This window comes from Paenibacillus sp. FSL R10-2782 (assembly GCF_038592985.1).
Classification (GTDB): Bacteria; Bacillota; Bacilli; order Paenibacillales; family Paenibacillaceae; genus Paenibacillus; species Paenibacillus terrae_C.
In genome coordinates, this window is the sequence record NZ_CP151951.1 from 4,752,501 (window position 1) to 4,808,998 (window position 56,498).

Annotated in this window: 70 protein-coding genes and 1 other annotated feature (1 of these 71 only partly in view); of the genes, 3 read left to right on the plus strand and 67 right to left on the minus strand. The window is 44.9% G+C overall.

Going from position 1 to position 56,498, the window contains the following annotated elements:
* Nucleotides 1–284 precede the first annotated feature (284 nt).
* Nucleotides 285–515 carry a hypothetical protein gene (locus tag NST83_RS21865; protein ID WP_013312131.1) on the minus strand — a complete coding sequence of 77 codons (231 nt, stop codon included), beginning with the start codon at nucleotides 513–515 and terminating at the stop codon, nucleotides 285–287.
* A 192-nt stretch (nucleotides 516–707) separates the two neighbouring features.
* Entirely contained in the window at nucleotides 708–1,322 is a 615-nt protein-coding gene (locus NST83_RS21870; protein ID WP_342415662.1) for a stage II sporulation protein M, read from the minus strand.
* A gap of 99 nt (nucleotides 1,323–1,421) precedes the next feature.
* On the opposite strand from NST83_RS21870, the gene pdaB reads away from it, so the two are divergent.
* The gene (gene pdaB / locus NST83_RS21875) at nucleotides 1,422–2,201 is read left to right on the plus strand and encodes a polysaccharide deacetylase family sporulation protein PdaB (protein ID WP_342415663.1); all 780 of its coding nucleotides are present in this window, start codon (nucleotides 1,422–1,424) and stop codon (nucleotides 2,199–2,201) included.
* A gap of 106 nt (nucleotides 2,202–2,307) precedes the next feature.
* On the plus strand, nucleotides 2,308–3,048 hold the full coding sequence (gene gerD, locus NST83_RS21880) for a spore germination lipoprotein GerD (RefSeq protein ID WP_342415664.1): 741 nt from the start codon (nucleotides 2,308–2,310) through the stop codon (nucleotides 3,046–3,048).
* A gap of 33 nt (nucleotides 3,049–3,081) precedes the next feature.
* Here the strand turns inward: gerD and NST83_RS21885 are convergent, their stop codons facing one another.
* From NST83_RS21885 to NST83_RS21920, 8 genes are all read right to left on the minus strand, one after another.
* On the minus strand, nucleotides 3,082–4,188 hold the full coding sequence (locus NST83_RS21885; RefSeq protein WP_342415665.1) for an Mrp/NBP35 family ATP-binding protein: 1,107 nt from the start codon (nucleotides 4,186–4,188) through the stop codon (nucleotides 3,082–3,084).
* A 60-nt stretch (nucleotides 4,189–4,248) separates the two neighbouring features.
* Entirely contained in the window at nucleotides 4,249–5,025 is a 777-nt protein-coding gene (gene cwlD, locus NST83_RS21890) for an N-acetylmuramoyl-L-alanine amidase CwlD (RefSeq protein ID WP_342415666.1), read from the minus strand.
* 69 nt (nucleotides 5,026–5,094) lie between these two features.
* Nucleotides 5,095–6,264 carry a sulfate adenylyltransferase gene (sat, locus tag NST83_RS21895; RefSeq protein WP_342415667.1) on the minus strand — a complete coding sequence of 390 codons (1,170 nt, stop codon included), beginning with the start codon at nucleotides 6,262–6,264 and terminating at the stop codon, nucleotides 5,095–5,097.
* A 51-nt stretch (nucleotides 6,265–6,315) separates the two neighbouring features.
* A complete protein-coding gene (locus NST83_RS21900) occupies nucleotides 6,316–7,008 on the minus strand; it encodes a phosphoadenylyl-sulfate reductase (protein WP_342415668.1) in 693 nt (230 codons plus the stop codon).
* Between the two features lie 325 nt (nucleotides 7,009–7,333).
* Complete coding sequence (locus tag NST83_RS21905) at nucleotides 7,334–8,749, minus strand: 6-phospho-beta-glucosidase (protein ID WP_137060412.1); 1,416 nt, start codon at nucleotides 8,747–8,749, stop codon at nucleotides 7,334–7,336.
* Nucleotides 8,750–8,761: 12 nt separating this feature from the next.
* Nucleotides 8,762–10,684 carry a glucose PTS transporter subunit IIA gene (locus tag NST83_RS21910; RefSeq protein WP_342415669.1) on the minus strand — a complete coding sequence of 641 codons (1,923 nt, stop codon included), beginning with the start codon at nucleotides 10,682–10,684 and terminating at the stop codon, nucleotides 8,762–8,764.
* A gap of 30 nt (nucleotides 10,685–10,714) precedes the next feature.
* Nucleotides 10,715–11,266, minus strand: a complete 552-nt coding sequence (locus NST83_RS21915; RefSeq protein ID WP_137060414.1) for a DJ-1 family glyoxalase III — start codon at nucleotides 11,264–11,266, stop codon at nucleotides 10,715–10,717.
* Nucleotides 11,267–11,280: 14 nt separating this feature from the next.
* Nucleotides 11,281–11,838: a DJ-1 family glyoxalase III gene (locus NST83_RS21920; protein ID WP_137060415.1), complete on the minus strand. Its 558-nt coding sequence runs from the start codon at nucleotides 11,836–11,838 to the stop codon at nucleotides 11,281–11,283.
* Between the two features lie 234 nt (nucleotides 11,839–12,072).
* Here NST83_RS21920 and NST83_RS21925 point away from each other — a divergent pair, with 234 nt between their 5' ends.
* Entirely contained in the window at nucleotides 12,073–13,032 is a 960-nt protein-coding gene (locus NST83_RS21925) for a LysR family transcriptional regulator (RefSeq protein ID WP_342415670.1), read from the plus strand.
* Between the two features lie 46 nt (nucleotides 13,033–13,078).
* Here NST83_RS21925 and NST83_RS21930 read toward each other — a convergent pair whose 3' ends face one another.
* The 57 genes from NST83_RS21930 to gltX all read right to left on the minus strand — a co-directional run.
* Nucleotides 13,079–14,464 carry an MmgE/PrpD family protein gene (locus NST83_RS21930; protein ID WP_342415671.1) on the minus strand — a complete coding sequence of 462 codons (1,386 nt, stop codon included), beginning with the start codon at nucleotides 14,462–14,464 and terminating at the stop codon, nucleotides 13,079–13,081.
* Nucleotides 14,465–15,355: 891 nt separating this feature from the next.
* Nucleotides 15,356–15,748: a 30S ribosomal protein S9 gene (rpsI, locus tag NST83_RS21935; protein WP_013312140.1), complete on the minus strand. Its 393-nt coding sequence runs from the start codon at nucleotides 15,746–15,748 to the stop codon at nucleotides 15,356–15,358.
* Between the two features lie 20 nt (nucleotides 15,749–15,768).
* On the minus strand, nucleotides 15,769–16,206 hold the full coding sequence (gene rplM, locus NST83_RS21940) for a 50S ribosomal protein L13 (protein WP_137060418.1): 438 nt from the start codon (nucleotides 16,204–16,206) through the stop codon (nucleotides 15,769–15,771).
* A 182-nt stretch (nucleotides 16,207–16,388) separates the two neighbouring features.
* A complete protein-coding gene (gene truA, locus NST83_RS21945) occupies nucleotides 16,389–17,174 on the minus strand; it encodes a tRNA pseudouridine(38-40) synthase TruA (protein ID WP_342415672.1) in 786 nt (261 codons plus the stop codon).
* 151 nt (nucleotides 17,175–17,325) lie between these two features.
* Entirely contained in the window at nucleotides 17,326–17,691 is a 366-nt protein-coding gene (gene rplQ, locus NST83_RS21950; RefSeq protein WP_013312143.1) for a 50S ribosomal protein L17, read from the minus strand.
* A gap of 34 nt (nucleotides 17,692–17,725) precedes the next feature.
* Nucleotides 17,726–18,670: a DNA-directed RNA polymerase subunit alpha gene (locus NST83_RS21955; RefSeq protein WP_014278300.1), complete on the minus strand. Its 945-nt coding sequence runs from the start codon at nucleotides 18,668–18,670 to the stop codon at nucleotides 17,726–17,728.
* A gap of 135 nt (nucleotides 18,671–18,805) precedes the next feature.
* Nucleotides 18,806–19,201, minus strand: a complete 396-nt coding sequence (gene rpsK, locus NST83_RS21960) for a 30S ribosomal protein S11 (RefSeq protein WP_013312144.1) — start codon at nucleotides 19,199–19,201, stop codon at nucleotides 18,806–18,808.
* 19 nt (nucleotides 19,202–19,220) lie between these two features.
* Nucleotides 19,221–19,589, minus strand: a complete 369-nt coding sequence (gene rpsM / locus NST83_RS21965; RefSeq protein ID WP_007432560.1) for a 30S ribosomal protein S13 — start codon at nucleotides 19,587–19,589, stop codon at nucleotides 19,221–19,223.
* Between the two features lie 21 nt (nucleotides 19,590–19,610).
* Nucleotides 19,611–19,724 carry a 50S ribosomal protein L36 gene (rpmJ, locus tag NST83_RS21970; protein WP_003333770.1) on the minus strand — a complete coding sequence of 38 codons (114 nt, stop codon included), beginning with the start codon at nucleotides 19,722–19,724 and terminating at the stop codon, nucleotides 19,611–19,613.
* A 118-nt stretch (nucleotides 19,725–19,842) separates the two neighbouring features.
* Nucleotides 19,843–20,058, minus strand: coding sequence for a translation initiation factor IF-1 (infA, locus tag NST83_RS21975; protein WP_006212898.1), 216 nt, complete (start codon nucleotides 20,056–20,058; stop codon nucleotides 19,843–19,845).
* 2 nt (nucleotides 20,059–20,060) lie between these two features.
* A complete protein-coding gene (locus NST83_RS21980; RefSeq protein ID WP_134912322.1) occupies nucleotides 20,061–20,369 on the minus strand; it encodes a KOW domain-containing RNA-binding protein in 309 nt (102 codons plus the stop codon).
* A gap of 9 nt (nucleotides 20,370–20,378) precedes the next feature.
* Entirely contained in the window at nucleotides 20,379–20,918 is a 540-nt protein-coding gene (locus tag NST83_RS21985) for a M24 family metallopeptidase (protein ID WP_342415673.1), read from the minus strand.
* Nucleotides 20,919–20,923: 5 nt separating this feature from the next.
* Nucleotides 20,924–21,568: an adenylate kinase gene (locus tag NST83_RS21990; RefSeq protein WP_134912318.1), complete on the minus strand. Its 645-nt coding sequence runs from the start codon at nucleotides 21,566–21,568 to the stop codon at nucleotides 20,924–20,926.
* 90 nt (nucleotides 21,569–21,658) lie between these two features.
* Entirely contained in the window at nucleotides 21,659–22,957 is a 1,299-nt protein-coding gene (gene secY, locus NST83_RS21995; protein WP_025685931.1) for a preprotein translocase subunit SecY, read from the minus strand.
* Complete coding sequence (gene rplO, locus NST83_RS22000; protein ID WP_013312149.1) at nucleotides 22,957–23,397, minus strand: 50S ribosomal protein L15; 441 nt, start codon at nucleotides 23,395–23,397, stop codon at nucleotides 22,957–22,959. Before rplO ends, secY begins: the two co-directional genes overlap by 1 nt.
* Nucleotides 23,398–23,440: 43 nt before the next feature.
* Nucleotides 23,441–23,626 carry a 50S ribosomal protein L30 gene (gene rpmD / locus NST83_RS22005; protein WP_014278305.1) on the minus strand — a complete coding sequence of 62 codons (186 nt, stop codon included), beginning with the start codon at nucleotides 23,624–23,626 and terminating at the stop codon, nucleotides 23,441–23,443.
* A 12-nt stretch (nucleotides 23,627–23,638) separates the two neighbouring features.
* A complete protein-coding gene (gene rpsE, locus NST83_RS22010; protein ID WP_013312151.1) occupies nucleotides 23,639–24,136 on the minus strand; it encodes a 30S ribosomal protein S5 in 498 nt (165 codons plus the stop codon).
* Nucleotides 24,137–24,163: 27 nt separating this feature from the next.
* Nucleotides 24,164–24,532, minus strand: a complete 369-nt coding sequence (rplR, locus tag NST83_RS22015; protein WP_007432568.1) for a 50S ribosomal protein L18 — start codon at nucleotides 24,530–24,532, stop codon at nucleotides 24,164–24,166.
* A gap of 115 nt (nucleotides 24,533–24,647) precedes the next feature.
* A complete protein-coding gene (rplF, locus tag NST83_RS22020; RefSeq protein WP_014278307.1) occupies nucleotides 24,648–25,190 on the minus strand; it encodes a 50S ribosomal protein L6 in 543 nt (180 codons plus the stop codon).
* A gap of 33 nt (nucleotides 25,191–25,223) precedes the next feature.
* Complete coding sequence (rpsH, locus tag NST83_RS22025; RefSeq protein WP_014278308.1) at nucleotides 25,224–25,622, minus strand: 30S ribosomal protein S8; 399 nt, start codon at nucleotides 25,620–25,622, stop codon at nucleotides 25,224–25,226.
* A gap of 32 nt (nucleotides 25,623–25,654) precedes the next feature.
* Nucleotides 25,655–25,840: a type Z 30S ribosomal protein S14 gene (locus NST83_RS22030; protein WP_013312154.1), complete on the minus strand. Its 186-nt coding sequence runs from the start codon at nucleotides 25,838–25,840 to the stop codon at nucleotides 25,655–25,657.
* A 76-nt stretch (nucleotides 25,841–25,916) separates the two neighbouring features.
* Nucleotides 25,917–26,462: a 50S ribosomal protein L5 gene (rplE, locus tag NST83_RS22035; RefSeq protein WP_014278309.1), complete on the minus strand. Its 546-nt coding sequence runs from the start codon at nucleotides 26,460–26,462 to the stop codon at nucleotides 25,917–25,919.
* Between the two features lie 31 nt (nucleotides 26,463–26,493).
* Nucleotides 26,494–26,847: a 50S ribosomal protein L24 gene (rplX, locus tag NST83_RS22040; protein WP_013312155.1), complete on the minus strand. Its 354-nt coding sequence runs from the start codon at nucleotides 26,845–26,847 to the stop codon at nucleotides 26,494–26,496.
* 36 nt (nucleotides 26,848–26,883) lie between these two features.
* Entirely contained in the window at nucleotides 26,884–27,252 is a 369-nt protein-coding gene (gene rplN, locus NST83_RS22045) for a 50S ribosomal protein L14 (RefSeq protein WP_007432573.1), read from the minus strand.
* Nucleotides 27,253–27,286: 34 nt separating this feature from the next.
* The gene (gene rpsQ, locus NST83_RS22050; RefSeq protein WP_007432574.1) at nucleotides 27,287–27,550 is read right to left on the minus strand and encodes a 30S ribosomal protein S17; all 264 of its coding nucleotides are present in this window, start codon (nucleotides 27,548–27,550) and stop codon (nucleotides 27,287–27,289) included.
* Between the two features lie 50 nt (nucleotides 27,551–27,600).
* Nucleotides 27,601–27,798: a 50S ribosomal protein L29 gene (gene rpmC / locus NST83_RS22055; RefSeq protein WP_014278310.1), complete on the minus strand. Its 198-nt coding sequence runs from the start codon at nucleotides 27,796–27,798 to the stop codon at nucleotides 27,601–27,603.
* Nucleotides 27,788–28,222, minus strand: a complete 435-nt coding sequence (rplP, locus tag NST83_RS22060) for a 50S ribosomal protein L16 (RefSeq protein WP_137060421.1) — start codon at nucleotides 28,220–28,222, stop codon at nucleotides 27,788–27,790. The genes rpmC and rplP overlap by 11 nt, the downstream gene beginning before the upstream one ends.
* A gap of 2 nt (nucleotides 28,223–28,224) precedes the next feature.
* A complete protein-coding gene (gene rpsC / locus NST83_RS22065) occupies nucleotides 28,225–28,890 on the minus strand; it encodes a 30S ribosomal protein S3 (RefSeq protein ID WP_044647211.1) in 666 nt (221 codons plus the stop codon).
* A gap of 13 nt (nucleotides 28,891–28,903) precedes the next feature.
* Nucleotides 28,904–29,236, minus strand: coding sequence for a 50S ribosomal protein L22 (rplV, locus tag NST83_RS22070; RefSeq protein ID WP_013312157.1), 333 nt, complete (start codon nucleotides 29,234–29,236; stop codon nucleotides 28,904–28,906).
* Between the two features lie 36 nt (nucleotides 29,237–29,272).
* Nucleotides 29,273–29,551: a 30S ribosomal protein S19 gene (rpsS, locus tag NST83_RS22075; protein WP_044647210.1), complete on the minus strand. Its 279-nt coding sequence runs from the start codon at nucleotides 29,549–29,551 to the stop codon at nucleotides 29,273–29,275.
* 72 nt (nucleotides 29,552–29,623) lie between these two features.
* Nucleotides 29,624–30,454 (minus strand): 50S ribosomal protein L2, encoded by an 831-nt coding sequence (gene rplB, locus NST83_RS22080; protein ID WP_134912313.1) that lies wholly within the window; start codon nucleotides 30,452–30,454, stop codon nucleotides 29,624–29,626.
* 30 nt (nucleotides 30,455–30,484) lie between these two features.
* Nucleotides 30,485–30,775: a 50S ribosomal protein L23 gene (rplW, locus tag NST83_RS22085; RefSeq protein ID WP_013312159.1), complete on the minus strand. Its 291-nt coding sequence runs from the start codon at nucleotides 30,773–30,775 to the stop codon at nucleotides 30,485–30,487.
* Nucleotides 30,775–31,398 (minus strand): 50S ribosomal protein L4, encoded by a 624-nt coding sequence (gene rplD, locus NST83_RS22090; protein WP_013312160.1) that lies wholly within the window; start codon nucleotides 31,396–31,398, stop codon nucleotides 30,775–30,777. The genes rplW and rplD overlap by 1 nt, the downstream gene beginning before the upstream one ends.
* A gap of 26 nt (nucleotides 31,399–31,424) precedes the next feature.
* Nucleotides 31,425–32,048 carry a 50S ribosomal protein L3 gene (rplC, locus tag NST83_RS22095; RefSeq protein WP_013312161.1) on the minus strand — a complete coding sequence of 208 codons (624 nt, stop codon included), beginning with the start codon at nucleotides 32,046–32,048 and terminating at the stop codon, nucleotides 31,425–31,427.
* 32 nt (nucleotides 32,049–32,080) lie between these two features.
* The gene (gene rpsJ, locus NST83_RS22100; protein ID WP_005544556.1) at nucleotides 32,081–32,389 is read right to left on the minus strand and encodes a 30S ribosomal protein S10; all 309 of its coding nucleotides are present in this window, start codon (nucleotides 32,387–32,389) and stop codon (nucleotides 32,081–32,083) included.
* A 339-nt stretch (nucleotides 32,390–32,728) separates the two neighbouring features.
* Nucleotides 32,729–33,919 carry an elongation factor Tu gene (tuf, locus tag NST83_RS22105; RefSeq protein WP_028542619.1) on the minus strand — a complete coding sequence of 397 codons (1,191 nt, stop codon included), beginning with the start codon at nucleotides 33,917–33,919 and terminating at the stop codon, nucleotides 32,729–32,731.
* Between the two features lie 94 nt (nucleotides 33,920–34,013).
* A complete protein-coding gene (gene fusA / locus NST83_RS22110; protein WP_137060422.1) occupies nucleotides 34,014–36,092 on the minus strand; it encodes an elongation factor G in 2,079 nt (692 codons plus the stop codon).
* 47 nt (nucleotides 36,093–36,139) lie between these two features.
* A complete protein-coding gene (gene rpsG, locus NST83_RS22115; RefSeq protein ID WP_007432586.1) occupies nucleotides 36,140–36,610 on the minus strand; it encodes a 30S ribosomal protein S7 in 471 nt (156 codons plus the stop codon).
* A 50-nt stretch (nucleotides 36,611–36,660) separates the two neighbouring features.
* Nucleotides 36,661–37,083 (minus strand): 30S ribosomal protein S12, encoded by a 423-nt coding sequence (gene rpsL, locus NST83_RS22120; RefSeq protein ID WP_007432587.1) that lies wholly within the window; start codon nucleotides 37,081–37,083, stop codon nucleotides 36,661–36,663.
* Nucleotides 37,084–37,226: 143 nt separating this feature from the next.
* A complete protein-coding gene (locus NST83_RS22125; protein ID WP_014278316.1) occupies nucleotides 37,227–37,478 on the minus strand; it encodes a ribosomal L7Ae/L30e/S12e/Gadd45 family protein in 252 nt (83 codons plus the stop codon).
* A gap of 231 nt (nucleotides 37,479–37,709) precedes the next feature.
* Nucleotides 37,710–41,324: a DNA-directed RNA polymerase subunit beta' gene (gene rpoC, locus NST83_RS22130; RefSeq protein ID WP_137060423.1), complete on the minus strand. Its 3,615-nt coding sequence runs from the start codon at nucleotides 41,322–41,324 to the stop codon at nucleotides 37,710–37,712.
* 144 nt (nucleotides 41,325–41,468) lie between these two features.
* Nucleotides 41,469–45,014: a DNA-directed RNA polymerase subunit beta gene (gene rpoB / locus NST83_RS22135; protein ID WP_137060424.1), complete on the minus strand. Its 3,546-nt coding sequence runs from the start codon at nucleotides 45,012–45,014 to the stop codon at nucleotides 41,469–41,471.
* Nucleotides 45,015–45,369: 355 nt separating this feature from the next.
* Nucleotides 45,370–45,972, minus strand: coding sequence for a class I SAM-dependent methyltransferase (locus NST83_RS22140; RefSeq protein WP_342415674.1), 603 nt, complete (start codon nucleotides 45,970–45,972; stop codon nucleotides 45,370–45,372).
* A gap of 147 nt (nucleotides 45,973–46,119) precedes the next feature.
* A complete protein-coding gene (rplL, locus tag NST83_RS22145) occupies nucleotides 46,120–46,485 on the minus strand; it encodes a 50S ribosomal protein L7/L12 (RefSeq protein WP_342415675.1) in 366 nt (121 codons plus the stop codon).
* A gap of 69 nt (nucleotides 46,486–46,554) precedes the next feature.
* Nucleotides 46,555–47,058 (minus strand): 50S ribosomal protein L10, encoded by a 504-nt coding sequence (gene rplJ / locus NST83_RS22150; RefSeq protein WP_134912299.1) that lies wholly within the window; start codon nucleotides 47,056–47,058, stop codon nucleotides 46,555–46,557.
* 72 nt (nucleotides 47,059–47,130) lie between these two features.
* Nucleotides 47,131–47,282, minus strand: a sequence feature (ribosomal protein L10 leader region).
* A gap of 68 nt (nucleotides 47,283–47,350) precedes the next feature.
* Nucleotides 47,351–48,043: a 50S ribosomal protein L1 gene (gene rplA / locus NST83_RS22155; RefSeq protein WP_014278322.1), complete on the minus strand. Its 693-nt coding sequence runs from the start codon at nucleotides 48,041–48,043 to the stop codon at nucleotides 47,351–47,353.
* Between the two features lie 88 nt (nucleotides 48,044–48,131).
* Nucleotides 48,132–48,557, minus strand: coding sequence for a 50S ribosomal protein L11 (gene rplK / locus NST83_RS22160; RefSeq protein ID WP_014278323.1), 426 nt, complete (start codon nucleotides 48,555–48,557; stop codon nucleotides 48,132–48,134).
* A gap of 73 nt (nucleotides 48,558–48,630) precedes the next feature.
* On the minus strand, nucleotides 48,631–49,164 hold the full coding sequence (gene nusG / locus NST83_RS22165; protein WP_014278324.1) for a transcription termination/antitermination protein NusG: 534 nt from the start codon (nucleotides 49,162–49,164) through the stop codon (nucleotides 48,631–48,633).
* Between the two features lie 22 nt (nucleotides 49,165–49,186).
* Nucleotides 49,187–49,378: a preprotein translocase subunit SecE gene (gene secE, locus NST83_RS22170; RefSeq protein WP_013312170.1), complete on the minus strand. Its 192-nt coding sequence runs from the start codon at nucleotides 49,376–49,378 to the stop codon at nucleotides 49,187–49,189.
* A 20-nt stretch (nucleotides 49,379–49,398) separates the two neighbouring features.
* Entirely contained in the window at nucleotides 49,399–49,548 is a 150-nt protein-coding gene (gene rpmG, locus NST83_RS22175) for a 50S ribosomal protein L33 (RefSeq protein WP_023990562.1), read from the minus strand.
* A gap of 333 nt (nucleotides 49,549–49,881) precedes the next feature.
* The gene (sigH, locus tag NST83_RS22180) at nucleotides 49,882–50,526 is read right to left on the minus strand and encodes an RNA polymerase sporulation sigma factor SigH (protein WP_014278325.1); all 645 of its coding nucleotides are present in this window, start codon (nucleotides 50,524–50,526) and stop codon (nucleotides 49,882–49,884) included.
* Between the two features lie 177 nt (nucleotides 50,527–50,703).
* The gene (locus NST83_RS22185; RefSeq protein ID WP_342415676.1) at nucleotides 50,704–51,225 is read right to left on the minus strand and encodes an NYN domain-containing protein; all 522 of its coding nucleotides are present in this window, start codon (nucleotides 51,223–51,225) and stop codon (nucleotides 50,704–50,706) included.
* Nucleotides 51,226–51,229: 4 nt separating this feature from the next.
* Nucleotides 51,230–51,976: a 23S rRNA (guanosine(2251)-2'-O)-methyltransferase RlmB gene (gene rlmB, locus NST83_RS22190; RefSeq protein WP_342415677.1), complete on the minus strand. Its 747-nt coding sequence runs from the start codon at nucleotides 51,974–51,976 to the stop codon at nucleotides 51,230–51,232.
* 58 nt (nucleotides 51,977–52,034) lie between these two features.
* Nucleotides 52,035–52,493 (minus strand): ribonuclease III domain-containing protein, encoded by a 459-nt coding sequence (locus NST83_RS22195; RefSeq protein WP_342415678.1) that lies wholly within the window; start codon nucleotides 52,491–52,493, stop codon nucleotides 52,035–52,037.
* Entirely contained in the window at nucleotides 52,490–53,893 is a 1,404-nt protein-coding gene (gene cysS / locus NST83_RS22200) for a cysteine--tRNA ligase (protein ID WP_137060429.1), read from the minus strand. Before cysS ends, NST83_RS22195 begins: the two co-directional genes overlap by 4 nt.
* Before the next feature lie 24 nt (nucleotides 53,894–53,917).
* Complete coding sequence (gene cysE / locus NST83_RS22205; protein ID WP_342415679.1) at nucleotides 53,918–54,598, minus strand: serine O-acetyltransferase; 681 nt, start codon at nucleotides 54,596–54,598, stop codon at nucleotides 53,918–53,920.
* A 485-nt stretch (nucleotides 54,599–55,083) separates the two neighbouring features.
* Nucleotides 55,084–56,498, minus strand: the 3' portion of a protein-coding gene (gene gltX, locus NST83_RS22210; protein WP_342415680.1) for a glutamate--tRNA ligase. The gene runs 46 nt beyond the window's last position; 1,415 of the gene's 1,461 nt are visible here — the last part of the coding sequence; the start codon falls outside the window, past its right edge; its stop codon occupies nucleotides 55,084–55,086.

The window sequence follows — 56,498 nt, forward strand, 5'->3', positions numbered from 1 at the left end:
CCGTACTCACTCGTTGTTCAGTTTTCAAAGATCAAACTTACATTTCGTCTTGCTCTGCTTCATCACCGCGTTTCAGTGGCGACCTTTATAATATATCATTACTTTTTGAGATTTGCAAGAGTTTTTTTAAAATTCTTTTTTCGAGCAAATTCCTCAAAAAGGAACGAAAATTAATTTACCATGAATCCTAAATAGAGTCAACACTTATTTTGATATCAGAAAGTCTAAACTTCTTGAGGGTTAACTTCCTGATATCTTTGATTTTATAATTAGCTCTTATATTTTTATTGTTTGGTTTGGGGGACTCGGCCTCTACGGGCATATTTGGATAGTTCCTTGGCGGGTGCAAAGCGGGCATACATGCGGAAAACTGTTTTATACCGAAGCGCTATCGCATAACGAATATCTTGATCCAACCGGGTATCGCTCATATCAAGCAGCATTTCGTCAAGTTCCTTACGAAGAACATAATCCAGTTCCTTGCATTCTTTTTCGTTAAACAGCATTCCAAGCATATGACCATACTCCCTTATCAGCTTATTATATAGTGCTTATATTCGTTCAACTATTGTTCCAGTCTTTACATGTTTTTAAACTCAACTACTAAGGTTTCAAACTTATTCGGATTTAATCATGTTTTCTCTTCGGGCTCTCCCCTTTGTTATGTTCAATTTTCAGGAAAAATATAAATAACGGACCATAATATTTTAATGTGACAATAAACGATACGTTATTCCACTCTCAATTGCAGCAGCAATAAGTAGCAGGACAACGGACCATATTGACACCCTCAACGTCTGTTTCATAAACAACTCCCATGTTAGAGCAAGCCCTTTTCGTTTCCCCCCTATGCCTGCACCGATCGAGGACATCACCTGCCCTCCAAACTTCAAACCGAAAGCACAGGCGATAATTAAAACAGGTAATTCAATTACACCATGCGGAAGCAGTCCTTTTACAATAACCTCATACAAGCTTCTGCCCGTATCCGCCTGTAAGTGCACGACAAACCCCAAAACCATCCCATTCATAATCAAAAATACAATCGGTACGATTCCAAATAAGGCCCCGATAAATATAACCAGCACACACTTGATCGCATTATTGAAAAAGATGAACACAAAAAAGCTCCATTGAGGATGTTCAGACTGTTGTAAACGCTGAGCCACTTCCCCCAACCCTGACAATTGTTGAGCCAATATAGATTGAATAGCGCCTGTACTTAACCAGCCCACCACAATACTTATGCAAAACAGAAATGCGGAAACTAAAATCAACCGTCTTGTCGTGTGTAAATCGTGAAGAAATGCTTTTATTCCCATCAGATCAATACCTCCTGTTAGTCCAATGGCATAATTGACAACCCCAGGCATAGCTTTAAGTAAACAAGCACTTCTATGATGAAAGGGGCGTTATTAACCATGAATTCTTTTTTTTATGTACTGAACGGCAAAAAAATTAAACGGTTCTTTATCGTAGCGGCGGCGGCCATTTTCGCTATTGGGGTTATTTATGTTGAAACCGATAATGTTACCGTTTTTTCCGAGGAAGCACCAGCGGCCATTTATAGTGTACCCACAGACAAAAAGCTGATAGCTCTTACCTTTGACATTAGTTGGGGAGATAAGCGTACTGAGCCCATCTTAAAGGTTCTTGAAGACAAAAAAGTAACCAAGTCTACCTTCTTTCTTTCTTCCCCGTGGAGCAAAACACATCCGGAGCTTGTGAATCAGATTAAAGATCGCGGATTTGAGATCGGCAGCCATGGACATAAACATGAAAATTACAGCAGTCTAAGCGATGAGGAGATTCGTAAGCAGATTTCAACAGCCCACACCACTTTAACTGAGCTGACCGGGCAAACGCCGAAGTTGATCCGTATGCCTAATGGTGATTTCGACAAAAGGGTTCTTCAGGTCGCAAGCACTTTAGGCTATAAAACAATCCAGTGGGACACGGACTCTTTAGATTGGAAAAACCCAGGTACTCAGGTCATTATTGACCGTGTTGTGAAGAAAGCACATCCCGGCGACATAGTTCTTCTGCATGCCAGTGATTCCTGTAAGCAAACTCATGAAGCGCTGCCCGTTATTATCGACAAATTGCGTGCGCAAGGTTATGAATTTGTAACTGTATCCGAACTGCTTCAACAGGGCACAGTAAAAGGCAAAGAGGTTCGTGATCAGGCTTTGGGGCTTTAAGGAGTTATTTTACAACGTTCTCAACAAAAAACCAAAAGTCAGGCGACATATTTCACCCTATCCATTCGCATACTATCCACATTCATGATGAAGGAGGAATACGACCATGAATTGGACTCGTTTGCGATTAGTCAGCATGATATGCGTACTGGGCGTTGCGCTGACCGGCTGTGGTTCGGACCAGAGCTCCGCGCCTCCCCAGAACAGCTATAAAGAAATGAAAACGATGGTTGTCGATATTTTAAAAAGCGATGACGGGAAAAAAGCAGTGGAGGAGGCTTTGACGGGAGAAAGCAGCTCTTCCAAAGAAGGGCAATCCGGTCAAGATAGCGAAAGCGGTGGATCTGGGGGAGGTTCCGGTGGCGGCAGTATGGGGATGAAAATGATTATGCCTACACAGTCAGCAGAACAGATGAAAATCGCAGTCAAGGATACCTTGGTTTCTCCAGAATACAAAAAGGAAATCGAAAAAATTATGACTGATCCGCGCTTTGCCGGTGAATTTGCCAAGGCCATCAACAGCCAAAGTAAGCAACTTCATATGCAACTTATTAAAGACCCTTCTTATCAAAAATCTATTGAGGCGATGCTCAAATCGCCAGAACTAACCAAAATGTATATGGATTTAACTAAAACCCCTGAATACCGCAAACAATCTATGACGGTTATGCACGATGCGATGCAGAATCCTATTTTCCGACTTGAGGTCATGAATTTACTCAAAACTGTCGTACAAGAAGAGCTTCAACCCAAGGTTGAGAAAAAAAGTGGTGGTCAAAATGGATCAAGTGGTGAAAAACAAGGTGGCGGTAGTGGAGATAGCAGCGGCGGACAAGGGAGTCAATAATAAAAAGGCTGGTTCAGCAACCAGCCTTTTTTCTTATTCAGATTCGGTGTGCAACGTCGTAATTTGGGAGGCGATATCGTTGTAGATCGCTCCTGTTGCCGATTCGGTTTTATATACAGATGGTGAGAAATCCGCCTCTGACGGATGATTATCTGGAATACCTAGCGGAATTTGCGCCAGCAGCTTTGTATGAAGGGTGTCCGCCAGCATAGCCCCACCTCCACGGCCGAAAACATAGTCCTTCTCTCCGGTAGAGGATACATAATAGGACATGTTCTCCACAACGCCAATGACCTTATGATCCGTTTGGAGCGCCATTGCTCCTGCACGTGCGGCGACAAAGGCTGCCGTGGCATGAGGGGTGGTCACAATAATTTCTTCACTCTGCGGGATCATCTGGTGTACATCAAGCGCCACATCCCCTGTTCCCGGCGGTAGATCAAGAATCATATAGTCCAGCTCGCCCCATTCTACATCGCTAAAAAACTGTCTGAGCATTCTTCCCAGCATGGGACCTCTCCAAATCACTGGGTTGTTCTCCCTGACAAAAAAGCCCATAGACATAATCTTAATACCAAATCGCTCCACCGGCTGAATAATACCTTCTTCTACGGTAGGAACGTCCTCAACTCCGATCATATCTGGTACGCTGAATCCATAGATGTCAGCATCAATCAAACCTACACGTTTGCCCTGTCTAGCCAAGGCAGCCGCTAAATTGACAGCCACCGTCGATTTCCCAACACCGCCTTTTCCGCTGGCAATCGCAATAAAACGTACACCAGATGCCGGATTCAGCAGCTCATGTTTTTCCATACCGGCAGCATGTCCCTTAGTCAAAACCGGGTCAGACGCTTCCTCCACATGCTCTCCCGTTTGAATAGAGGATCTTTCATGGTCAGACGCTTCACGAATACGAATATGAATATGGCTCAGCCCAACTTCTTCCAACGTCTGCCTGATTTCCCGCTCCAGCTCTGCACGTGCCCCTTCCTCCGGATCCAGACTAATCACGGTCAAGGATACACGATCCTCTTTAATAACAACATCCCGAATAAAATGAATATCCACCAAACGATGACCTGTGTGAGGCTCTCGTACCTGATGAAGTAGCTCTATAACTTGCTCTCTGGTTTGCATGAATAATCAGCACCTCTGCTTCAATGAATTTACGTAGTTGTAAACACTTACAGTATACCACTATCTGACCTCAGGTGCTGACGATGCCTTTTTTTCCCCAGCACTATAACGAAGCACTCCCTTGTAAATCGCTGCCGCCACCTGTCTCTGATAGGTCTCGTCATTCAGTCGTCTGGCTTCCTCTGGATGGGATAAGAAACCGACTTCAACGAGAGCTGATGGCATTTTGAGGGCCTTGAGCAAATATACCGTATTCACCGTCTTGGCTACTCTGTCTGTGTTCTCCAGGTTGCGTTTAATCTCCTCCTGAATGAGGGAGGCCAAATTTTCGTTATCCGCATGATTCGGTACGTAAAAGGTTTGGGCGCCACTCCAGCGGCTCGACGGGATGCTGTTCATGTGAATGCTTAAAAAGAGGTCCGCTTTATGCTCTTCAATCATGCGTACACGCTGCTTCAGATCCTCCGTTTTTCTTCTTGCATAGCCCTTTGTTTCTTGCTGCGCCAAATCACGATCAGCCTCCCGAGTCATGACGACAACGGCTCCTGCTTGCTGCAAATAATCCCGCAAATAAAAGGCAATCGCCAGATTAATGTCCTTCTCGATGACACCTTCTTTGCTGACAGCCCCTCCATCGGGCCCTCCATGTCCTGCATCTATGGCAATTACTTTACCGGAAAGCGGAAGACTCCAATGAGTCCAGGCTCTCGAAGCAGGTATCTCATACAGAGCCAGCGTGATAAACAGAACGGCGAGACAGCAGCCCAGCAGTATTTTTTTCAGCGTCCGATAGCGAATCCACAGTGTAACCTCGTGTTTACGATTGTTTTTTTGCATAACAAAACGCCTCCGTCCCTATACAGATACTAATGATCTATATGGGACGAGGCGTGTAAATAGTACAACTCAGGAATGAACAAATTCTTTCATACCTTCAATCAACACTTGGGCAACTTCAGGTCGTGTAAATTCAGGTGGCGGGCAAACCCCGGAGCGTAACAATTCCCGTACTTTGGTGCCCGAAAGCGTCAAATGATGTTCCTTGGGATGAGGGCATGTTTTGCTAGAGGCCATATTTCCACATCGGGTACAATAAAAGCTGTGCTCGAAAAACAACGGGGTGATCTCCAGTTCCTCAGGTGTGAAGTTTTTGAAAATGTCCTGTGCTTCGTACGTGCCGTAATAGTCTCCTACACCCGCATGGTCCCTCCCTACAATAAAATGGGTACAACCGTAGTTCTTCCGCACAATGGCATGAAAAATAGCCTCTCTCGGACCCGCATAGCGCATGGCAGCAGGAAACACGCCCAAAAAGGTACGGTCAGCCGGATAATAGTTATCGAGCAGCACCAGATAGCTCTTCATACGCACGTCTGCCGGAACGTCATCTGATTTGGTTTCACCAACGAGCGGATTTAGAAATAACGCATCGACAATCTCCATCGCGCTTTTTTGGATGTACTCATGCGCCCGGTGTACGGGATTACGCGTTTGAAATCCGACTACTGTTTTCCAGCCTTTTTCAGCAAAATGATTGCGCGTCTGCGCCGGTGTGTAATAAAACTCACCAAATTGCGAGGGTTCCGGCCGATTCAGCACCTGCACAGATCCCCCTACATAAGTAGCTGGTCGCTCCAAAAGTTTTTTGACACCAGGATGCGCCGGATCATTCGTCTTGAATACACTTCTGGCCTCCTCTGTCTGATCAACCTGATATATGCTCTCAATATCAAGTACAGCATATATGATACCGTCCGTTTCACCCACTAAAGCAACCTGCTGCCCCAATGCCAGCTCCCCGGCTATGCTGTCCGTAACCGCAAGCGTAATGGGGATACTCCAGACTGTGCCATCGGCAAGACGCATATCTGCTACCACCGACCGATAGTCGGCTTCGTTCATAAACCCTGTCAGTGGAGAAAATGCCCCCACTCCAATCAAATCCAGATCGGAAATAGTCCACGAATTTACACGGATAGGAAATAATTCACGAGCGGCCTGCAAAAGTATTTTTTGCTCTGAACCTACAATAATTCTATCTATAAGCGTTCCACCATGCGGAAGAATTGCAGTCATAATGTACTTCCTTTCTGTTCTTAAATGCCATTCGCAGCTAATTGTGTATCGTTATTGATGGAGTCCACACTCCGTTTTCTCATTACCTGACCAGCGTCCAGCACGAGGATCTTCGCCCGGAAGGACTTGACGCGTACATTGCTCACAACCGATGCTGGGAAAGTTACGATCATGTAGGGGATTATACAGCACTTTATGCGTATGAATGTAATTCCACACGTCCTCTGTTGTCCAACTTGCCAACGGGTTGAATTTAACAAGGCCGAACTTTTCGTCATACTCTATCTTTTTTGCATTTGCACGGGTAGGAGCCTGATCTCGACGAATTCCGGTAATCCATGCATCGTATTGTGATAAAATACGTGTCAGTGGCTCTACTTTACGTATACCACAGCATGTGTTGGGATCTGATTTCCAAAGCTCTTCTCCATGCTTGGCCGCTTGCTCTTCCGGAGTAATTAAGGGAGATACCCGCACAAAATCCATGTTGTATTTTTCCTTCATCTGATCACGCGTATCGTACGTTTCTTGAAAATGAAAGTCAGTGTCCAAATAAAAAACATCACTGGAGGGACTAATTTTTTGCAGCATATCTACTAGTACCACATCCTCCGCCCCAAAGCTACAAGCAAAGGTAAGATTCGGAAACGTATGAACAGCATACTGAATAATTTCCTCAGGCGTAGCCTCTTCCAGTTCAATCGCCTTAACCTTAATCAATGCTTCTTTCTCCAATAAATTCATTATTAATGCGCCTCCGTCTGAAGATTCATAAATAAGTACCATGTTGCAAAAGCCGACTAAACTAATAAGAATAAATAAAGTATAAAACTTTCATATTCATTGTCAATCCACAGTATGTGGGCCTGATATTAACACTACTCAGTCAGAAATCAGCAGGAAGGTTGTTCTGTCAGCATTCTATAACCATATCCCCGGCATTCGACCAGGTTCATTGACTTTATATAAAATATTCTTATACAGTTCATTTGGGAATGATCTTCTTAAAAAGAAAGAACGTGTGCCCCTAACTCATAAAGTTAGTTTGCAACACGTCCTTTTTTAACAGTTAAATATTCTCCCCATTACTTTTAATGCATTCCCTATACCAATAAAAGGAATCCTTTTTGTACCTTTCTAATGTTCCATTTCCATCGTTATCTTTATCTACATAGATAAAACCGTATCTTTTTTTCATCTCTCCAGTTCCGGCACTAACAAGGTCAATACATCCCCAAGGAGTGTAACCCATTAGTTCCACACCATCTTCCAATACAGCTTTTTTCATTTCTTCTACGTGCCTTCTAAAATAGTCAATCCGGTAAGGATCATGTATGCTACCATCTTCTTCAATTGTATCCACTGCGCCCAAGCCATTTTCTACAATAAATAGCGGTATCTGATACTTATCGTATAACCAGTTAAGTGTAATGCGAAGACCGACGGGATCAATCTGCCATCCCCATTCACTGGCTGATAAAAGAGGATTCTTGTATCCACTAATCTCATTGCCCTCACTCATATTCTGATTTGTTGGATTAGCAATTGCGACCGAACTGGAATAATAACTAAATCCGATATAATCAACAATTCCCTCTTTCAGAACAACCTCATCTTCTGGCAAAGTTTGAATTTCCAGTTGTTTCTTTTGCAAAAATGTATAATAAGAATTAGGATACTTTCCCCGGACATGAACATCCAAAAACATATACGCTTCTTGAAGTTTCTTTACATGTGCCAATACATCATTTGGATCGCAGGTTGCTGCATAAGAGGTTGGATGAAGAAACATACATCCTATAACAAACTCTGGATTTATTTCTTTGCCAAGCTTTACTGCCTTTGCACTTGCTACGAGCATATAGTGAGCTGCCTGATACTCTACCTGCAGCTTGTTTTCTCCTTCTGAGAATTTAATTCCACCAGGTTTCCAAGGTTTTCGGACAATCATATTAATTTCATTAAACGTCATCCAATACTTAACCTTGTTTTTATATCTAGTAAGCACCGTCTTGCAATAGTTAAGATAGAAGTCAATCAGCTTTCTATTTCTCCAACCGCCATATTCAGTTACTAAATGGTACGGCATCTCAAAGTGAGATATCGTAACGACTGGTTGAATTCCATATTTCAGACAAGCGTCAAACATTTTATCGTAAAATTGCAATCCTTCCTCATTTGGCTCTTCTTCATCTCCATTTGGAAATATTCTGGTCCATGCGATGCTGGTTCGAAAGCATCGAAACCCCATCTCATGAAATAACTCGATATCTTCCTTATAGCGGGAAAAAAAATCACTTGCCTCATGACTTGGATAGTAGACACCACTTACAATTCCGTCCGTAATTTCCCGTTCTACCCCATGGGCGCCAGCAGCCATTACATCACTGACACTGACCCCCTTACCTCCTTTATTCCATCCACCTTCGATCTGATTAGCAGCAACCGCACCGCCCCATAAAAAATCAGCTGATAGTCTACTCATGAAATTCCACCTCTAGGTATGAATGCATAACAACGCCTCATTTTTTGCAACTCGATTGACTGCTACCTGATCTACACCCTGGTATGCATAGGTGTTAGATATAATAACCGGTACTACAGTATCAAATCCTGCTGCTTTAATTGCTTCCCGATCAAACTCAATCAGCAGGTCTCCCTGTTTTACTTTCTGATCTTGTTGTACATGTGTAGTGAAATATTTACCTTTTAATTTTACGGTGTTTATTCCCACATGAATTAACATTTCTACTCCCTCAGCGGATACCAAGCCTATAGCATGTTTGGTAGGGAACAACGACAATACTGTCCCATCGAAGGGTGCGAAAACTTTTCCATCCTCTGATTCAATTGCAGCACCACTACCTAATGCAAATATAGGATCATCAATTTCAGATATGTTTTTTACAACCCCATTAATCGGAGAACCAACCATGATCTTTTCACCCGGACTAGCTACTTCACTCGTCGAATTCATTTTTTCTGCAGATGTATTTTGTACTGTAGCTGCTGCAGTACTTGTCGCAGCATCTGTTGTTCCGGTACTTCCAGATACGCTGGCTGGTACTTTATCCTCATCTATGCCAAAGATCAATACCCCGATCAATGCCAAAGAGATGCTAATAGCAACGCCAATTAAAATATGAATATAGCTATCCGCAATGTATGTGGGAAGTGCCAATAACCCTGGTAAAATCAAAGCAGTTGCTCCGCCGCCCCATACATTTATATAGGCAGCGCCAATACCTCCAGCTACCATAGCACAGATAAAAGGTTTTTTATATTTCAGGTTATATCCAAATATAGCTGGTTCTGTAATACCAAATAATGCGGTTACACCACTCGTTAATGCACCAGACTTACTTATCTTATTTTTCAGTAACAAGAATACTCCAAGACATGCCCCTGCTTGAGCCAGATTGCCAGTTAAATTGGCAGGTGATATGACAGAGTACCCATACTCCGCAATGAGCTGACTGTTAATTGGCGTAATCGCATAATGCATACCAAAGATAATTAGGACTGGCCTGAATGTGCCAAATAAGAAAGCTCCAATAACACCATTGGCAGTATAAAGATAAGTTACAATTTGGGCTACACTACTACCAATATATGTTCCAAAAGGTCCAATAACAATTAATCCAAGCGGAACCATAATAAATAACACAAGCATAGGTACAAACAATATTTTAAACATATCTGGAATCCGTTTATCAATAAATCGATAGACATAGCTCATTACCCACACAGAAAGGATAATTGGAATGATTGTTGATTTGTAGTTTACAAGCAGAATCGGGAGTCCAAAAAAGCTTAAGCTGCTGATCCCCGTTTTTGCCGCATTCATTGCTCCTTCCATAATCGTAGGGTACATATAGGCTCCTGCTAAGGCAACAGCCAGATATTCATTTGTTTTGAATTTCTTTGCCGCACTGACCGCAAGGAAAAAGGGGAAGAAGTAGAAAATCAAATCACTAATTAAGTTAAATATCTGATAGGTACCACTGCTTGTTTCAATCAATTTCATAGCAATCAAGATTGAAAACACCGACTTTACCATACCGCAGCCTATCAATACCGGAATAACCGGTCCAAACACACCAGCAATCGTTTCTACAACCCTTGAGATGGGATTTTTCTTCTGTTTTACCTCTTGAACTTCGATGTTGTTTGGCTCCAAATCAAGTATTCCGCTGACAGCGTCAAAAACGGACTTTACTTTTGCACCTATGACAATCTGCAATTGACCACTGCTAAACTGTGCTTTTAAAACACCTTCTAGCCGATCAAGCGCTTTCAAATCAACCAAGGCTTCGTCCTTTACATTGAACCTCAGCCTTGTTGCACAGTGTGTTGCGTATGTTATATTGCTGACCCCTATAATATCTAATATTTGCTTAGCCAAATCTTCTGTCTTCATTCATTCCGCCCCCTTTTGGCCAAAGCTCTTTTATTTACCGCCAGCAAAATTGTATAACATTTTCTCCCGTAAAACGGATGTGTCTTTCCCGAATATCTCCGCAATCTTATATGCAAATGGATATGGAGTTGCCGGTCCCTGACTTGTAACGATATTTTGATCCGCTACGACAACTTCATCTTTGAAGATACCTCCAAGCAGTTTTTCTGCATAACCTGTATAGCCTGTCACCTCTTTACCGTCAATTACCTTCGCATCGGATAAGACAACAGTACCAGAACACATAGCAGCTATATATTTATCATGATCATTAAAATACTGTACCATTTGTATGACATCCGGATTTTCTTTCAAGTTCTGCCCCCCTGGGCGTCCACCTGGCAAAACGATCATGTCATACTCTTTTACTTCTTCACCAAAGGCTTTGTCACCCTCCACATATATCCCGTGCATTCCTTTAACCAGCTTATCTTCAAAATAAAAAGTATCGCATGTAAGACCTGCTCTTCTTAAGATATCTACTATGGTTAATGTCTCACCCTCTTCATAACCCGTTGCCATCAACACTGCAATTTTACTCATAATCTCTATACCCCCTATTCAGCATCAAATGCATTAAAATAAACCATACGATTTTTAACCGCCAAGCTATCTCCACCAAGTACGTCTATCAATGCATAAGCAAACGCGTAAGTCGTTGCAGGTCCTCGGCTGGTAACTACATTACCATCAACTACAACGATATCTTCTTTAAAGACACCAGTGGTTTCTATTTTCTGATCATATCCTACATATGCTGTGAAATTCTTATCTTCCAATATGCCTGCTTTTCCTAAAGCAATGGGTGCAGCACACATGGCACATACAAATTTACCAGCACGATTCATCTCCTGTAGTAAGTTAATCACTCTGTCGTCGTCCCGCAGATTTGTAGCTCCTGGTAAACCACCCGGTAATACAATCATATCGTATTGTTTTACATCATCACTGATAATTGCATCCGCTTGGACTACGATGTCATGAGAACCGCGAACCCGCTCACCTCCGGTACTAATCATGTGGCACTCTATATTTGCCCGTCTTAAAATGTCCACAATCGTCAAAGCTTCGCCTTCTTCAAATCCTTCTGCTAACATAACCGCAACTTTACTCATGTTCACCATCCCCTACTTATTTTAATGTGTTGACTACTTTACTTTTAACTACTCACAGTTTAGCATAGATACACGCAACCAAAAATCACATATATATTTCATGTATGTAATAATTAGTTGCAGTTAATACAGATATTTATTACACTTCACCTAGCTTTTTTTGCAGCATAAATATAACTTTACTCTAGCTACACCCCATGTTAAAATGACACAATTCAAATTACGGAGGATTTTATGGTAAACAATTACAAATATTTTCTTGTTCTGTCCGAAGAGCTGAATATATCTAGTGCAGCCAAGCGTCTGTTCATCTCTCATCAATGTTTGAGCAAATACATTAAGGGATTGGAAGCAAGATATGGGGTTTCTTTTTTTGAAAGGAAGCCAAAATTCGCATTAACTCCTGCAGGTAAAACTATGTTGGATACTCTACGTCAAATAGAGCTTTCGGAACAGAATCTAGAAAATCAACTCGCAGATATAAAAGATGCCAAATCAGGTACCATTCATTTTGGCATTACAGAAGGTCGGTATCCGATCATAGTTCCTAAATTACTAAAAGAATTTCATAACCTCCATCCTAAAGTTAAATTAAATATTCATCGCACAACCTCGCCACAGATGCAGGAAATGGTACTCAATAATTCCCTTGATTTATTCCTGTCCGGTGTAAGTAATTTAGTTTCACATAACTTGAAATACGAGATAGTCGTCAATGAGCGTATGTATATTGTCATTTCTGACAACTTACTCAAGCAGTATTTCCCAAATGATTACCCACAATGTAAAGAGACTTTTGCCAAAGGTGCCGACTTACGATTATTTCAGCAAATCCCGTTCGTACTTAATAAGGAAAACTTTAATTCCCGTATTCTTCTGGATAAACATCTATCAGAACTAGGTGTATCTTTAAATTGCATTAACGAATTGACTCAGCCTGATATACATTACCTCTTATGTGCAGAAGATTATGCTGCCAGCTTTTGTTTAACCATGTATCTGTCTGGAATCAATCAATTGAATCAGTTTAAAAATGGTTACTCTCACTTAAATGTGTTCCCCATTGCAAACTTTACGTCAGTCAATCCTCTTGCTCTGATTTATCATAAAAATAAAAAATTTCCGTCTTATATACAAGATTTGAAAAATATAATCAAGCGATTATGTAGTCCGTATTCCACCCCTATTGAGTAATAAAAAACATCGTAGCGAATGATTGTTAATTCGCCACGATGTTTTTTTATAGTCGGAATAACTCGTAGATATTATCACTATTCTCAAGATGCTTCAGAAGATCAAATCTTTCATCTTTAGATTTTTCACAAGGGGTTCCTGCAACCAAATGATCAAATTTTAGTTTGAGCATATCCCATCCAAAAGGAGTTTCCACATCTCCTAAAGGTACTGGGGCCCATCTTTCGTGAGTTTTTCCATCACAAGTTACTAAGATAACTTTAGCTGCACAAAAATGTGTAGGATTCTTAGCCAGGTATTCTTCGACTCCATCATCCTTCGTAACTGTAATTTTTTGAACCAATTCTTTAATTTCAGGATCACTGAAACTGTTAAATATCAGTTCCTCTGAGTCCATACGACCATATTTTAAAGCTACTGCTGAAGTGAACTGAGTGCTTGCTTGCGCACCAATTGCTGTCTTTGGATTCGGATTGGATAGGCGATACACGAATGATGATGTTCTTACATCTATAGATTTAATCATAGCTGGCGTTAAGTCATAGCTCTCTCTAAGGTCTAACATCGCATCCAAGACTGCATGGAGTCCCCTCTGACAAGCATGGCGTTTAAAATATATGCTGGTAATTTTAAACTCCTCGCCAAGATTGCTCAATACCTGACTCATGTCGCAATGACCACTAGTGCCTTTAAACGCTTGAAAAAAACCATATTTCCCTTCAAGTGCAGCATCGGGTCCGGTAAATCCACAGGAAGCAAGTCTTACTGCCCTCATACCAGTCAATGCACCCCAACCACTACACATGATCTTCCCAGAAGTTCCGTCATTTTGATATTCAATTAATCCTCCCGTAAATAGAGAAGCAATCCCCATAGCATCCTTTGTTTTTATAGCATCCGCACCCATCAATTTGGAAACCAACGCCGCTGCCGCAACTGCACCACAAACGCCGGTAGCATCAAAACCTCTTTCACGATACATAAAGGGATTGATTGCCTCGCCCAAACGAGCATATACATCATAAGCTGCTACAATAGATGCAATCATCTCTTTTCCATCTTTTTTGTATAACTGTGCCATACTAAGTAACAGCGGTACCAAGCCTGAACCAGGGTGGCCCATAGCATGTCTATAACCATCATCCAAATCTGCGCAGCGTGCCATCATCGAATGTACAAACACAGCAGTATCGGAACCAGTTAAGATTTCTTCTTCTCCTATTAAAGGTACTAAATCTTCATTTTTTACTACAGTATCTGATAATTTTGCGTACTCCATAATGCGTTCACTTGCTTCGCAGTAGCGACCAAACATCATGTTCCCATATGAGTCGAGTATGGCCTGTTTTCCTACCTCAATTGCTCTTTGTGATAAATCTGCATATTTAAGATCAGCTACATAATCCGCTAATCTATATATTAAGTAATCCATAATATTTTACCTTTCTCATCTCTTTATTCTTCACTACGGTTCATTCATTTTCAGTTTGGAACACCATCCAAACCAAATTGTGTACATAACACAATATAAAGTATTGATTACGAGTATATTAACAGATTGCTTTGTAATTAAAAGCACATGTTTTTTACAAATATGTAACTTCACATTGCAAACATAGGTCTTATTAACATTGCTTATTATTTTCAATGATCTAAGCTCATAACTTTTACTGCCTTAAACGCTCTTACGAAGCCGAATCACGATAGATTGTCTGGCTGATATTGCAGTGAGTTTCCCACAAGTGCGGTTCTTCACCAAGGTTAGATTACGTTCGCTCACGGGTCTATCGTGCCTGAGAGCCAATGTTTTGACGGTCAGAAGCTCACTCTCATGATAAGGAGGACAAGGTAGTCTGGGTTCTCCCCCGTTATCTTGGTTAAATTGATGAGTAGTAATTCTCGGGAATCACATGCCGAGCGACAGACAAGCCTCTACAAGCAGCGTAATCTATGGCGGAGCGAATAACAGCATGAGGAAAAAATATGCGATAAAATGAAATGGAAGAGCGAAGCTATTGATCGAAGCAAGGAATGAAAAAAAATGATTACTTGCTCTTAAAGACCTTTTTCAAGCAAATGGTTAACATCTATTTTATAATGCCTGAAATAATAATCCCTTACCTTACTTAAAAGTGGCGTACAAATCAAAGGAGGTGGGGATAAACACACAAGGGGACAAATAACCTCAATGAACAAACGGTTGCTAAATTTCAAAACACATTGGGCTTTAATTTAAGTGTAGTCAAACATATGGTTGCAGGCCATTTTTAGACATAAAAAAAGACCCCCAACCAATTGGTTGAGAGCCTTTGAATGTTGATAATTAACGTTTCGAGAACTGTGGTGCACGACGAGCGGCTTTGAGACCGTATTTTTTACGTTCTTTCATACGTGGGTCACGAGTCAGGAAGCCTGCTTTTTTCAAAGCTGGACGGAATTCCGGATCTGCTTTCAGCAGAGCACGGGAAATACCGTGGCGAATTGCACCTGCTTGACCAGAGATACCACCACCATGAGCGATAACGAGTACGTCATAGCTACCTACTGTTTCAGTCAGGTTCAATGGTTGTTTTACGATCAGTTTGAGTGTTTCCAAACCGAAATATTCATTAATATCACGCTTGTTGATGACAATGCGTCCTTCACCCGGTACGAGACGAACACGAGCTACCGAATGTTTACGACGACCTGTCCCATAGTATTGTACTTGTGCCATGAAACTGTCCTCCCTTTTAATTATCCGCGAAGTTCGTAAACTTCAGGTTTTTGTGCTGCATGTGGATGCTCTGCGCCTTTGTAAGCTTTAAGTCTCAGCTTCATTTTCTCGCCTTGACGAGTTTTAGGAAGCATACCGTGAACAGCCAATTCCAGCATACGCTCAGGCTTGTTCTTAACCATGTCTTGTGCAACCGTTACTTTCAGACCACCCGAATGCAGGGAGTGACGATAGTATTTTTTGTTCTCCATTTTCTTACCAGTCAATACGATTTTCTCCGCATTGATTACAACAACAAAATCACCTGTGTCCACATGTGGTGTAAACTGTGGCTTGTGTTTGCCGCGAATCAACGCAGCCGCTTCGCTTGCCAAACGACCAAGCGTTTTGCCTTCGGCATCAATGATGTGCCAGTTGCGCTCAACTTCATTTGGCTTGGCAATATACGTAGTACGCATAAAAAGTTTCCTCCTTAAGTTCGTTAACAGAAATCATCATTTATCTTCGTTCGTTAAGTTGCTAAAAATTGATGGAATAGATGTTGCTTGAAAGTGATCATCTTAATTGGGGCTGTGGGAAAGCCATTAAGAAAACACAACTTTTATACTACAGGAAAACCATCAATTCTGCAAGGGTAAAATCAAAGTTTTTTAATGTTTTCGTCGTACTCCACATTCCAGAGGGTTAAAGCATGTCCAACAGCCGTAGGACCGGCCTTTGAGCGGTTTTTAGCCTCCAAAATGGAAGAAATATCATCCGCCGATTTTTTGCCTTCTCCCACTTCCAGCAAAGTGCCCATAATGATCCTGACCATGTGCTGCAAAAAACCGCTGCCAGTAATATACGTATGAATAATTCCCTGATCATCCGAACCCGGACGTGAAAAGGAATAGTCTACCGTCATGTAGGCTTCGTAAATAGTGCGGACATGATTCGTTTTCTGGGAACGTCGGGATGCGAACGATGTATAGTCAAAAGTGCCGACCAAATGGGCCAACCCTGCCTCCATCGCTCGTATATCCAAACTCGTCGGGTGATGTGCCTGTGTACGACGGTGAAAGATGTCCGGAAATCGGTTCGCATTAATGCTGTACCGATACGTCTTCCGCTTCGCCATACGGCGTGCATGAAAGGACAACGGCACCTCTTTCGCATCCGTAACGATAATATCACGAGGCAGCCAGGCATTGAGTGCTAGACACCAGCGCTGTATGGGGATCGGTGATTCAGTATGAAAATTGAATACCTGGCCATATGCATGTACACCAGCGTCTGTGCGGCCTGAGCCTGTGATTTTAAGACGTTCGCCCGTCAATGAGTAGATAGCATTTTCAAGATAGTCCTGAATGGTATTACCACTGGGCTGCGTCTGAAAGCCATCATAGCGGGTTCCGTCATAGTTCACCTTCATGCACAAATTCCGCATGTTTCTCACACCTTTGCAGGGGTATTCACTGGCCTTATAAGGAAAAACCGTACATAACAAAGGAGAAGCCCCTCAAGGACTCCTCCAAGAGAAAAAAAGGGTTGTTCAGAATCAAGCTGATTCTGTCCACCCTTCCCTCATCTTCGCCTGTTTACGCGCGGTCAACCAGTTCCAGATATACCATTGGAGCGGCATCGCCACGACGAGGTCCCAATTTCAAGATACGAGTGTATCCACCTGGACGCTCAGTGTAACGTGTAGCCAATTCGCTAAACAGCTTTTGGATTGCATCCTGCTCACCATCCAAAGTTTCACGGCGAACGAACGCAGCCACTTGACGGCGTGCGTGCAGATCTCCTTTTTTCGCTTTAGTGATCAGTTTTTCAGCAATAGAACGAACTTCTTTCGCTTTAGCCTCAGTAGTTTGGATACGCTCGTACAAGAACAAATCGGTTACCAAATCACGAAACAAAGCTTTACGGGCACTGGAGTTACGGCCCAATTTTTGGTATGCCATGTAGTTTCCCCTCCTTCACAAAAACGTTGCTATACTATTCTTCCGTACGAAGTCCTAAACCAAGTTCCTCGAGCTTCTCTTGTACTTCTTCCAAAGATTTGCGGCCCAGGTTGCGAACCTTCATCATATCTTCTTCAGATTTAGTAGTGAGTTCTTGTACCGTATTGATACCAGCACGCTTAAGGCAGTTATATGAACGGACGGAGAGATCCAGCTCTTCGATCGTCATTTCAAGAACTTTTTCTTTCTTGTCTTCTTCTTTTTCTACCATAATTTCCGCATCTTTTGCTTCGTCGGTTAGACCTACGAACAACATCACATGCTCGGTCAAAATTTTTGCTCCAAGGCTTACTGCTTCCTCAGGGCGAATACTTCCGTCAGTCCAAACCTCAAGTGTCAGCTTGTCGTAATTCGTAACCTGGCCGACACGCGTATTTTCAATGCCGTAGTTAACACGTGAAATCGGAGTGTAGATGGAGTCGACGGGAATGACGCCGATCGGCTGGTCATCACGTTTATTCCGATCCTGCTTAACGTAACCACGACCGCGATTGGCGAAAATACGCATGTGAAGTCTCGAACCCGGTCCGAGCGTAGCAATGTGAAGATCCGGATTAAGAATTTCCACATCACTGTCCGCACGGATATCTCCTGCTGTTACAACTCCTTCGCCTTCCGCATCGATTTCGAGTACCTTCTCTTCATCCGAGTGGATTTTAAGCGATAAAGCTTTCAGGTTCAGTATGATCTCCGTTACGTCTTCCTTCACACCGGGAACCGTTGCAAATTCGTGCAAAACTCCATCGATCTGAACCGATGTGACTGCTGCCCCCGGTAACGAGGATAACAGAATACGGCGAAGCGAGTTTCCCAGCGTCGTACCGTACCCGCGTTCCAGCGGTTCTACTACGAATTTTCCATAGGTGCCATCATCATTGACGTCTACCGTCTCAATTTTCGGCTTTTCGATTTCTATCACTGCAATATCCCTCCTTCAAAACGTCGCTCCTATATGAAACATTCACCTTATCCATAGTCTATCATGCAGTATACCTAAACATCCATTCTTGGCAGTTTGTGCCGGATTTATACTACACGCAGAGGAGAAATCTCATTAGACGCGACGACGTTTTGGAGGACGGCATCCGTTATGAGGTACCGGAGTTACGTCTTTAATCAGGTTAACTTCCAGTCCAGCTGCTTGCAAAGAGCGGATTGCTGCTTCGCGTCCTGCGCCTGGTCCTTTAACCATGACTTCGACAGTCTTCATGCCGTGTTCCATTGCAGCTTTAGCAGCTGTTTCCGCGGCCATTTGAGCTGCGAATGGAGTAGATTTACGGGAACCACGGAATCCCATGCCGCCTGAGCTGGCCCAAGAGATTGCGTTACCGTGTGGATCTGTGATCGTAACGATCGTGTTGTTGAACGTGGAACGGATGTGTGCCACGCCAGTCTCGATATTTTTACGGTCACGGCGTTTTGTACGTACAACTTTTTTCGGTTTAGCCATTGAATGTTATCCTCCCTTCTTATTTCTTTTTGTTCGCTACAGTCCGACGAGGACCTTTACGGGTACGAGCATTAGTTTTGGTACGTTGTCCGCGAACAGGCAATCCACGACGGTGACGAACACCACGGTAGCAGCCAATCTCAGTCAGACGTTTAATATTTAAGGAAATTTCACGACGCAGATCGCCTTCTACTTTAACTTCTTTGTCGATCGTTTCACGTAATTTGCTCACTTCATCTTCAGTCAAATCACGAACACGCGTGTTTGCACTGATGCCTGTTTCCTTCAAAATTTTCTGAGAAGTCGTTTTACCGATTCCGAAAATGTAAGTCAAGGCGATCTCAACGCGTTTGTCACGTGGCAAATCCACACCAGCTATACGAGCCATTTTACGCTACACCCCCTTCTATTAACCTTGTTTTTGTTTGTGTTTCGGATTTTCGCAAATAACCATTACATTCCCTTTACGGCGAATGACTTTGCATTTCTCGCAAATAGGTTTTACAGAAGGTCTTACCTTCATGTTGATTACCTCCTCCAAGCTTTACCCTGGTAAAACTCGCTTCGTGAACATTCACATCGTTTTGCCGAGCAAAACAAGTTTTTTTTAAATGACGTACGTTTAATTAAACCTGCATGAATTACTTGCGGTACGTAATACGGCCTTTAGTTAAATCGTAAGGCGATAACTGTACAACCACCTTGTCGCCTGTCAAAATACGGATAAAGTGCATCCGCAGTTTTCCGGAAACATGTGCAAGAATTTGATGACCGTTCTCCAGCTCTACCTTGAACGTAGCGTTCGGCAGTGGCTCGATTACCGTACCTTCAACCTCAATGACATCTTCTTTGGCCAAAGTCAGTCTCCTTTCTCTTCAGCTTGGTATTCGGACGACTCCAAGAAAGTTTTCACTGCATGACGCAGCTTTCCATTTGTCACCCGACCGCTTTCGTTTAAACTGTTTACAACCTCGCTACTAATCTTGGGCTGAGGCATCAGATGAAGAACGTTTTTCTTCTTCGACTGATCAAACTTTCGTTTGTCCCCATCTGCAATATATACAAACCTGCTGTCCGCTATAGAAACGACAACCGCAATCTGTCCGACATCTCTGCCTTTCAGAATCTTCACCAGCTGACCGATTTGCAGGTTTCCTTGCTGAATCATTCAAATCACCTACGCACTCAGTTTCGTGAAAATGTCCATGCCGTCCGTTGTGACCGCCACCGCTTGCTCGTTACGAGCACGAGAGGCCACGTTCACCGTTACGACCGTCCAGTTGTCTTCCAGCGCCCCCACATGGCGAGAACCTATACGAACCATGAGTTCAATAGCCAGCACCATGCCGGTTTTCAGCATCGTCCCCTGTTCGGGAATACCACGGTTTGGATTCTCAATATATTGCCGAATGGCATGCGACATTGTAAACTGGCGAGTCTTTGCGATGATATCGCCTTTGTTTAACTTGCGTTTGCCGGGAAATCCGTGCACCAGTTGTTCGTTGACTGAAGCGCAAATGCTGGCAGGAAAACCGTTATAACCTTTAAAAGACGGCACAGCTCCTTGACTGCGAATATACCGATCAGCTAAATGATCAAGTTCACCGGTCGTCATACCGGGCTCGATGTGTTCCACCAAGAAATGATTCGTTTCCGTATCCACTCTCTCAGCTTTCCTCATAAAGCTTAATTCCGTCCCCGACTTGCAAATGATCATTACAGCTAACCCCGCAACAAGGACACGATATTTTTGGAAACCACATCAATATCCTGTTCTCCGTCAATATGACGCAGAAGATTCTGGTTTTCATAAAACGTGAGGAGTGGTGCTGTTTTATTACTATATTCGTCAAGTCGTGTTCTTACGCTATCCTCGTTATCGTCAGGGCGCTGATAGAGCTCCCCGCCATCTTTATCGCAAATGCCTTCAACCTTCGGAGGATTAAAGACAACATGATAGCTAGTTCCACAGATTTTGCAAACTCGCCGTCCTGTGATTCGTACCAACAATTTGTCACGATCCACTTTCAGGTTGATGACATCATCAAGCTTCGTATCCAAACGACCCAAAATTTGATCCAAGGCTTCAGCTTGAGCCAAAGTTCTTGGAAAACCGTCCAGCAAGAAACCTTTCTTACAGTCCGGCTGTTGCAGCCGCTCTTCAACGATGCCAATCGTTACATCATCCGGAACAAGTTCACCCTTGTCGATATATTCCTTGGCTTTAATGCCAATAGGTGTTCCCTGTTTCATCGCCAGGCGAAACGCGTCACCTGTCGAGATATGAGGAATGCCGAATTCCTTCACAATGACATCTGCTTGTGTACCTTTACCAGCCCCCGGAGGGCCCATGATTAAAATATTCACAATCTGTCACTCCTCAAGACGACCCCTACACAAGAAACAGCACAAAAGGTGCCGGTAAGTATGCGAACATCCTAAGCCGGAACCTGTTGCCTATTTGTTGATGAAGCCTTTGTAATGGCGTTTGATCAGTTGGCTTTCGATCTGCTTCATTGTATCCAATGCTACACCGATAATGATGAGCAATGAAGTACCGCCAATTTGCACGGAACGAGGCAAGCCCGAAAGCGAACCGAAGAATACCGGCAATACGGATATGACTGCCAGGAACAAAGCTCCTGTCATTGTCAAACGTGACATTACTCGTGTCAGGTATTTCTCCGTGGCTTTACCCGGGCGAATTCCCGGAATATAACCGCCGTTTTTCTTCATGTTGTCGGCCATTTGCTGCGGATTCATCTGTACAAAGGTATAGAAGAATGTGAAACCGATAATCATTACGACATACAAAACCATACCCAGCGGCTTGTCATAATACAAGTAAGTGGTAATCCACTTCGCCCAAGCATGATCTGCCCAAAAACTCGCAATAATTGTCGGGAATTGCAGCAATGATACCGCAAAGATTACCGGAATAACGCCTGCCGCATTAATTTTCATCGGAATATGCGTATTCTGGCCACCGTACATCTTGTTACCAACTACACGTTTGGCGTATTGTACCGGAATTTTCCGAATACCTTGCTGGATGTATATAACACCCACAATAATCAGAATAATCACCAAGGCAATAATAATTGCCTTCAGAATATTCATAAACAGCTGATCTGCCTGAATAAACTGGGATTCTACAACCGTCCGAATATGTCTTGGAATACCTGCCGCGATCCCTGCAAAGATAACGATAGAGATACCGTTGCCGATTCCCTTTTCGGTAATTTGCTCACCTAACCACATAAGGAACGTAGTTCCTGCTGTAAGCACAATAGCTATTACCAGATAATCTGCAAAAGTGGCTCCTGGAATCATTGCTGCACCATACAGTCGGTTAAAGCCGATCGACGTTCCGAATGCTTGAATCAAGCCCAGTATTACCGTACCATACCGTGTAAGTTGAGCCAGCTTCTTTTTACCATGCTCTCCTTGTTTAGCCCATTCCGCAAGTTTCGGAATAACGTCCATTGACAGCAACTGTACAATGATGGACGCTGTAATATATGGCATAATCCCGAGGGCGAAGATCGAGAACTGATACAAAGCGCCCCCTGAGAAGGTGTTAAGGAGTCCAAACAACTCGCTTCCTGCCTGATCCTGAGAAGTAAAGACTTGCTTGTTCACGCCGGGAACCGGCACGAAGGAGCCAATACGATATACAAACAGTATAAACAGGGTAAACAGGATTCGGGTTCTAAGATCCTCAACCCGCCATATATTTTTCAGGGTCTTGAACATTAGATCACCTCGGTTTTACCGCCGGCAGCTTCAATTTTCTCTACCGCAGATTGAGAGAACTTGTTCGCTTTAACTGTCAATTTCACAGTGATTTCACCGTTACCCAGAATTTTAATTCCGGATTTCGCGTTTTTCACAATGCCATTGTTCAGCAAAAACTCAGGGCTTACTTCTGTACCTGCTGCAAAACTGTTCAAATCTTCGATATTCAAAACCGCATACTCTTTACGAGTAGGATTTACGAAACCGCGTTTAGGCAAGCGACGATACAGTGGGTTTTGACCACCCTCGAAGCCCGGACGTACACCACCGCCGGAACGAGCGTTTTGACCCTTATGACCACGACCAGAAGTTTTACCCGTACCGCTACTAGGACCACGACCCAAACGTTTACGTTCTTTGCGGGAGCCTGGAGCTGGGGAAAGCTCATGTAACTTCATCGTTCGTTGCACCTCCTTGATTATTGTTAAAATGCTTTATTTCTTAAGCCTCAATTTCTTTAACAGAAACCAAATGGCTAACTTGATTAATCATCCCGCGAATCGCTGGATTGTCGGGTTGAATTACTTTATGGTTGATTTTACGCAAGCCGAGCGTTTTAACAGTCGTTCTTTGAGTACCAGGACGACCGATCAACGAACGAACGAGGGTAATTTCTAATTTCGCCATGACATTCCCTCCTTAGCCCAGCAGCTCTTCGATGGATTTGCCGCGCAATTTTGCAACTTCTTCAGCGCGTTTCAAGCGGGACAAACCTTCCAATGTCGCATTGACCATGTTCATGGAATTCGAAGAACCTAGAGATTTTGTCAAGATATCACCTACACCAGCAAGTTCCAGTACAGCACGAACCGGACCGCCAGCGATAACTCCAGTACCTTCCGATGCCGGTTTCAACAGAACCCGGCCAGCACCGAACTTACCTGTAACAAGGTGAGGAATAGTTGTTCCTACGAGTGGAACGTGAACCAGGTTTTTCTTAGCATCTTCAATACCTTTGCGAATCGCATCAGGTACTTCGCCAGCTTTACCGATACCAGCGCCTACCCAGCCGTTACCGTCGCCTACTACTACCAGAGCACTAAAGCTAAAACGGCGTCCGCCTTTGACAACTTTAGCTACGCGATTAATATTTACTACTCTTTCAGTCAGTTCCAAAGTGTTCGGATCTACACGCAAGTCGTTAACCTCCTTTTGAGAAATGTCTTAGAATTCAAGGCCTGCTTCGCGAGCTGCATCAGCCAAAGCCTGAATCCGTCCATGATACAAGTATCCACCACGGTCAAATACAATGTTAGCATGACCTTTTTCTTTTGCACGTTTAGCAACGAGTTCGCCAACCTTACGAGCTGCTTCTACGCTACCGCCGTTTTTGATTTCGCTGCTCAGTTCTTTATCCATAGTGGATGCAGATACCAATGTTACACCAGCTACATCATCAATCAATTGTGCGTAGATATGTTTGGAAGAACGGAACACGTTCAGACGAGGACGAACAGCCGTACCTTCGATTTTCTTACGTACACGCAGATGTCTTCTGACACGTGCTTTATTTTTATCTTGTTTTGTAATCATCTTAAGTTTTCACTCCCTTCAGTTTGCCTTTTAAAGCTTTATACTAAGACGCACTGGGTAAAAAAGAAGTACGAAGTCTTTCCGGAAGAAAGACCGCACAAAGTCGGTAAGAAACTTATTTCTTCTTACCGGCTTTACCTTCTTTACGAATGATGCGCTCGCCTTCGTATTTAATCCCTTTACCTTTGTACGGCTCAGGTTCACGAACGGAACGAATTTTAGCAGCATAGGCACCTACACGCTCTTTATCAATTCCGCGAACGATGATTTTAGTGTTCGAAGGAACTTCGAATTCGATGCCCGCTTCCGGTGTGATTTCAACCGGGTGAGAGTATCCAACGTTCAGAACGATTTTATCTCCGGATTTGCTTGCACGATATCCGACCCCAACCAGCTCCAGAGATTTTGAAAATCCTTCAGTTACACCACTTACCATGTTGTTGACAACGCTGCGGGTTGTTCCATGCAAAGAGCGGTGAAGTTTGTTGTCCGAAGGACGAATTACGTTGATTTCATTGTTTTCCACAGTAACGGACATGTCTTTATGAAGCTCACGAGTCAATGTTCCTTTAGGACCTTTAACTGTGATCGCTGTGTTGTTCAAAGTTACGTCAACACCACTTGGTACTGTGATTGGCTTACGACCAATACGGGACATATCTGTTGCACCTCCTATCTTTTAAACGTTATCTTACCAAACGTAGCAAACCACTTCTCCGCCGGCTTTAGACTGACGCGCTTCTTTGTCGGTCATGATACCTTTGGATGTCGAAATGATCGCGATCCCGAGTCCACCCAGAACGCGTGGAATCTCATTGCTCTTCGTGTAAACGCGAAGACCTGGTTTACTGATTCTTTTCAAACCTGTAATAACACGTTCGTTGTTCGCACCGTATTTCAAGAAAACACGGATGATCCCTTGTTTGCTATCTTCAACAAATTCCGCATCACGAATGAATCCTTCACGTTTCAGGATGTCGGCGATTTGTTTTTTCATTGTAGATGCAGGCATTTCTACTGTTTCGTGACGAACTGTGTTCGCGTTACGAATACGAGTAAGCATATCTGCAATTGGATCAGACATAGTCATTGTGTATAAACCTCCTTCCCAAACAGGACTTTTTACCAGCTTGCTTTTTTCACGCCAGGAATCTGGCCTTTATAAGCTAATTCACGGAAGCAAATTCTGCAGATCTTAAACTTTTGCAGTACCGAATGTGGACGACCACAACGCTCGCAACGAGTATAAGCACGAACTTTAAACTTTGGTGTGCGTTGTTGTTTGACTTTCATTGAAGTTTTTGCCACTTAGCCTGACACCTCCTAAATAGTTTCGGAGAACAGGGTGTCTTTTATATCAGACGCCCGAAACGATATGCCAACATTACTTTGCGAAAGGCATGCCCAGCTGAGTCAGAAGCTCACGGGACTCTTCGTCAGTCTTGGCAGTCGTTACGATAACGATGTCCATACCACGAACTTTATCAACTTGATCGTACTCGATTTCCGGGAAGATCAATTGCTCTTTCAGACCAAGCGTGTAGTTACCACGTCCATCAAAAGCTTTTGTCGAAACACCATGGAAGTCACGTACGCGAGGAAGCGTGATGTTGAACAATTTGTCCAAGAAATAATACATACGCTCACCACGAAGTGTTACCTTAACACCGATCGGCATGTTTTCACGCAATTTAAAACCTGCAATAGATTTTTTTGCGCGAGTGATTACTGGCTTTTGACCAGCGATCAACTGCATGTCGTTCACAGCCGAATCAAGCACTTTGGAGTTTTGGACTGCGTCGCCAACACCCATGTTGATTACAACCTTCTCGATTTTAGGCACTTGCATTACCGATGTATAGCTGAACTTCTGCATCAAGGCAGGAGTGATTTCTTTCAAGAAACGCTCTTTCATTCTTGTTGTTGCCATGAATCATAGACCTCCTTTCATTAAAAAATAATTAGTCGATCACTTCGCCAGAACGTTTTGCAATGCGCACTTTTTTTCCGTTGTCCAATACTTTGTAACCAACACGAGTTACTTTTCCGCTCTTCGGATCAATGTGCATAACGTTGGAAACGTGAATCGGAGCTTCTTTCTCGATGATGCCGCCTTGTGGATTTAGCTGATTAGGCTTTTGGTGTTTTTTAATCATGTTAACACCTTCCACAAGCACACGGTTTTGACGAGGGTAAGCAGCGATAACGCGACCTTTTTTACCTTTATCTTTACCTGTAATCACCAGAACAGTATCGTCTTTTTTGACGTGCAGCTTGTTGTTATGGGATTCCAGAACTTTTTTCACTTTTGGCATTTCGTACACCTCCTACGGGCACATTTTAAGGTGAATTTAGATCACTTCCGGAGCCAAGGAAACGATTTTCATGAAGTCTTTATCACGAAGTTCGCGAGCAACTGGTCCGAAAATACGAGTACCACGTGGGCTCTTGTCTTCTTTAACGACCACTGCTGCGTTCTCGTCAAATCCGATGTAGGAACCGTCTTTACGGCGGATAGAACGTTTAGTACGAACAACAACCGCTCTTACTACATCACCCTTTTTGACAACGCCGCCTGGTGTTGCTTGTTTTACGGAACAAACGATCAGGTCACCAATTTGAGCTGTACGACGTCCCGTACCACCGAGCACACGGATACACATCAGTTCCTTCGCGCCGGAATTGTCAGCTACAGTCAAACGTGTAAATGGTTGAATCATTTATTTATCCTCCTTTCGGAAAAACTACACTACATTAGATTATAACAGCTTTTTCAACGATTTCGACCAGTCTCCAGTTTTTGTCTTTGGACAAAGGGCGAGTTTCCATGATTTTAACAGTATCACCGATTTGTGCGGTGTTGTTTTCATCATGAGCTTTGAATTTCTTTGTTACTTTAATGCGTTTATGGTAGAGATCATGTTTTTTGTAAGTTTCTACAGCAATCACAATCGTTTTGTCCATTTTATCGCTGACTACTTTACCGACTAATACTTTACGGGCATTACGTTCGCTCATTGTTGGCCTCCTTCCTAATTACAGGCGGAATCTCCACCCGGTCTGATATCTTAGCTAATCCCAAGTTCTCTTTCACGGATCACGGTTTTAGCACGAGCAATTTCCTTACGTACATCGCCGATCCGAGTCGGGTTATCAAGCTGACCGGTAGCGAGTTGAAAACGAAGGTTAAAGAGTTCTTCTTTGAACCCAGAGATCTTTTGTTCAATTTCAGCAGTGGTTAGGTTGCGAAATTCACTAGCCTTCATTTGCTTCACCACCCAATTCTTCACGTTTCACAAACTTAGTTTTGATTGGCAGTTTGTGAGCGGCAAGACGCATTGCTTCACGAGCAACCTCTTCCGGAACACCAGCAAGTTCGAACATGATCTTTCCTGGCTTCACTACTGCAACCCATTTTTCTACGTTACCTTTACCACTACCCATACGAACCTCAAGAGGCTTCTGAGTAATTGGTTTGTCAGGGAAAATTTTAATCCAAACCTTACCACCACGTTTGATATAACGAGTCATCGCAATACGAGCAGCTTCGATCTGACGGTTAGTAATCCATGAAGGTTCAGTAGCTTGCAAACCATACTCACCAAAGTTCAGTGTAGTGCCGCCTTTTGCACGACCCTTCATATGACCACGTTGTTGCTTACGATGTTTTACGCGTTTTGGTACCAACATGATTAGTTGCCTCCTTCCTGAGGAGCTTGTTTCTTAGCTGGAGGAAGAACCTCTCCACGATAGATCCATACCTTTACGCCAATACGGCCGTAAGTTGTATGAGCTTCCGCTGTACCGTAATCAATGTCGGCACGAAGCGTATGCAGTGGAACTGTTCCTTCGCTGTACCCTTCGGAACGAGCGATTTCGGCACCGCCAAGACGTCCGCCTACTTGAGTTTTAATTCCTTTTGCTCCAGAACGCATAGTTCTTTGGATGGCTTGCTTCAAAGCACGACGGAAAGAAACGCGACGTTCCAATTGTTGTGCAATGCTCTCTGCAACCAAGATTGCATCCAGCTCAGGATTTTTAATTTCAGAAATATTGATGTGTACCTTTTTACCGCCTGCGATTTTAGTAATTTCATTACGCAAGTTTTCAACTTCGGAACCACCCTTACCGATAACCATACCAGGCTTCGCAGTGTGAATCGTTACGTTGACGCGGTTAGCTGCTCTCTCGATTTCAACACGGGATACAGCGGAATCTTTCAATCTTTTTTTCAGATGTTCACGAATTCTAACGTCTTCTAGCAAAAGATCACCGAAATCTTTGCCTGCATACCATTTGGATTCCCAATCACGGATAATACCGATTCGGAGTCCGATTGGATTTACCTTTTGGCCCACACGTTTTCCCTCCTTATTTTTCAGATACCACCAGAGTAATATGACTGGTGCGTTTATTGATGCGGCTTGCACGTCCCATTGCACGCGGGCGGAACCGTTTCATTGTAGGACCTTGGTTCACAAAAACTTGCGATACAACCAACTTGTTCACGTCCAAAGAGTAGTTGTGGTCTGCATTTGCAATAGCAGAGTTCAACAGCTTCTCAACGACTGGAGAAGCGGATTTTGGAGTATGGCGAAGAATTGCGATCGCCTCACCAACCTGCTTACCGCGAATCAAATCGATAACGAGTTTAACTTTACGAGCGGAAATCCGTACGGATTTAGCATGTGCTTTTGCTTCCATTGAGTTTACCTCCTCTCAAACACTACGCTGTGTTGATTATCTTCTTGTTTTCTTATCGTCATCCGAATGGCCTTTATAGGTACGTGTTGGAGCGAATTCGCCCAACTTGTGTCCGACCATATCTTCCGTTACGTATACCGGCACGTGTTTACGACCATCGTATACACCAAACGTATGTCCGATAAATTGCGGGAAAATTGTAGAGCGACGGGACCAAGTTTTGATCACGACTTTTTTGTCCGATTCGTTCAAAACCTCTACTTTTTTCAGTAAGTAACCATCAATGAACGGTCCTTTTTTGAGACTGCGACCCATGTATGAATCCTCCCTTCGTTAAAACGTTGTCGTTCCTTAATATGTTAACGTGCGACTTAAGCGCACGTCTTATTACTTAGTACGACGACGAACGATGTATTTATCAGATGCTTTGCCTTTTTTACGTGTTTTGTAACCCAGGGTTGGTTTACCCCATGGAGACATTGGAGATTTACGTCCGATTGGAGCGCGACCTTCACCACCACCGTGCGGGTGATCGTTAGGGTTCATAACAACACCACGAACTTCAGGACGTTGTCCCAACCAACGGCTACGTCCGGCTTTACCGATCTTCACCAATTCATGGTCTTCGTTACCAACAGAGCCGATTGTAGCGCGGCAAACTTTCAGAACGCGACGAACTTCACCAGAAGTCAAACGAATTGTTACATACTTCTCTTCTTTACCAAGAAGCTGGGCTTCCGTACCGGCAGCGCGAACCAGTTGACCACCTTTGCCCGGTTTCAATTCGATGTTGTGGATAACCGTACCTACTGGAATGTTCTCCAAAGGCAAAGAGTTACCGATTTTGATATCGGAACCTACGCCGGAAACCACTTCGTCCCCTACTTTCAAGCCTTTAGGAGCGATGATGTAACGTTTTTCACCATCCACATAGTGGATAAGTGCGATGTTGGACGTACGGTTCGGATCATATTCGATCGTAGCAACGCGGCCCGGTATTCCATCTTTGTTACGTTTGAAGTCGATAATACGGTATTTACGTTTGTGTCCACCGCCATGATGACGAACCGTAATTTTACCTTGGTTATTACGTCCAGCTTGCTTGCTCAGAGGCGCCAGCAACGATTTCTCGGGCTGATTAGTTGTGATCTCCTCGAAAGTAGATACAGACATAGCACGTCTGGCCGGGGACGTCGGTTTATACTTTTTAATTGGCACTGAGTTTCCCTCCTTACTTTACAGTTTCAATTATACCGTTTCAAAAAACTCAAGCGGCTTACTGTCTTTGCTCAGCGTTACAAACGCTTTTTTCCACTCGCTCGTATAGCCGGAATGACGACCGTAGCGCTTTGGTTTTGCAGGAACACGAAGCGTGTTTACGTTACTTACTTTCACGTTAAAGATCGCTTCGATTGCTTTTTTAACCTCGACTTTATTGGAACGAATGTCTACCTCGAAAACGTATTTCAAGTCATTCATCATACCAGCCGTACGTTCGGTGATTACCGGACGTTTGATAATATCACGAGGATCCTTCATTACGCGAGCACCTCCTCTACCTTCTGAACTGCTTCCTTCGTAATGATCAGTTTGTCGTGTCCAAGCACGTCAAGAACATTAATGCCGTCTGCGGCTACAAACTTCACACCAGGAATATTACGAGCGGACAGAGCCACATTATCATCATAGCTAGGAGCTACGATCAATGCTTTACGGTCAGCTTTAAGGTTATTCAAAATGGCTGCGAATTCTTTCGTTTTAGGTCCGTTCAGTGTAAGAGCGTCCAATACGATGATTTCATTCTCAATCACTTTGGAAGACAAAGCAGATTTGATCGCCAAGCGACGAACCTTTTTAGGCAATTTGTAAGCATAGCTACGTGGAGTCGGACCAAATACAGTACCGCCACCAACCCATTGCGGTGCACGGATCGAACCTTGACGAGCGCGGCCAGTACCTTTTTGTTTCCAAGGTTTACGTCCGCCACCACGTACTTCAGAACGTCCTTTTACTTTGTGAGTACCTTGACGCAGGGAAGCCAATTGCATAACAACAGCGTCATGAAGAACGTGTTTATTCGGTTCGATACCGAATACTGCGTCGTTCAATTCAATTTCGCCAACTTGGCTGCCGCTAATATTAAAAAGTGCTACTTTTGGCATTTCGTGTTCCTCCTTTCTTCAGTTGTTTATTTTTTCACCGTTTCTAGTACTTTAACGAAGCTGTTTTTAGGTCCTGGAATGGAGCCCTTCACGAGCAATACATTACGTTCTGTATCGATCTTAACAACTTCAAGGCGTTGGATCGTTACCGTTTCATGCCCCATGTGTCCTGGCAGGTGTTTACCTTTAGGAACGCGGTTAGCTTGAATGGAGCCCATCGAACCTGGACCTCTGTGGTAACGCGAGCCGTGTGCCATTGGTCCGCGGCTTTGTCCCCAACGTTTGATAACGCCGGCAAAACCTTTACCTTTAGAAATACCTGTTACGTCAACGAATTCGCCTTCTGTGAAGACATCAGCCTTCAGTTCTTGGCCAACCTCGTACGCAGCAAGGTCGATGCCACGAAGTTCACGAACGTAGCGCTTAGGTGCAGTATTTGCTTTTTTCGCATGTCCTGCTTCAGGTTTATTGGATCTTTTTTCTTTTTTATCAGAGAAACCGAGTTGAATAGCTTCGTATCCATCGTTTTCCAGATCTTTCTTTTGCAGAACAACACAAGGGCCCGCTTCGATAACCGTAACAGCAAGTACGTTACCTTCAGGGGTAAACACTTGAGTCATTCCGAGTTTTTTTCCTAAGATACCTTTCATGTTGACACCTCTTTTCTTTTCCTAATCACAAATTACAATTTAATTTCGATATCTACACCGGACGGCAGGTCCAAGCGCATCAAGGCATCCACAGTTTGTGGAGTCGGGTTAACAATGTCGATCAAACGCTTATGTGTGCGCATTTCGAACTGCTCCCGGGAATCCTTGTACTTGTGTACCGCACGGAGAATAGTAATGATTTGTTTTTCGGTTGGCAGCGGAATTGGTCCGGATACACCTGCGCCCGAACGTTTAGCTGTTTCAACAATTTTCTCAGCGGATTGATCAAGAATTCTGTGGTCGTAAGCTTTCAAACGAATACGAATCTTTTGCTTTGCCATTTTAGTCCCTCCTTCTATCGCCCAATTTGGTATCGGACATACTCCGTGAAAATTTTCGGACATCCCTCCCATGGCAAAGGGGCCGGGTGTGTCAGTAACCTCTCACATCATCGCACAGTCACAAACAACATTAGTTATTATATCTAATAGTTCTGCCTATTGCAAGCAAAAACGAAAAAACAATGTATCTTATTTTGAAAAGATACAATTGCACTCGCAGCTCGCGATTTATTCAAGAGAAAAGCCCCCGCACCAGGGCGGGGGCTTCTTTTAGCTCCGTTCCAATACAATGTTACTCGTTCCAGTACAATGTTGCTTTATTTAAAGGCCAAAGCCTTCTTATTTAGAGATTGTTGCTACCGCACCGGCGCCAACTGTACGTCCACCTTCACGAATAGAGAACTTAGTTCCTTCTTCGATAGCGATCGGGTTGATCAGTTGAACAGTAACTGTGATGTTGTCACCAGGCATTACCATTTCGGAACCTTCTGGCAAAGTGATGATACCTGTTACGTCAGTTGTACGGAAGTAGAACTGTGGACGGTAACCTGTGAAGAAAGGTTTGTGACGTCCACCCTCTTCTTTAGTCAAAACGTAGATTTGAGCAGAAAATTCTGTATGAGGTTTAACAGAACCTGGTTTAGCCAATACTTGGCCACGCTCGATTTGCGCACGATCTACACCGCGAAGCAATGCGCCGATGTTATCGCCAGCTTGAGCAGAGTCAAGCAATTTGCGGAACATTTCTACTCCTGTTACTACGGATTTACGAGATTCTTCTTGAATACCGATGATTTCGATTTCGTCGCCCACTTTAACAGTACCACGCTCTACACGGCCTGTAGCAACTGTACCACGACCTGTGATGGAGAATACGTCCTCGACAGGCATCAAGAAAGGCTTGTCAGTGTCGCGTTCTGGAGTTGGGATGTAAGTGTCGATTGTTTCGAACATTTCAACGATTTTCTTAGCATAGTCGCCCTCTGGGTTTTGCAGAGCTTCACGAGCGGAACCGCGAATGATTGGAGTGTCGTCGCCTGGGAAGTCATATTCGCTCAGCAAGTCACGAACTTCCATTTCAACCAGTTCCAACAGCTCTTCGTCTTCAACCATGTCACATTTGTTCAGGAAAACAACGATGTAAGGAACGCCTACTTGGCGGGACAACAGGATGTGCTCGCGAGTTTGCGGCATTGGGCCGTCAGCTGCGGATACAACCAGAATCGCTCCGTCCATTTGTGCAGCGCCAGTGATCATGTTTTTAACATAGTCGGCGTGACCTGGGCAGTCAACGTGTGCATAGTGACGGTTAGGTGTTTCGTATTCCACGTGTGCTGTGGAGATTGTGATACCGCGTTCGCGCTCTTCTGGAGCTTTATCGATTTGGTCGAATGCTACAGCAGCACCACCGTAAGTTTTGGACAATACAGTTGTGATTGCAGCAGTCAAAGTAGTCTTACCATGATCGACGTGACCAATAGTACCGATGTTAACGTGCGGTTTGTTACGTTCAAACTTAGCCTTTGCCATTTGAACAATTCCTCCTCAATAACTTGTTTTATTTTTAGGCTGCCGGCTTCCTCTTGGAAAAACCTTGATTATACCGGTCAGCTGATACATTGTATTACTCGCCGCCCTTGGTTTTGGCAACGATCTCTTCAGCAATGCTCTTCGGAACCTCTTCATAATGAGAAAGCTCCATGGAGAACACGCCGCGTCCTTGTGTACCGGAACGAAGTGTAGTCGAGTATCCGAACATTTCGGACAAAGGCACCTTCGCACGAATGATTTGAGCTCCACTACGGGAATCCATACCTTCAATCCGACCACGACGGGAGTTCAACATACCCATTACGTCACCCATGTATTCCTCAGGAACCGTTACTTCAACTTTCATAATCGGCTCAAGCAATACCGGTTTACATTTGTCTTTCGCTGCTTTCAGCGCCATAGATCCGGCAATTTTAAACGCCATTTCATTGGAATCGACATCATGGTATGATCCGTCCACAATTGTAGCTTTAACGTCCACAAGCGGGAAGCCTGCGATAACGCCATTTTTCATTTGTTCTTCAATACCAGCAAGAGCAGGAGCGATGTACTCTCTAGGAACAGAGCCGCCGACTACCTTACTTTCGAATTGGCTACCAGTACCTGGCTCAAGCGGTTCGAACTCAACCCATACGTGACCATATTGACCACGACCACCGGATTGACGAACGAATTTACCTTCGACACGTGCTGGAGCACGGAACGTTTCACGGTAAGCAACCTGTGGTTTACCCACATTGGTTTCCACCTTAAACTCACGGCGCATACGGTCGATGATGATATCAAGGTGAAGCTCACCCATACCTGCCAAGATGGTTTGGCCTGTTTCTTCGTTAGTATGAGCGCGAAGAGTTGGATCTTCTTCGGTCAATTTACCGAGGGCAACAGACATTTTATCTTGGTCGGCTTTGGTTTTAGGCTCAACCGCGATCTCGATAACCGGATCAGGGAAATTCATGGACTCGAGAATAACTGGATTCTTCTCATCACACAGTGTATCACCTGTACCTGTATCTTTCAAACCTACGGCTGCCGCAATATCACCGGAGTAAACTACAGTGATTTCTTGACGGCTGTTCGCATGCATTTGAAGAATACGTCCGATACGTTCGCGCTTGCCTTTTGTTGCATTCAATACGTATGAACCCGATTGAAGAACACCGGAGTATACACGGAAGAATGTCAGCTTACCAACGTAAGGATCCGTCATGATTTTGAAAGCCAATGCAGAGAAAGGCTCTTCATCGGAAGAGTGACGTTCAACTTCCGTACCATCTTCCAAATGTCCTTGAATACTTGGCACGTCAGTAGGAGCCGGCAAGTAGTCGAGAACAGCATCCAGCATGAGCTGAACACCTTTGTTACGGTAAGAAGATCCACAGATAACTGGGAAAATTTTAACTTCTACAACACCTTTACGAAGAGCGGCTTTAATTTCGGCAACCGAAATTTCTTCGCCTTCCAGGTATTTCATTGTCAAATCTTCATCCAGTTCAGCGACCTTCTCGATCAATTCATTACGGAGTTCTTCAACTTTATCTTTGAATTCCGCAGGAATTTCGGTTTCTTCGATATCTTGACCAAGATCATCTTTATACATATGAGCTTTTTGTTCAACGATATCGATGATACCAGTAAAATCATTTTCTGCGCCGATTGGCAATTGAATCGCAACTGCGTTCGCTTGAAGGCGATCACGCATGTCGGAGACAACATTCAGGAAGTCGGCACCAATGATATCCATTTTGTTTACATATGCGATCCGTGGAACGCCGTAGCGATCAGCCTGTCTCCATACGGTTTCGGACTGAGGCTCAACGCCTTCTTTCGCACTGAAAACACCAACTGCTCCGTCCAATACACGAAGGGAACGTTCAACTTCAACAGTGAAGTCAACGTGCCCCGGGGTGTCGATGATATTGACGCGGTGACCTTTCCAGGCAGCGGTCGTCGCAGCGGAAGTAATCGTGATTCCGCGCTCTTGTTCTTGTTCCATCCAGTCCATTGTCGCAGCGCCTTCGTGAACTTCACCGATTTTATGCGTACGTCCTGTGTAGAACAAGATCCGCTCTGTTGTTGTGGTTTTACCCGCGTCAATATGAGCCATGATCCCGATATTACGTGTATTCGTCAAGGAGAACTCTCTTGCCATGAAATGGGTCTCCCTTCAAAATTGAAGTTATTTTTTTGAGCTGAATCCTACCAGCGATAGTGAGCAAACGCTTTGTTCGCTTCAGCCATTTTGTGCGTATCTTCGCGTTTCTTCACGGAAGCGCCTGTGTTGTTGGAAGCGTCGATAATCTCAGCTGCCAAACGCTCTTCCATCGTTTTCTCGCCGCGGTTGCGGGAGTAGTTTACGAGCCAACGTAAACCCAGGGAAGTACGTCTTTCTGGTTTTACCTCGATTGGTACTTGGTAGTTGGCACCGCCGACACGGCGTGCTTTAACTTCCAGGACTGGCATGATATTCTTAATAGCTGCTTCAAAAACTTCCATCGGGTCATTCCCCGTACGTTCTTGGATAAGCTTGAACGCATTGTACAGAATGCTTTGAGCAACGCCTCGTTTTCCGTCGAGCATGATGCGGTTGATCAGGCGGGTAACCAACTTGCTGTTATATACCGGATCTGGCAACACGTCTCTTTTGGTAACTGGACCTTTGCGTGGCATGGATATCCCCCTTTCTTACATGTTAAACCGACTTATTCGGTTTATATTCATTAGGATTTTTTAGCTTTAGGGCGTTTTGCGCCATATTTGGAACGAGCTTGCATGCGGTTGTTTACGCCTGCAGTATCCAAGGCACCGCGAACGATATGGTAACGTACACCTGGAAGATCTTTTACACGACCCCCGCGAATCAGCACTACGCTGTGTTCTTGCAGGTTGTGTCCGATACCCGGAATGTAAGCAGTCACCTCTACACGGTTCGTCAAACGAACACGAGCATATTTACGAAGTGCGGAGTTTGGTTTTTTTGGAGTCATAGTACCTACACGAGTGCATACTCCGCGTTTTTGCGGGGCACTGATGTCGGTAGCTTCACGTTTCAAGGCGTTAAAACCTTTTTGCAAAGCTGGTGATTTCGATTTCTCGATTTTGGCTTGACGTCCTTTACGAACCAGTTGGTTAATAGTTGGCATTGTGGTTGCCACCCCCTTCCTCAATTTTTCCTGTTGCTTCACAAACCATTTCTAAGCCCACAGACCCAGGCGGTTCATAAAAGAACAAATGAAAAGTCTTTGCCGTCAAGAATCCATTCTCTTAGACAAAAACGTTCCTTACCCTATTGTTTTACGATAGCAGCCATGGCGGCTCCCACTTCAATCCCACATGCAGCTCCGAGATTTTTCATTGTATCTACAAGAGTCACCTTGACTCCTTGCTTGTTGCACAAAGCAATGATGTTGGAAGTGAGGCGTGGATCTGCGTCTTCTGCCACATATACTTCAGAGGCGAAGCCCAATTCGACCATACGGATGGTTTGTTTGGTACCGATTTTGACATGAGCATCTTGCAGTCCTTGTTCTTTAGACATATCTCATTCCTCCGAAAAGACACAATAGCATATAGGCTACTCACGCACCTTTGCTATATTAGCATTGACTATAAGCAATGTCAAGACAATTATAGACTATAGTTTGCTTAACAAAGAAATACTTTTCATTTCAAGAAAAAGCGCCGGAACACCGTCTAACAAAGCCGTAATCTAGAAGCTTCATCAGAGATGCAATGTTCCGGGCCCATCATGCCATTTGTTAACGTTTTATTACTCGGCCGAAATCGGTTCGAGTTCTTCTGACGAGGATTGCTCCCCTTCCGGTTGGGCAAATTTCACACTACGGTAACGATTCATACCTGTACCCGCAGGGATCAACTTTCCGATAATAACGTTCTCTTTCAGACCAAGCAACTGATCGACCTTGCCTTTTATAGCTGCATCGGTCAGCACGCGTGTGGTCTCTTGGAAGGAAGCTGCTGACAAGAAGGAGTCAGTTTCCAGAGATGCCTTGGTTATACCAAGCAGAACCGGTTTGGCTACCGCTGGCTCTTGGCCGCTGAGAATCGCTGTTTTGTTTGCAATTTCATATTCGTGCACATCAACAAAGGAGCCTGGAAGTAGCGTTGTATTCCCCGCATCAAGGATACGGATTTTACGCAACATTTGGCGAATCATAACTTCCACGTGCTTATCATTGATCTCTACGCCCTGATTCCGATATACGCGTTGAACTTCCTGAAGGATATAGTTCTGTACCCCGCGAATACCTTTAATGCGCAGCATTTCTTTAGGGTCGATTGAACCGTCTGTCAGTTCATCCCCGGCTTCCACAGTCATGCCTTCGCTTACGCGCAGACGAGAACCATACGTAACCGAATAAGTTTTCGTTTCAGCTTCACCCTGAATGTCGATCTCACGGCGATCTTTACCTTCACGAATTTCTTTAACTGTACCGTCAATTTCACTGATGGTTGCCTGACCTTTAGGATTACGTGCTTCGAAAAGCTCCTGAATACGCGGCAAACCTTGTGTAATATCATCGCCCGCTACACCGCCTGTGTGGAATGTACGCATTGTAAGCTGGGTTCCTGGTTCACCGATGGATTGCGCCGCGATAATACCAACTGCTTCACCAATCTCAACGTGTTTGCCAGTAGCCAGATTGCGACCGTAGCATTTCTTGCAGACGCCATGTTTGGCACGACAGCTTAGTACAGAACGAATTTGAACCTTTTGTACACCAGCTTTAACAATTGCTTCAGCTTTGTCGGAATCAATCAATTCGTTACGGCTAGCCAAAATCTCGCCAGTCTCCGGATGACGTACCGTTTCAAAGCAATAGCGACCTTCCAGACGGTCATAGAGGTCCTCAATAACTTCTTTACCGTCCTGAATACGGCTTACTGTAAAGCCTTTATCCGTTCCACAATCTTCTTCACGCACGATAACATCCTGTGCCACATCGACTAGACGACGAGTAAGATAACCGGAGTCAGCCGTACGAAGTGCTGTATCCGCCAAACCTTTACGCGCTCCGTGAGTGGAGATGAAGTATTCGAGTACTGTCAGGCCTTCACGGAAGTTCGATTTAATTGGGAGCTCGATAATACGACCGGATGGATTTGCCATCAGACCACGCATACCGCCGAGTTGGGTAATCTGTGATTTGTTACCCCGCGCTTTGGAGTCAACCATCATCATGATAGAGTTATAGCGATCCATGGACTTCATCAGCACTTCGGTAATATCATCTTTGGCTTTGGACCAGATATCAATAATCCGGTCATAGCGTTCCTCGTTCGTAATCAGACCACGACGGTATTGATTCGTTACGACTTGCGCTTTATCCTCAGAACCTTTAAGAATTTCTTTTTTCTCCACTGGCACGATAACGTCCGATACAGCAACAGTTACACCTGCACGAGTAGAATACGTAAAGCCAAGCTGCTTGATTTTATCCAAAATCACAGCCGTTTCTGTTGTATGGTAAGTTTCAAAGCAACGGGCAATAATGTTACCAAGGTAATCCTTACCTACGCCGCTAGCTTGCGGAGCATTCTGAATCGCTTCTGTAAGATTTACACCCTTCTCGTATACAAAGAACTCCTCAGCAGTACCATAAAGCAGGTTTGCACGGGTAGCATCATTGATGTACGGGAAGCTGGCCGGGAAAATTTCATTGAAGATGATTTTACCAACCGTGGTGATCAGCATTGCATCCTGTTGTTTTTCAGTAAAGCTCGTTTTATTCAAAGCTTTAACCGGAATAGCTACACGAGCATGAAGACCCGCTGTACCGCGCTGGTAAGCCGATATAGCCTCGTTCATGTTACGAAGGATCATGTTGCTGCCTTCTTCTTCTTTGTTATCCATAGTCAGATAGAAAGAACCAAGGACCATATCCTGGGAAGGAGTAACAACAGGCTTGCCGTCTTTCGGATTCAAAATGTTACCGGAGGCCAGCATGAGCAAACGAGCTTCTGCTTGGGCTTCCGCAGACAACGGAACGTGAACCGCCATTTGGTCACCGTCAAAGTCGGCATTGTATGCCGTACATACGAGCGGATGCAAACGAATTGCACGACCTTCAACCAAAATCGGCTCAAACGCCTGAATACCGAGTCTATGCAGCGTAGGGGCACGGTTCAGAAGAACCGGATGCTCCTTGATTACTTCTTCGAGCACATCCCATACTTCTGCACTCACGCGCTCTACTTTACGTTTCGCGCTCTTAATGTTGTGTGCAAGACCTTTGTTCACAAGTTCTTTCATAACAAAAGGCTTGAACAGTTCCAAGGCCATTTCTTTCGGCAAACCGCATTGGTACATTTTCAAGTACGGACCTACAACGATTACGGAACGACCGGAGTAGTCAACACGTTTTCCGAGCAAGTTTTGACGAAAACGTCCTTGTTTACCTTTCAGCATGTGGCTGAGGGATTTCAAAGGACGGTTACCCGGACCTGTAACAGGGCGACCACGACGACCATTATCGATCAGGGCGTCAACAGCTTCCTGTAGCATCCGTTTTTCATTCTGTACGATAATATCCGGAGCACCCAGATCTAGCAGGCGTTTCAGACGGTTGTTACGGTTTATAACACGACGGTACAAGTCATTCAGGTCAGAGGTAGCAAATCGTCCACCATCCAGCTGTACCATCGGACGGAGCTCCGGAGGAATAACAGGCAGCACATCCATGATCATCCAGTCCGGCTGGTTGCCGGAGTTACGGAAAGCCTCAATCACTTCAAGACGCTTGATCGCACGGTTGCGGCGTTGTCCTTGAGCTGTACGCAGCTCTTCTTTCAGAAATTCCAATTCTTTGTCTATATCCAAATCTTGAAGGAGCTTCTTAACCGCCTCAGCACCCATACCAGCCTGGAATCCATAGCCGTACTTTTCACGGTAGCTCCGGTATTCTTTCTCGGACAGGAGTTGCTTTTTTTCCAATGGCGTATCTCCTGGATCAGTTACAACATAAGATGCGAAGTAAATGATCTCTTCCAGAGATCTTGGAGACATATCAAGAGCAAGACCCATACGGCTCGGAATGCCTTTAAAGTACCAAATATGCGATACAGGGGCAGCCAGCTCGATGTGACCCATACGTTCACGACGAACCTTAGCGCGGGTAACCTCTACGCCACAACGGTCACAGACAACACCTTTATAGCGCACGCGTTTGTACTTACCGCAATGACATTCCCAGTCTTTCGTAGGTCCGAAAATTTTCTCGCAAAATAGTCCTTCTTTTTCCGGTTTAAGCGTACGATAGTTAATCGTCTCCGGTTTTTTGACTTCTCCGCGGGACCAAGAACGAATCTTTTCGGGGGAAGCAAGCCCGATTTTCATATATTCGAAATTGTTAACGTCCAACAAGGAGCAACCCTCCTTAACCAAATCCTGAGTTTTTAGGTTTGATACCGCCCGGCAGCACCGGGCGGTATCAAGAAGCCTGATCCATCCTGTAGAGAATGGTTCGAGGCATATAACAAAGCTGATATGATTCAGTCAGCAGACAAACTATTCTACGCCAACCTCAGAGCCTTCCAGATTCAAACTCAGCTTATCGCTGGTTGTATCATCTTCATCATCAAGCTCTCTCATTTCGATCTCTTGTTCGTCTTCAGACAGAATCTTCACGTCCATACCCAAGCTTTGCAGCTCTTTGATCAAGACCTTGAATGATTCAGGCACACCCGGTTCAGGAACATTTTCACCTTTGACGATGGATTCGTAAGTTTTAACACGTCCAACCACATCATCGGATTTAACAGTTAAAATTTCCTGAAGCGTGTAAGCCGCGCCGTAGGCTTCCAGTGCCCATACTTCCATCTCACCGAAACGCTGACCACCGAATTGAGCTTTACCACCCAACGGCTGTTGCGTAACGAGAGAGTAAGGACCTGTAGAACGAGCATGGATTTTATCGTCAACCATGTGCGCCAGTTTGATCATGTGCATGACACCGACAGTAACTTCTCGTTCAAAACGATCGCCTGTACGTCCGTCATACAACACTGTCTTACCATTGCGCTGCATGCCTGCCTCTTCCATCGTATCGAACACGTCATACTCCTTGGCACCATCAAATACAGGCGTTGCCACATGAATACCAAGACGCATTGCGGCCATACCCAGATGAATTTCAAGCACCTGTCCGATGTTCATCCGTGAAGGTACGCCCAGCGGGTTCAGAACGACCTGTACTGGTGTACCGTCTGGCAAGAAAGGCATATCTTCTTCAGGCAAAATACGGGCAACGACACCCTTGTTACCGTGACGTCCGGCCATTTTATCGCCTTCGGAAATTTTACGTTTTTGAGCAATATATACACGAACCAGTTGGTTCACGCCTGGTGGCAGTTCGTCGCCATTCTCACGTGTAAATACTTTGACGTCCACAACAATACCGTCTGTTCCGTGAGGAACTCTCAAGGAAGTGTCGCGAACCTCGCGTGCCTTCTCACCAAAGATCGCATGCAAGAGGCGTTCTTCGGCTGTCAACTCCGTCACACCCTTAGGTGTTACTTTACCAACGAGAATGTCACCTGCGCCGATTTCGGCACCAATGCGGATAATTCCACGCTCATCCAGATTACGGAGCGCTTCTTCACCGACATTCGGGATATCACGAGTGATCTCTTCCGGTCCAAGCTTCGTATCGCGGGCTTCGGATTCGTATTCCTCAATATGAATGGAGGTGTATACGTCTTCCTTAACCAGCTTCTCACTCAACAGGATCGCATCCTCATAGTTGTAACCTTCCCAAGTCATGAAGGCAACGACAACGTTACGTCCCAATGCCAACTCGCCCATCTCTGTGGAAGGGCCATCTGCGAGAATATCGCCAGCTTTCACCACATCGCCTCTGTTGACGATTGGACGTTGGTTAATGCATGTTCCTTGGTTCGAACGCATAAATTTGTGTAATTTATACTTAACGATGTCGCCCTTCACTTCGGAACCATCTACGGTTTCGATACGGCGCAACCAAATTTCGTTAGCTGAAGAACGTTCGATCACACCATCGTATTTGGATACAATACAAACCCCGGAATCTTTCGCAGCTTTATGCTCCATTCCTGTTCCGACCAAAGGAGACTTTGGAATCAACAATGGAACGGCCTGCCGCTGCATGTTGGAACCCATCAACGCACGGTTGGAGTCATCGTTCTCCAGGAACGGAATCAGTGCAGTTGCCACGGACACAACCTGTTTAGGTGATACGTCCATATAGTCAACACGACTACTTGCCATTGGAATGATGTTATCAGACTGCTTGTTGTAACGGACAATGACGACCTCTTCCTTAAAGGTGCTGTCCTCTGTCAGTTCCTCATTTGCCTGGGCTACGATGTAGTTATCTTCTTCATCAGCCGTCAGGTAATCAATTTGGTCTGTAACTTTTCCGGTTTTCGGATCAACCCAGCGATAGGGAGCTTCGATAAATCCGTACTCGTTGATACGCGCGAAGGTAGACAAGGAGTTGATCAAACCAATGTTTGGTCCCTCTGGTGTCTCGATAGGACACATGCGGCCGTAGTGACTCGGATGGACGTCACGTACTTCCATGCCCGCGCGTTCGCGTGTCAAACCGCCGGGTCCGAGTGCGGACAAACGACGTTTGTGGGTCAATTCGGCAAGCGGATTCGTCTGATCCATAAACTGCGACAACTGGGAGCTACCAAAAAACTCCTTAATCGAAGCAATTACTGGACGTATGTTAATCAGCGCCTGTGGCGTAATCACATTAGCATCCTGAATCGACATTCTTTCGCGCACCACGCGTTCCATACGGGATAAACCTATACGGAACTGGTTCTGAAGCAATTCACCTACAGAGCGCAAACGACGGTTGCCCAAATGATCAATATCGTCTGTGCTTCCGATTCCATGAAGTAAGTTAATAAAATAACTGATGGAGGAAATAATATCGGCAGGCGTAATATTTTTAACCGATTTATCAATATTTCCGTTGGCAATCAGTTTTACAACTTTACCATCCTCAATCGGCGAGAATATGTCGATCGTTTGAAGAGGAATATCGTTGCTTTCCAGCACGCCAGTAGCAACATGATACGTACGGTGTCCTACCGATTCCTCCAGCTGGGCCAAAATCTCGTCCAACAGGCGGCGATCCACCATTTGTCCTGCTTCAGCGATGATTTCACCGGTTGTCGTATCAATTAAAGTCTCAGCAAGCCGTTGATTGAACAGACGGTTTTTGATGTGAAGCTTTTTATTGATTTTGTAACGGCCTACGTTGGCCAGATCATAACGTTTTGGATCAAAGAAACGTGCAACGAGCAAGCTCTTTGCATTATCCAGTGTAGGTGGCTCACCCGGACGAAGACGCTCATAAATCTCAATCAGCGCTTTTTCCGTAGAGTCCGTATTGTCTTTATCAAGAGTATTACGGATATATTCGTCATTGCCGAGCAAATCCAGAATCTCAGCATCAGTGCCAAAACCAAGCGCACGCAGCAACACTGTAACCGGAATTTTACGGGTACGGTCAATCCGGACATAGATAATGTCCTTCGCATCCATCTCCAGTTCGAGCCAAGCCCCCCGGTTAGGAATTACCGTTGCGGTGTATGTTGTTTTCGCATTCTTGTCGACTTTTGTGCTGAAATAGACGCTGGGAGAGCGAACCAACTGGCTGACAATAACCCGTTCCGCACCGTTAATAATAAACGTACCCGTATCAGTCATCAGCGGGAAGTCTCCCATGAATACTTCCTGCTCTTTCACTTCCCCGGTCTCTTTATTAATAAGCCGGACTTTTACCCGAAGCGGTGCTGCATACGTTACGTCGCGTTCCTTTGCGTCGTCAACGGTATATTTAGGTTCTCCGAGAGAATAGTCGATAAACTCCAAAATCAGATTTCCTGTGAAATCCTGAATTGGCGAAATATCCCGAAACATCTCCCGCAATCCTTCCTCCAAAAACCAATCATAGGATTTTTGCTGGATCTCAATCAGGTTCGGAACCTCAAGTACCTCGTTAATACGTGCATAACTGCGCCGAGTGCGTCGACCATATTGAACAAGATGTCCTGCCAACTTAAACTCACCCCTCATGTCTACTCACTTTAAAAATTCATTGCGAACCTTTGTTTGTGACCTTATAATAAGACACATACAGAAGATTCAATCCACAAATACAGAAAAGCCCTTACTCGAATGCATTCGAAAAAAGAGCGACGTATCTGCAGAATCCTCTTACCGGAAGATCTTCATCACTTGTAGATTTGCCCAAAATGATTGTATTATACGTAATAAGTATAATTACTATACCCTTCTACGCATAAACCTATTGACATTTCAACAAACTAAAGCCATGGAGGGCATCCTAATACTGACATTTTATAATAATATCACAGACCAGGATTCAAGTCAATGGTCCTTTTGCATTTTTCTAAAACTTTTTTTCTGCCTTCAAAATACGGTAGCCTTTATCCTTCGTAACTTCCTCCACACGTCCGAAAAGGCTCTCGATTTTAGTGCTTGCCGAAGGGGCACCCTGCTTTTTCTGAATAACCACCCACAAAGCCCCACCTTCATTTAAATGCTCATAAGCAAGCTCAAAAATGGTATGCACGGTTTCCTTACCCGCACGTATAGGCGGATTCGTTAGAATCACGTCAAAACGATCAGCTTTCACTCTCTCAAACAGATCGCTTTGCTTTATGGTCACATTGGTAATCCCATTCCGCTCCGCATTCTCTATTGCCAGTTGAACGGCTCGCTCGTTAATATCCACCATTGTAACGTGACCATCCGGTACAAGCGCTGCTGCTGTCAAACCAATCGGTCCATAGCCGCACCCTACATCAAGCACCGAAGCCTGCGCAGGAAGCTGCATCGCCTCAATTAGCACACGGCTACCGTAATCAATCCCCTGCTTGGAGAAAACGCCTGAATCGCTGGCAAAACGGTATGTTCGCCCCCGCAGCACTGTTTCGAGGCTCCTCCGTTTATGCGCCGTTTCTGGCCGTTTGGAGTAATAATGATCAGACATTCATGACCACCTCCTTGGTTGTAATACCATCATAGCCTTCACTATAACGTCTCAGACATGCTTGTACTGCCGTTTTACAGCAACAAACCCCTTGAAGATCACCTCAAGGGGTTTGTTTTAGTAGATTGTCCGCTAGATAGCAGTCAATTATTTCACTTCTACGGAAGCGCCTGCTTCTTCCAATTTTGCTTTCAAGGAATCAGCTTCTTCTTTCGCAATTTTTTCTTTCAGTGGTTTTGGAGCGTTGTCAACCAGTTCTTTTGCTTCTTTCAGGCCAAGACCTGTGATTTCGCGAACTGCTTTGATAACGTTGATTTTGGAAGCGCCAGCGCTTGTCAAAATTACGTCGAACTCGGATTGCTCAGCTTCTGCGCCGCCGCCTGCTGCGCCACCTGCTACAGCTACTGGAGCTGCTGCAGTTACGCCGAATTCTTCTTCGATTGCTTTCACGAGATCGTTCAGTTCCAATACGGACATACCTTTAATTGCTTCCAAGATTTGCTCTTTACTCATGGTTGAACCTCCATTTAAATTCTTATTTTTTTGTTTTCAATCTGCTATACAGCAGCTTTAGACCCTAACTTATGCGCTTTGCTCTTCTTTTTCTGCAACAGCTTTAACTGCAAGCGCGAAGTTGCGCACAGGAGCTTGAAGCACGCTGAGGAGCATGGAAAGGAGACCTTCGCGGGATGGCAGTTCTGCCAGCGCTTTGATTTCCTCAACACCGATAACACGGCCTTCTACAACTGCACCTTTCAGTTCCAGCGCAGTGTTTTTCTTAGCGAAATCATTCAAGATTTTAGCTGCAGACACTGCATCATCTTTGCCGAACGCGATTGCAGTAGGACCTGTCAATACTGCGTCCAGTTCAGTCAATTCTGCTGCCGCAGTTGCACGACGGAGCAGCGTGTTTTTCAGCACTTGAAACTCGATTCCGGCTTCGCGAAGCTGCTTACGCAGCTCAGTTACTTGGGCAACATTCAGACCGCGATAGTCAGCAACCACAGTCGTTACGCTCTCGCGCAATTTTGCAGCTACAACTTCAACAGCTTCTTGTTTTGCTTGAATCACTTTTGCATTTGCCAAACTGTACACCTCCTGATCAATTTATCCGCTCTGCTCGACCAACCTATCCGGTGATCGCCCAAAGCTACCTTCATGAGCATGAAAAAAGCCTCCGTAGAGTACGAAGGCTTGATAAATCCACATGGACGGGACGAGCCCGTCACATGAAACGTTCTATCATAACACCTCGGTAGGAAATTAAGCCCAGAGGCACCTACTGTCTACGGTAAGCATATTCAACTTTAATGGTCAGCCACACGGACTCACAACTTTTACAGAATAACAAAATCAATTGAACGTGTCAATTAAAATATTATTTGTAAACAGATGCGTTCACACGAGCACTTGGTCCCATAGTCGAAGAAATAGCGATGTTTTTCAGGTATACACCTTTAGCAGCCGCTGGCTTCGCACGGTTCAAGGCTTCGATCAAAGCTTTAAGATTCTCGTTCAGTTGTTCAGCACTGAAGGATGCTTTGCCGATTGGCGCATGAATTTGACCCGCTTTGTCGAGACGGTATTCGATTTTACCGGCTTTAATTTCTTGAACAGCCTTGGCAACGTCGAAAGTAACTGTGCCTGCTTTAGGGTTTGGCATTAGGCCTTTACCACCGAGCAAACGACCCAGTTTACCAACCTCACTCATCATATCAGGTGTCGCAACGCAGACGTCGAATTCGAACCAGCCTTGTTGAATTTTGTTGATCATATCTTGATCGCCAACAAAATCAGCGCCAGCAGCTTCGGCTTCTTTCACTTTGTCACCTTTTGCAAATACCAGAACACGTTGTGTTTTACCCGTACCATGCGGCAGGACAACAACACCACGAACAGCCTGGTCTTGTTTACGGGAATCTACGCCCAGACGGACTGCCGCTTCAACAGTTTCGTCAAATTTAGCAGTTGCGCCTTTTTTCACCAATTCAACGGCTTCCAAAGGCTCATAAGTCGCTTCGCTGTCAATCAACTTAGCGGCTTCCAAGTATTTCTTACCATGTTTAGCCATAATCTTTTCCTCCTTATGTGGTATTAGCGGATATTCCTCCCACACTTACCGGACAGTCAAACTGTCGGCACACGAAGACTAATAAAAATTAGTCTACGATGGTGATACCCATGCTGCGAGCAGTACCTTCAACCATACGCATTGCCGATTCTACGGAAGCTGCGTTAAGGTCAGGCATTTTTTGCTCAGCAATTTGACGAACGGTAGCGCGATTTACAGTTGCAACTTTCGTTTTGTTCGGTTCACCGGAACCTTTTTCGATTTTAGCAGCAACTTTCAACAGCACAGCAGCCGGTGGAGTTTTGGTGATGAACGTAAAAGAACGATCTTCAAACACCGAAATTTCAACCGGGATGATCAGGCCTGCTTGATCAGCAGTACGAGCATTGAACTCTTTACAGAATGCCATGATGTTGACACCTGCTTGACCCAAAGCCGGACCTACTGGAGGCGCTGGATTAGCTTTACCTGCAGGGATCTGCAGTTTTACCATTTTGATTACCTTTTTTGCCACGGATGACACCTCCTTGACTCAATAGTGGTAGACGGACCTAATGATCCTCCCACAAGAAACCTGTAAGAAAAATCTATATTTTCTCCACCTGAGTATAATCCAACTCAAGCGGGGTTTCCCGTCCAAACATGTTAACGTGAACCTTAAGCTTGCTCTTCTCAACCAAAATTTCTTCCACGGAGCCCACAAAATTCGCAAAAGGACCAACTTTAATTCGCACGGATTCCTTAACATCGAATTCGATCTTCGGTTTCGGCTCTACCATGCCCATATGCTTCAGAATCTGTTCAACTTCTTCTGGAAGCAAAGCTGTCGGTTTGGAACCCGAGCCTGTTGATCCTACAAATCCCGTAACACCTGGTGTGTTGCGCACAACGTACCAAGAGTCGTCGGTTTGAACCATTTCGACCAAGACATAACCAGGGTAAACTTTACGCATAACGGTCTTTTTCTTACCGTCCTTGGTTACCAGTTCTTCTTCCATTGGAACAAGAACGCGGAAAATCTTGTCCTCCATGCCCATGGACTCAACGCGTTTCTCCAAATTGGCTTTGACTTTGTTCTCATACCCTGAATAGGTATGAACGACGTACCATCTTTTTTCCATATCAAGCCACCTGGAACCCTTCCTAGATAATCGCTTCGATCACAGCGGAAATGCCGATATCGAGAACCCAAAAATAAATCGTGACAAACGCAATCGTCCCAATGACAATCAGCGTATAGTTGGTCAGTTCTTTACGATTGGGCCAGCGAACCTTCTTGAGTTCAGCCCAGCTTTCAGAGAAAAAGGAAAACAGAGACTTGAAACTGCGTTTCACGCCGACTACACCTCCAAAAACTATCTGGTTTCCCGATGAGAAGTCTGTTCGTTACAGGACTTACAGAATTTCTTCATCTCCATGCGGTCGGGGTGATTACGCTTGTTTTTCGTCGTTGTGTAATTTCTTTGTTTGCATGTTGTACAAGCCAAAGTAATAATTACCCGCATGATGTGCACCTCCCGAAGACATCCAACACCGGAAGTCTCATAATTGATCCTAAAAAAAACCGCGAATTTAGGCCTACCTAAAACACTTTATCACACGCGGTTTTGCATGTCAACGAATGTTTGCATACATTTTGCAGTCCCGGCTGTGGTGCATTTTAACATCTGTTCATCCTTTAAAAATCATCTCTGAAAAACCTCTCCAAGATCCATGCGATATCTATTATTTATCTTTTTCAGTATAAATCATTCTTAACACATATAAACCTGCATATCCTGCCCTTAACGAATAAAAAAAGACTCAAACTCGAGCCTTTTCCCTGCCAGCCTCTACTTTCAGCTATCCCTTACTTCCAAATACTTTTCAAGTTTGCGCTTGACCCGTTGCAGCGCATTATCAATAGATTTCACGTGGCGGTCAAGGTCCTCGGCAATTTCCTGATATGAACGTCCGTCCAGATACAACATAAGCACCTTCCGTTCCAGCTCGCTCAGAATCTCGGACATCTTGTCCTCAAGGCCCACAAACTCTTCCTGATTGATAATCAGCTCTTCAGGATCACTTACCTGTGTTCCGCAAATCACGTCCAGTAACGTCCGATCAGACTCTTCATCGTAAATGGGCTTGTCCAGAGATACGTAGGAATTCAGAGGAATATGCTTTTGTCGTGTGGCCGTCTTGATTGCCGTAATGATCTGTCTTGTAATGCACAGCTCGGCAAAGCCCTTGAACGAAGCAAACTTGTCTCCCTTAAAATCACGAATAGATTTGTAGAGACCAATCATGCCCTCCTGAATAATATCCTCGCGATCAGCGCCGATCAGGAAGTAGGATCTGGCCTTGGCCCGCACGAAGTTCCGATATTTATTAATCAGAAACTCCAGTGCCTCCCCATCACCTTCATGGACTGCTCCGACAATGTCTTCATCATTTTTGTAATCAAACTTTGACAACATGATATCCTTGAGGTCCACACTCACTAACAATCCCTCCGGCTGCAACGCAAGGTACCCGTTACTCTCTCAAATATACGACAAGTATACGCGATGTAACCTGATACCGTCAACCACAACAGCCTAAAAAAGAAGAGAGCTAACAAAATTGTCAATGGTTTCAAAATGGGGAAGTATCCAATTAATGGATTTTCTTTCTCTAGACTATTCTCTTCTCCAGCGCTCAAACAGCTTTCGAAGTTCCGGGCTCAGCTTGGCTTCCAGCGAATTGCGGGACAACTTAGCGCTATCCTGCTCTATCCGCTTTTTCACTTCCTTTTCAGATTCCTCAATCTCGATCAGAAGTTCACGCGCTGACACCCTGAGCGCTCCTTGCCCAAAAGCAACATGTTGCTCCACCTGATCACTTGTCGCTACATAAATGCTTCTTCTCCGGCTGCCTAGCTCCCGAACCAATCGCTCAATGCACTCGTCAGCGGTCTCTTTTTCTTTTGTAAAATAAATCTGGACTTTACTCTGGGCATACGTTTTACCCAATCCTGGCACCCGGTAAGCATCAAAAACGACAATGACTCTTCTGCCGGAATACGCCTGATGATCCGCGAGTCGTTCAAGCAGTCTGTCCCTCGCTTCCTGCATCCCAGATTGTACCAGTGCGGAAAGTTCGGGCCAGGCTCCAATCATGTTGTAACCGTCCACAAGCAGAACATCCCGCGTGTCAGCCATATCATTAGCCCCGTGCCTGTCGTCCGCGCAACACTTCGTACATCACGACACCTGCGGCTACAGAAGCATTCAGGGAATTGATTTGCCCAGCCATCGGCAGCTTAACGAGTACGTCACATTTCTCGCGGATCAAACGCCCCATCCCTTTATTTTCATTACCAATGACGATGGCTACTGGCCCTGTGAATACACCATTTCCAAAAACCGGGTCCGTAGCTGTCACATCTGTGCCAACTACCCATACGCCTTCCTCTTTGAGACGGTCGATGGTTTGCCCCAAATTGTTCACACGCGCCACCGGAACATATTCAACCGCCCCCGCTGATGTTTTAGACACCGTTACAGTTACTGCCGCCGAACGTCTTTTCGGCACGATTACGCCATGTGCCCCTGTGCAGTCCGCTGTCCGAAGGATAGACCCTAGATTATGCGGATCTTCAATCTCATCCAATAGGATCAAAAACGGCTCTTCTCCCTTACTACGGGCAGTTGCGAGCAGTTCTTCCACTTCAACGTAGGCAAAAGGTGCAGCCTGTGCTACCACTCCCTGATGCTGTATTCCCGGAACCATTTGGTCAAGCTTACGCTTGTCCACCTGTAAAACAATGATCCCCGCTTTTTTTGCTTCAGCTGTAATAGGCAATGTCAGGTGCTTTTGTGCATTATCCGCAATCCATATTTTATTTATCGTTCTGCCTGAGCGAAGCGCCTCCGTTACCGAATGCTTACCGGCAATCCATTCTTCTTCCATTTCTATTTCCTCCCAGGAAACGGCGGATGCTTAGCGCATTTGGTCCGCTCGTTCCCAATTAAGATTTTTCTGTATTTTCCATTTGTGCAATACCATAAGTTATCAATTCTCTCAATCTATTCAACCGTCCATCGCTATAGAGAAAGCCGATCAATGCCTCCAGCGCAGTCGCGTGACGGTACTCAAGTACATCAGCGTTTTTGGGAAGGCTTCCTGACTTGGCATTTCTGCCTTGTCGGACAATACCACGTTCTTCCTCCGTCAGCACCGTCTCCAGCAGCACGAGCATACGGCTCTGCGCCTTGGCAGAGACCAGCCCTGTGGCTCGCCGATGTAAATGGTTCGGGCGCAGATTGGGCTGCGCCAGCAAATATTGCCGCACTGCGACCTCATACACGGCATCGCCAATGTAAGCCAGTGCAATCGGCGGCATCAGGCGGGCTGGCTTAGACGCAGGATACGGGAACCAGTTTCCCGCATCCTCCGCCCCCCCCATGTTCAGTGGCTTATCACTCATTTTCGCCGCCACCGCATACCCTGTGCCGTATCCTCAAGCACAATGCCTTTAGCAGCTAGCAGATCGCGAATTTCGTCGGCTCTACCCCAGTTTTTGGTTTTACGAGCTTCGACACGTTCCGCAATCAAATGTTCAATTTCATCATCCAACAATTCTTCCCTCGGTTCCGCATAAATACGGAGTACGTTGTTCATCGCATGAAAAGTATGCAATACAGTCTTCAATTCCGCCTGATTTACGACATCGCGCTGCAACAGATGATTCGCTTCGCTAACCCAGTCAAACACAGCAGTAATCGCGTCAGGTGTATTGAAATCATCATCCATTTTTTCGCCAAACTGCTGCAAAATTCCGTCAAGCTTGGCTTGCAGCTCCACCGCCACTTCCCCGTTGCTTTCCAGCGCATTGGCTAAACGATGATTCACGTTGGTAACTGCATTGGCAATCCGTTCGACGCTGTTCTCCGCCTGACTCATCGTCTCATGATTGTAGTTCAACGGATTTCGGTAATGCGTCGACAGCATAAAATAACGTAAAGCCTCGGGTTTGTGACGGGCACGCAGATCTTTAACCAAAATACCATTACCGAGTGATTTCGACATTTTTTCATTGTCAATGCGAATATATCCGTTATGCATCCAGTAACGGGCCAATGGCTTACCCGTAATCACCTCGGATTGTGCACATTCGCATTCGTGATGCGGGAATTGCAAATCCTGTCCGCCCCCGTGAATATCCAGCGTATCCCCCAGATAGTGGCGGGCCATGGCAGAGCATTCGATGTGCCAGCCCGGGCGTCCGTTGCCCCAAGGACTTGACCAATAAATTTCTCCTGGCTTGGCAGCCTTCCAGAGTACAAAATCCTCGGCATTTTCCTTACGTTCATCCACATTAATGCGAATCCCGAATTGAAGCTCCTCCAGATTCTGACCCGACAGCTGACCGTAGCATGTGAATTTTTTCGTCCGATAGAACACATCGCCATCATTCTCATAAGCATAACCTTTATCTACCAGTTCCTTAATAAAATCAATAATCAGATCCATGCTCTCGGTTACACGCGGATTCATGCTGGCGGCAGGAACATTCAATCCTGTCAGATCCTCATGGTAGGCTGCAATAAATTTCTCAGCAACTGCCGAAACATCCATATCAAGTTCCCGAGCTTTGCGAATCAGCTTATCATCAACATCCGTAAAATTCACCACATAGTTCACATCATAACCCAAATACTCCAGGTAGCTGCGCACCACGTCAAACACAATTACAGGTCGTGCATTACCAATATGAATGTAATCATAGACGGTAGGTCCGCATACATACATTTTAACCTTTCCAGACTCCAGTGGCACAAAAGGCTCTCGGCTCCTCGTCATTGTATTATAAATTTGAAGCGGCATCGTTATGTTCCTCCCTCATGAAGATTATCCTTGTAATTTATTCTCTTGAGTCACCTGATGTTTCTGAGTAGATCGCTCATCCTTCAAATCAGACAATTCTGCGCGTAATCGTTCTATTTCCAATTGAAGCTCCCGCAAAGAATCCACAACCGGATCAGGTAGCTGGTGACTAAGTCGGTCTGGACGTCTGCCGTCCTGTCTGACCACTCGACCCGGGATCCCCACCACCGTACTGTTTGGGGGAACCTCTTTAAGCACAACCGAGTTGGAACCAATGTTGGACTGCGCCCCAATTGTAAAAGAGCCCAATATCTTGGCGCCGGAGCCTATAACAACATTATTCCCAATGGTAGGATGGCGCTTCCCCTTCTCTTTCCCTGTCCCTCCAAGAGTGACCCCCTGGTATAATACGACATCATCACCAATCTCGCAGGTTTCCCCAATGACAACTCCCATGCCATGGTCAATGAACAGCCGATCCCCAATACGTGCGCCGGGATGGATTTCAATCCCTGTCATAAACCGCGATACCTGAGATATAACACGGGCAATAGTACACCAGTTTCGCAGATAAAACCAATGTGCGACTCGGTGTGCCCAAAGGGCATGAACGCCGGAATACGTAAAAATAACCTCCAGCTTGCTCCGGGCGGCCGGGTCATTATCCAAAACAGTCTGAATGTCGGATTTGATATGTCTGAACATGTCGCCCTCCTATTCCCCCATTTCCTTGCTATATCTCCACATAACTCCATGTTTCGCCAATTTTCGCATTCGTCAACACACTTCGACATTTTCACCTATAACGAGCTTGAGTCCGATAAAAATGAAAAAGCGCCTCCGCAGCCTAAGCTGCAGAGACGCATGAACGTGGTCCCACTCTGCTTCGAGCATACCTGCTGCATATAAGCAGACAAGCCCGTCTTTGGCGTCCGGTAACGAGAACGATTCGGCACACCCTTGCTATATCAGCAGTCGACGCTAATTAAGGTTCGGGCGCACGGCTCCCAGGTGCATTTCCTCCGCAGGTCATCTGGACGGCTTCCAGCCCCGGGGGGTCCCCCTCGGCCATCCTCTCTGGCAAATGCCCTTATGCAGTGTACTTCTCCTGTTCTCAGCCTTTACACGTAAATATCAATCCGTATCAATGGAGTCATTATAGCGAAAAGACAACAAATTGACAAGAAATATCAGCCTTTAATTTGTGCTCTGAGACGGTCCAGCACCTTGTCACGTCCAAGCAAAAAGATCGTTTCGTTCAAATCGCGTCCATGAGTTTGGCCTGTAAGGGCCACACGAATCGGCATAAACAGCTGTTTCCCCTTAAAGCCAGTTTCCTTTTGAACTTCCTTGATCAGCTTGGCCATTTGTGGAGCCGTAAATTCCTCACTCGCTTCCACCTTGCCAGCAAAGGCTTTAAGCACCTCAGGAACCTGCTCTTCAGCCAGCACAGCCGCAGCTTCCGTATCAAGCTCCAGATGCGAACGGAAAAACAATTCAGACAAAGCCACAATGTCGGACGCAGAGTTCATTTGTTCCTGATACAAGCGAACAAGAGCCTTGGCCCAGTCCTGCTGCTCCGCAGATAATTTAGCCGGCAAAAGTCCCGCTGTCTGCAAATGAGGAATCGCCATGCTGGCAATTCGCTCAGGATCAGCCTTTTTAATATAGTGATTGTTCAGGTAAGCAAGCTTGTTCGTATCAAAAACAGCCGGGCTTTTGGACAAACGGTTGGGATCGAAAATCGAAATCAATTGTTCCCGGTCATAAATTTCTTCTTCGCCTTCCGGGGACCAACCCAGCAGCGCAATAAAATTGAATATAGCTTCTGGTAAGTAGCCTAATTTGTCGTACTGCTCCATGAACTGAATAATGGACTCGTTGCGTTTGCTAAGCTTTTTGTGATCATCGCCCACGATCAATGTCATATGACCAAAGATGGGAGGCTCCCAGCCAAGCGCTTCAAAGATCATCAATTGTCGCGGTGTATTGGAGACATGATCCTCGCCCCGCAGCACATGCGATATTTTCATCAAGTGATCGTCCACTGCCACTGCAAAGTTATATGTCGGAATACCGTCTTTTTTGACGATAACAAAATCGCCACTTTCCTTCGAATTGAACGTGATTTGGCCTTTGACCATATCATTAAACGTATATTCACGATCTTCCGGTACGCGGAAACGGATACTTGGCACACGCCCCTCCGCTTCAAATGCCTGACACTGTTTCTCCGTCAGATCACGGTGCTTCCCGGAGTAGCGTGGTGTCTCCCCTCGTTCCGTCTGTTCTTCACGTTCGCGTTCCAGCTCTTCTTCGGTGCAGTAGCAGCGGTAAGCCAAGCCACGATCCAGCAGATCCTGCCAATACGTTTTGTATATATCCAGGCGCTCGGTCTGACGGTAAGGTCCATACTCTCCCCCGACATCCACGCTTTCATCCCAATCCATACCCAACCATTTCAAATATTTAAGCTGGCTTTCTTCCCCGCCTGCAATGTTACGTTTCACATCTGTATCTTCAATACGGATAATAAACTTGCCACCTTGGTTCCGAGCATACAAATAATTAAATAATGCCGTTCTGGCATTTCCAATATGCAGAT

Coding starts and splice junctions, on each gene's coding strand:
- NST83_RS21865 (WP_013312131.1), bottom strand. CDS start 515: ATGCTTGGAATGCTGTTTAACGAAAAAGAATGCAAGGAACTGGATTAT.
- NST83_RS21870 (WP_342415662.1), bottom strand. CDS start 1,322: ATGGGAATAAAAGCATTTCTTCACGATTTACACACGACAAGACGGTTG.
- pdaB (WP_342415663.1), top strand. CDS start 1,422: ATGAATTCTTTTTTTTATGTACTGAACGGCAAAAAAATTAAACGGTTC.
- gerD (WP_342415664.1), top strand. CDS start 2,308: ATGAATTGGACTCGTTTGCGATTAGTCAGCATGATATGCGTACTGGGC.
- NST83_RS21885 (WP_342415665.1), bottom strand. CDS start 4,188: ATGCAAACCAGAGAGCAAGTTATAGAGCTACTTCATCAGGTACGAGAG.
- cwlD (WP_342415666.1), bottom strand. CDS start 5,025: ATGCAAAAAAACAATCGTAAACACGAGGTTACACTGTGGATTCGCTAT.
- sat (WP_342415667.1), bottom strand. CDS start 6,264: ATGACTGCAATTCTTCCGCATGGTGGAACGCTTATAGATAGAATTATT.
- NST83_RS21900 (WP_342415668.1), bottom strand. CDS start 7,008: ATGAATTTATTGGAGAAAGAAGCATTGATTAAGGTTAAGGCGATTGAA.
- NST83_RS21905 (WP_137060412.1), bottom strand. CDS start 8,749: ATGAGTAGACTATCAGCTGATTTTTTATGGGGCGGTGCGGTTGCTGCT.
- NST83_RS21910 (WP_342415669.1), bottom strand. CDS start 10,684: ATGAAGACAGAAGATTTGGCTAAGCAAATATTAGATATTATAGGGGTC.
- NST83_RS21915 (WP_137060414.1), bottom strand. CDS start 11,266: ATGAGTAAAATTGCAGTGTTGATGGCAACGGGTTATGAAGAGGGTGAG.
- NST83_RS21920 (WP_137060415.1), bottom strand. CDS start 11,838: ATGAGTAAAGTTGCGGTTATGTTAGCAGAAGGATTTGAAGAAGGCGAA.
- NST83_RS21925 (WP_342415670.1), top strand. CDS start 12,073: ATGGTAAACAATTACAAATATTTTCTTGTTCTGTCCGAAGAGCTGAAT.
- NST83_RS21930 (WP_342415671.1), bottom strand. CDS start 14,464: ATGGATTACTTAATATATAGATTAGCGGATTATGTAGCTGATCTTAAA.
- rpsI (WP_013312140.1), bottom strand. CDS start 15,748: ATGGCACAAGTACAATACTATGGGACAGGTCGTCGTAAACATTCGGTA.
- rplM (WP_137060418.1), bottom strand. CDS start 16,206: ATGCGTACTACGTATATTGCCAAGCCAAATGAAGTTGAGCGCAACTGG.
- truA (WP_342415672.1), bottom strand. CDS start 17,174: ATGCGGAATTTGTGCATGAAGGTGAACTATGACGGAACCCGCTATGAT.
- rplQ (WP_013312143.1), bottom strand. CDS start 17,691: ATGGCATACCAAAAATTGGGCCGTAACTCCAGTGCCCGTAAAGCTTTG.
- rpsK (WP_013312144.1), bottom strand. CDS start 19,201: ATGGCTAAACCGAAAAAAGTTGTACGTACAAAACGCCGTGACCGTAAA.
- rpsM (WP_007432560.1), bottom strand. CDS start 19,589: ATGGCTCGTATAGCTGGTGTGGATTTGCCACGTGACAAACGCGTTGAG.
- rpmJ (WP_003333770.1), bottom strand. CDS start 19,724: ATGAAGGTAAGACCTTCTGTAAAACCTATTTGCGAGAAATGCAAAGTC.
- NST83_RS21980 (WP_134912322.1), bottom strand. CDS start 20,369: ATGATTCAGCAAGGAAACCTGCAAATCGGTCAGCTGGTGAAGATTCTG.
- NST83_RS21985 (WP_342415673.1), bottom strand. CDS start 20,918: ATGATCATTTGCAAGTCGGGGACGGAATTAAGCTTTATGAGGAAAGCT.
- secY (WP_025685931.1), bottom strand. CDS start 22,957: ATGTTCAAGACCCTGAAAAATATATGGCGGGTTGAGGATCTTAGAACC.
- rplO (WP_013312149.1), bottom strand. CDS start 23,397: ATGAAGTTACATGAGCTTTCCCCAGCTCCAGGCTCCCGCAAAGAACGT.
- rpmD (WP_014278305.1), bottom strand. CDS start 23,626: ATGGCGAAATTAGAAATTACCCTCGTTCGTTCGTTGATCGGTCGTCCT.
- rplR (WP_007432568.1), bottom strand. CDS start 24,532: ATGATTACAAAACAAGATAAAAATAAAGCACGTGTCAGAAGACATCTG.
- rplF (WP_014278307.1), bottom strand. CDS start 25,190: ATGTCCCGTATTGGTCGTAAGCCAATCACAGTACCAAGTGGTGTTGAC.
- rpsH (WP_014278308.1), bottom strand. CDS start 25,622: ATGACTATGTCTGATCCAATTGCAGATATGCTTACTCGTATTCGTAAC.
- rplE (WP_014278309.1), bottom strand. CDS start 26,462: ATGGCAACAACAAGAATGAAAGAGCGTTTCTTGAAAGAAATCACTCCT.
- rplX (WP_013312155.1), bottom strand. CDS start 26,847: ATGCCAAAAGTGAAAAAAGTTCTGGAATCCCATAACAACAAGCTGCAC.
- rplN (WP_007432573.1), bottom strand. CDS start 27,252: ATGATTCAACCATTTACACGTTTGACTGTAGCTGACAATTCCGGCGCG.
- rpsQ (WP_007432574.1), bottom strand. CDS start 27,550: ATGAGCGAACGTAATGCCCGTAAAGTATTAGTCGGTAAAGTAGTCAGC.
- rpmC (WP_014278310.1), bottom strand. CDS start 27,798: ATGAAGGCTAGTGAATTTCGCAACCTAACCACTGCTGAAATTGAACAA.
- rplP (WP_137060421.1), bottom strand. CDS start 28,222: ATGTTGGTACCAAAACGCGTAAAACATCGTAAGCAACAACGTGGTCAT.
- rplV (WP_013312157.1), bottom strand. CDS start 29,236: ATGGAAGCAAAAGCACATGCTAAATCCGTACGGATTTCCGCTCGTAAA.
- rpsS (WP_044647210.1), bottom strand. CDS start 29,551: ATGGGTCGCAGTCTCAAAAAAGGACCGTTCATTGATGGTTACTTACTG.
- rplW (WP_013312159.1), bottom strand. CDS start 30,775: ATGAAGGATCCTCGTGATATTATCAAACGTCCGGTAATCACCGAACGT.
- rplD (WP_013312160.1), bottom strand. CDS start 31,398: ATGCCAAAAGTAGCACTTTTTAATATTAGCGGCAGCCAAGTTGGCGAA.
- rplC (WP_013312161.1), bottom strand. CDS start 32,048: ATGAAAGGTATCTTAGGAAAAAAACTCGGAATGACTCAAGTGTTTACC.
- rpsJ (WP_005544556.1), bottom strand. CDS start 32,389: ATGGCAAAGCAAAAGATTCGTATTCGTTTGAAAGCTTACGACCACAGA.
- tuf (WP_028542619.1), bottom strand. CDS start 33,919: ATGGCAAAGGCTAAGTTTGAACGTAACAAACCGCACGTTAACATCGGT.
- fusA (WP_137060422.1), bottom strand. CDS start 36,092: ATGGCAAGAGAGTTCTCCTTGACGAATACACGTAATATCGGGATCATG.
- rpsG (WP_007432586.1), bottom strand. CDS start 36,610: ATGCCACGCAAAGGTCCAGTTACCAAAAGAGACGTGTTGCCAGATCCG.
- rpsL (WP_007432587.1), bottom strand. CDS start 37,083: ATGCCAACTATTAACCAACTGGTTCGTAAAGGACGTCAAGCCAAAATC.
- NST83_RS22125 (WP_014278316.1), bottom strand. CDS start 37,478: ATGTCTAAAGAACAAGGACTGCAAGATGCTCATGTCAAAATCGGTACC.
- NST83_RS22140 (WP_342415674.1), bottom strand. CDS start 45,972: ATGTCTGATCATTATTACTCCAAACGGCCAGAAACGGCGCATAAACGG.
- rplL (WP_342415675.1), bottom strand. CDS start 46,485: ATGAGTAAAGAGCAAATCTTGGAAGCAATTAAAGGTATGTCCGTATTG.
- rplA (WP_014278322.1), bottom strand. CDS start 48,043: ATGGCTAAACATGGTAAGAAATACTTGGAAGCCGCTAAGTTGATTGAC.
- nusG (WP_014278324.1), bottom strand. CDS start 49,164: ATGGAAAAAAGATGGTACGTCGTTCATACCTATTCAGGGTATGAGAAC.
- rpmG (WP_023990562.1), bottom strand. CDS start 49,548: ATGCGGGTAATTATTACTTTGGCTTGTACAACATGCAAACAAAGAAAT.
- NST83_RS22185 (WP_342415676.1), bottom strand. CDS start 51,225: ATGGCTGACACGCGGGATGTTCTGCTTGTGGACGGTTACAACATGATT.
- rlmB (WP_342415677.1), bottom strand. CDS start 51,976: ATGGAAGAAGAATGGATTGCCGGTAAGCATTCGGTAACGGAGGCGCTT.
- NST83_RS22195 (WP_342415678.1), bottom strand. CDS start 52,493: ATGAGTGATAAGCCACTGAACATGGGGGGGGCGGAGGATGCGGGAAAC.
- cysS (WP_137060429.1), bottom strand. CDS start 53,893: ATGCCGCTTCAAATTTATAATACAATGACGAGGAGCCGAGAGCCTTTT.
- cysE (WP_342415679.1), bottom strand. CDS start 54,598: ATGTTCAGACATATCAAATCCGACATTCAGACTGTTTTGGATAATGAC.